Source organism: Streptomyces sp. NBC_00483 (assembly GCF_036013745.1).
Lineage (GTDB): Bacteria > Actinomycetota > Actinomycetes > Streptomycetales > Streptomycetaceae > Streptomyces.
The window spans coordinates 6,310,736-6,368,406 of record NZ_CP107880.1; the positions used below are offsets into that span (position 1 = coordinate 6,310,736).

48 protein-coding genes (2 of these 48 running past the window's edge) are annotated in these 57,671 nt (G+C 71.3%); 25 read left to right on the top strand and 23 right to left on the bottom strand.

Going from position 1 to position 57,671, the window contains the following annotated elements:
• The 4 genes from OHA73_RS28460 to OHA73_RS28475 all read left to right on the top strand — a co-directional run.
• On the top strand, positions 1-96 hold the 3' portion of the coding sequence (locus OHA73_RS28460) for an NAD(P)-dependent malic enzyme (protein WP_266713984.1). It extends 1,119 nt beyond the left edge of the window; only the last 96 of its 1,215 coding nucleotides appear in the window; the start codon falls outside the window, past its left edge; it ends in the stop codon at positions 94-96.
• A 177-nt stretch (positions 97-273) separates the two neighbouring features.
• Complete coding sequence (locus OHA73_RS28465; protein ID WP_266713986.1) at positions 274-1,236, top strand: zinc-binding dehydrogenase; 963 nt, start codon at positions 274-276, stop codon at positions 1,234-1,236.
• 106 nt (positions 1,237-1,342) lie between these two features.
• The gene (locus OHA73_RS28470; protein WP_267069270.1) at positions 1,343-1,552 is read left to right on the top strand and encodes a helix-turn-helix domain-containing protein; all 210 of its coding nucleotides are present in this window, start codon (positions 1,343-1,345) and stop codon (positions 1,550-1,552) included.
• 3 nt (positions 1,553-1,555) lie between these two features.
• On the top strand, positions 1,556-2,113 hold the full coding sequence (locus OHA73_RS28475) for a Clp protease N-terminal domain-containing protein (protein WP_266713990.1): 558 nt from the start codon (positions 1,556-1,558) through the stop codon (positions 2,111-2,113).
• Positions 2,114-2,120: 7 nt separating this feature from the next.
• Here the strand turns inward: OHA73_RS28475 and OHA73_RS28480 are convergent, their stop codons facing one another.
• Together OHA73_RS28480 and OHA73_RS28485 are read right to left on the bottom strand one after the other, a co-directional pair.
• Positions 2,121-3,110, bottom strand: a complete 990-nt coding sequence (locus OHA73_RS28480; RefSeq protein WP_327656455.1) for a PadR family transcriptional regulator — start codon at positions 3,108-3,110, stop codon at positions 2,121-2,123.
• A 1-nt stretch (position 3,111) separates the two neighbouring features.
• On the bottom strand, positions 3,112-4,023 hold the full coding sequence (locus tag OHA73_RS28485; protein ID WP_327656456.1) for a DUF4097 family beta strand repeat-containing protein: 912 nt from the start codon (positions 4,021-4,023) through the stop codon (positions 3,112-3,114).
• 169 nt (positions 4,024-4,192) lie between these two features.
• Here OHA73_RS28485 and OHA73_RS28490 point away from each other — a divergent pair, with 169 nt between their 5' ends.
• Positions 4,193-5,032, top strand: coding sequence for a hypothetical protein (locus tag OHA73_RS28490; RefSeq protein ID WP_266713996.1), 840 nt, complete (start codon positions 4,193-4,195; stop codon positions 5,030-5,032).
• 11 nt (positions 5,033-5,043) lie between these two features.
• On the opposite strand, the gene OHA73_RS28495 is transcribed toward OHA73_RS28490, so the two are convergent.
• Positions 5,044-5,232, bottom strand: a complete 189-nt coding sequence (locus tag OHA73_RS28495) for a DUF6104 family protein (protein ID WP_266713998.1) — start codon at positions 5,230-5,232, stop codon at positions 5,044-5,046.
• Between the two features lie 177 nt (positions 5,233-5,409).
• Here OHA73_RS28495 and OHA73_RS28500 point away from each other — a divergent pair, with 177 nt between their 5' ends.
• The 8 genes from OHA73_RS28500 (at position 5,410) to fxsT (ending at position 18,725) form a co-directional block, all read left to right on the top strand.
• Entirely contained in the window at positions 5,410-5,847 is a 438-nt protein-coding gene (locus OHA73_RS28500) for a CU044_2847 family protein (protein WP_266714000.1), read from the top strand.
• A complete protein-coding gene (locus tag OHA73_RS28505) occupies positions 5,844-7,940 on the top strand; it encodes a VMAP-C domain-containing protein (RefSeq protein ID WP_327656457.1) in 2,097 nt (698 codons plus the stop codon). Before OHA73_RS28500 ends, OHA73_RS28505 begins: the two co-directional genes overlap by 4 nt.
• 187 nt (positions 7,941-8,127) lie before the next feature.
• Positions 8,128-9,156 carry an AAA family ATPase gene (locus tag OHA73_RS28510; protein ID WP_266714004.1) on the top strand — a complete coding sequence of 343 codons (1,029 nt, stop codon included), beginning with the start codon at positions 8,128-8,130 and terminating at the stop codon, positions 9,154-9,156.
• Positions 9,157-9,160: 4 nt separating this feature from the next.
• Complete coding sequence (locus OHA73_RS28515; protein WP_327656458.1) at positions 9,161-12,559, top strand: SAV_2336 N-terminal domain-related protein; 3,399 nt, start codon at positions 9,161-9,163, stop codon at positions 12,557-12,559.
• A 34-nt stretch (positions 12,560-12,593) separates the two neighbouring features.
• Complete coding sequence (fxsA, locus tag OHA73_RS28520) at positions 12,594-12,818, top strand: FxSxx-COOH cyclophane-containing RiPP peptide (RefSeq protein ID WP_327656459.1); 225 nt, start codon at positions 12,594-12,596, stop codon at positions 12,816-12,818.
• A gap of 151 nt (positions 12,819-12,969) precedes the next feature.
• Positions 12,970-14,160, top strand: coding sequence for an FxsB family cyclophane-forming radical SAM/SPASM peptide maturase (locus OHA73_RS28525; RefSeq protein WP_266714010.1), 1,191 nt, complete (start codon positions 12,970-12,972; stop codon positions 14,158-14,160).
• On the top strand, positions 14,160-15,584 hold the full coding sequence (locus OHA73_RS28530) for an aKG-HExxH-type peptide beta-hydroxylase (protein ID WP_327658540.1): 1,425 nt from the start codon (positions 14,160-14,162) through the stop codon (positions 15,582-15,584). Before OHA73_RS28525 ends, OHA73_RS28530 begins: the two co-directional genes overlap by 1 nt.
• Before the next feature lie 129 nt (positions 15,585-15,713).
• Complete coding sequence (fxsT, locus tag OHA73_RS28535) at positions 15,714-18,725, top strand: FxSxx-COOH system tetratricopeptide repeat protein (protein ID WP_327656460.1); 3,012 nt, start codon at positions 15,714-15,716, stop codon at positions 18,723-18,725.
• Positions 18,726-18,806: 81 nt separating this feature from the next.
• On the opposite strand, the gene OHA73_RS28540 is transcribed toward fxsT, so the two are convergent.
• The 5 genes from OHA73_RS28540 to OHA73_RS28560 all read right to left on the bottom strand — a co-directional run bounded on the left by OHA73_RS28540 (position 18,807) and on the right by OHA73_RS28560 (position 26,300).
• Positions 18,807-22,601, bottom strand: coding sequence for a multifunctional oxoglutarate decarboxylase/oxoglutarate dehydrogenase thiamine pyrophosphate-binding subunit/dihydrolipoyllysine-residue succinyltransferase subunit (locus tag OHA73_RS28540; RefSeq protein ID WP_327656461.1), 3,795 nt, complete (start codon positions 22,599-22,601; stop codon positions 18,807-18,809).
• Between the two features lie 240 nt (positions 22,602-22,841).
• On the bottom strand, positions 22,842-23,957 hold the full coding sequence (locus tag OHA73_RS28545; protein WP_266718868.1) for a HAMP domain-containing sensor histidine kinase: 1,116 nt from the start codon (positions 23,955-23,957) through the stop codon (positions 22,842-22,844).
• 23 nt (positions 23,958-23,980) lie between these two features.
• Entirely contained in the window at positions 23,981-24,718 is a 738-nt protein-coding gene (locus tag OHA73_RS28550; protein ID WP_266714016.1) for a response regulator transcription factor, read from the bottom strand.
• Positions 24,719-24,812: 94 nt separating this feature from the next.
• Entirely contained in the window at positions 24,813-25,532 is a 720-nt protein-coding gene (locus tag OHA73_RS28555; RefSeq protein ID WP_443063138.1) for a spermidine synthase, read from the bottom strand.
• Between the two features lie 108 nt (positions 25,533-25,640).
• The gene (locus tag OHA73_RS28560) at positions 25,641-26,300 is read right to left on the bottom strand and encodes a GNAT family N-acetyltransferase (protein ID WP_327656463.1); all 660 of its coding nucleotides are present in this window, start codon (positions 26,298-26,300) and stop codon (positions 25,641-25,643) included.
• 172 nt (positions 26,301-26,472) lie between these two features.
• Here OHA73_RS28560 and lon point away from each other — a divergent pair, with 172 nt between their 5' ends.
• A complete protein-coding gene (gene lon / locus OHA73_RS28565) occupies positions 26,473-28,875 on the top strand; it encodes an endopeptidase La (RefSeq protein ID WP_327656464.1) in 2,403 nt (800 codons plus the stop codon).
• Positions 28,876-28,975: 100 nt separating this feature from the next.
• On the opposite strand, the gene OHA73_RS28570 is transcribed toward lon, so the two are convergent.
• Complete coding sequence (locus OHA73_RS28570) at positions 28,976-30,007, bottom strand: helix-turn-helix transcriptional regulator (RefSeq protein ID WP_267069255.1); 1,032 nt, start codon at positions 30,005-30,007, stop codon at positions 28,976-28,978.
• Positions 30,008-30,155: 148 nt separating this feature from the next.
• On the opposite strand from OHA73_RS28570, the gene OHA73_RS28575 reads away from it, so the two are divergent.
• Positions 30,156-33,041: a M4 family metallopeptidase gene (locus OHA73_RS28575; RefSeq protein ID WP_327656465.1), complete on the top strand. Its 2,886-nt coding sequence runs from the start codon at positions 30,156-30,158 to the stop codon at positions 33,039-33,041.
• Between the two features lie 98 nt (positions 33,042-33,139).
• Here OHA73_RS28575 and OHA73_RS28580 read toward each other — a convergent pair whose 3' ends face one another.
• Complete coding sequence (locus OHA73_RS28580) at positions 33,140-33,982, bottom strand: lysozyme (RefSeq protein WP_327656466.1); 843 nt, start codon at positions 33,980-33,982, stop codon at positions 33,140-33,142.
• A 211-nt stretch (positions 33,983-34,193) separates the two neighbouring features.
• On the opposite strand from OHA73_RS28580, the gene OHA73_RS28585 reads away from it, so the two are divergent.
• The gene (locus OHA73_RS28585) at positions 34,194-34,694 is read left to right on the top strand and encodes a MarR family winged helix-turn-helix transcriptional regulator (RefSeq protein WP_371591021.1); all 501 of its coding nucleotides are present in this window, start codon (positions 34,194-34,196) and stop codon (positions 34,692-34,694) included.
• Positions 34,695-34,745: 51 nt separating this feature from the next.
• Here OHA73_RS28585 and OHA73_RS28590 read toward each other — a convergent pair whose 3' ends face one another.
• Positions 34,746-35,555 (bottom strand): protein phosphatase 2C domain-containing protein, encoded by an 810-nt coding sequence (locus tag OHA73_RS28590; protein ID WP_327656467.1) that lies wholly within the window; start codon positions 35,553-35,555, stop codon positions 34,746-34,748.
• A 390-nt stretch (positions 35,556-35,945) separates the two neighbouring features.
• Between OHA73_RS28590 and OHA73_RS28595 the strand changes: the two genes are divergently transcribed.
• The 5 genes from OHA73_RS28595 to OHA73_RS28615 all read left to right on the top strand — a co-directional run bounded on the left by OHA73_RS28595 (position 35,946) and on the right by OHA73_RS28615 (position 41,702).
• Positions 35,946-38,801: a sensor histidine kinase gene (locus OHA73_RS28595; protein WP_327656468.1), complete on the top strand. Its 2,856-nt coding sequence runs from the start codon at positions 35,946-35,948 to the stop codon at positions 38,799-38,801.
• A 35-nt stretch (positions 38,802-38,836) separates the two neighbouring features.
• The gene (locus OHA73_RS28600) at positions 38,837-39,304 is read left to right on the top strand and encodes a roadblock/LC7 domain-containing protein (protein ID WP_267069250.1); all 468 of its coding nucleotides are present in this window, start codon (positions 38,837-38,839) and stop codon (positions 39,302-39,304) included.
• Positions 39,301-39,759 carry a DUF742 domain-containing protein gene (locus OHA73_RS28605; RefSeq protein ID WP_266714033.1) on the top strand — a complete coding sequence of 153 codons (459 nt, stop codon included), beginning with the start codon at positions 39,301-39,303 and terminating at the stop codon, positions 39,757-39,759. The genes OHA73_RS28600 and OHA73_RS28605 overlap by 4 nt, the downstream gene beginning before the upstream one ends.
• Positions 39,740-40,369 carry a GTP-binding protein gene (locus OHA73_RS28610; RefSeq protein ID WP_266714034.1) on the top strand — a complete coding sequence of 210 codons (630 nt, stop codon included), beginning with the start codon at positions 39,740-39,742 and terminating at the stop codon, positions 40,367-40,369. Before OHA73_RS28605 ends, OHA73_RS28610 begins: the two co-directional genes overlap by 20 nt.
• A 76-nt stretch (positions 40,370-40,445) precedes the next feature.
• On the top strand, positions 40,446-41,702 hold the full coding sequence (locus OHA73_RS28615; protein ID WP_327656469.1) for a styrene monooxygenase/indole monooxygenase family protein: 1,257 nt from the start codon (positions 40,446-40,448) through the stop codon (positions 41,700-41,702).
• 287 nt (positions 41,703-41,989) lie between these two features.
• On the opposite strand, the gene OHA73_RS28620 is transcribed toward OHA73_RS28615, so the two are convergent.
• The 4 genes from OHA73_RS28620 to OHA73_RS28635 form a co-directional block, all read right to left on the bottom strand.
• Positions 41,990-43,144 (bottom strand): C40 family peptidase, encoded by a 1,155-nt coding sequence (locus tag OHA73_RS28620; RefSeq protein ID WP_327656470.1) that lies wholly within the window; start codon positions 43,142-43,144, stop codon positions 41,990-41,992.
• A 136-nt stretch (positions 43,145-43,280) separates the two neighbouring features.
• Complete coding sequence (locus OHA73_RS28625) at positions 43,281-43,559, bottom strand: hypothetical protein (protein ID WP_266714040.1); 279 nt, start codon at positions 43,557-43,559, stop codon at positions 43,281-43,283.
• Between the two features lie 70 nt (positions 43,560-43,629).
• The gene (locus OHA73_RS28630; protein ID WP_267069247.1) at positions 43,630-44,355 is read right to left on the bottom strand and encodes a TetR/AcrR family transcriptional regulator; all 726 of its coding nucleotides are present in this window, start codon (positions 44,353-44,355) and stop codon (positions 43,630-43,632) included.
• A 35-nt stretch (positions 44,356-44,390) separates the two neighbouring features.
• Complete coding sequence (locus tag OHA73_RS28635) at positions 44,391-45,329, bottom strand: AurF N-oxygenase family protein (protein WP_267069246.1); 939 nt, start codon at positions 45,327-45,329, stop codon at positions 44,391-44,393.
• A gap of 168 nt (positions 45,330-45,497) precedes the next feature.
• Here OHA73_RS28635 and OHA73_RS28640 point away from each other — a divergent pair, with 168 nt between their 5' ends.
• Positions 45,498-46,604, top strand: a complete 1,107-nt coding sequence (locus tag OHA73_RS28640) for a ferritin-like domain-containing protein (RefSeq protein ID WP_327656471.1) — start codon at positions 45,498-45,500, stop codon at positions 46,602-46,604.
• A gap of 12 nt (positions 46,605-46,616) precedes the next feature.
• Here the strand turns inward: OHA73_RS28640 and OHA73_RS28645 are convergent, their stop codons facing one another.
• The 5 genes from OHA73_RS28645 to OHA73_RS28665 all read right to left on the bottom strand — a co-directional run bounded on the left by OHA73_RS28645 (position 46,617) and on the right by OHA73_RS28665 (position 51,959).
• Complete coding sequence (locus OHA73_RS28645) at positions 46,617-48,089, bottom strand: peptidoglycan D,D-transpeptidase FtsI family protein (RefSeq protein ID WP_327656472.1); 1,473 nt, start codon at positions 48,087-48,089, stop codon at positions 46,617-46,619.
• Positions 48,086-49,498 carry an FtsW/RodA/SpoVE family cell cycle protein gene (locus tag OHA73_RS28650; protein ID WP_266714050.1) on the bottom strand — a complete coding sequence of 471 codons (1,413 nt, stop codon included), beginning with the start codon at positions 49,496-49,498 and terminating at the stop codon, positions 48,086-48,088. Before OHA73_RS28650 ends, OHA73_RS28645 begins: the two co-directional genes overlap by 4 nt.
• A gap of 40 nt (positions 49,499-49,538) precedes the next feature.
• Positions 49,539-49,889, bottom strand: coding sequence for an SH3 domain-containing protein (locus OHA73_RS28655; RefSeq protein WP_266714052.1), 351 nt, complete (start codon positions 49,887-49,889; stop codon positions 49,539-49,541).
• A gap of 109 nt (positions 49,890-49,998) precedes the next feature.
• Positions 49,999-51,282: an ATP-binding protein gene (locus tag OHA73_RS28660; protein ID WP_327656473.1), complete on the bottom strand. Its 1,284-nt coding sequence runs from the start codon at positions 51,280-51,282 to the stop codon at positions 49,999-50,001.
• Entirely contained in the window at positions 51,279-51,959 is a 681-nt protein-coding gene (locus OHA73_RS28665; RefSeq protein ID WP_266714056.1) for a hypothetical protein, read from the bottom strand. The genes OHA73_RS28660 and OHA73_RS28665 overlap by 4 nt, the downstream gene beginning before the upstream one ends.
• A gap of 117 nt (positions 51,960-52,076) precedes the next feature.
• Between OHA73_RS28665 and OHA73_RS28670 the strand changes: the two genes are divergently transcribed.
• The gene (locus tag OHA73_RS28670; RefSeq protein ID WP_327656474.1) at positions 52,077-52,880 is read left to right on the top strand and encodes a nuclease-related domain-containing protein; all 804 of its coding nucleotides are present in this window, start codon (positions 52,077-52,079) and stop codon (positions 52,878-52,880) included.
• 72 nt (positions 52,881-52,952) lie between these two features.
• Here OHA73_RS28670 and ligD read toward each other — a convergent pair whose 3' ends face one another.
• The gene (gene ligD, locus OHA73_RS28675; RefSeq protein WP_327656475.1) at positions 52,953-53,834 is read right to left on the bottom strand and encodes a non-homologous end-joining DNA ligase; all 882 of its coding nucleotides are present in this window, start codon (positions 53,832-53,834) and stop codon (positions 52,953-52,955) included.
• Positions 53,835-53,917: 83 nt separating this feature from the next.
• Between ligD and ku the strand changes: the two genes are divergently transcribed.
• Complete coding sequence (ku, locus tag OHA73_RS28680) at positions 53,918-54,952, top strand: non-homologous end joining protein Ku (protein ID WP_327656476.1); 1,035 nt, start codon at positions 53,918-53,920, stop codon at positions 54,950-54,952.
• 87 nt (positions 54,953-55,039) lie between these two features.
• Here ku and OHA73_RS28685 read toward each other — a convergent pair whose 3' ends face one another.
• Entirely contained in the window at positions 55,040-56,191 is a 1,152-nt protein-coding gene (locus tag OHA73_RS28685) for an acyltransferase family protein (RefSeq protein WP_267069236.1), read from the bottom strand.
• A 228-nt stretch (positions 56,192-56,419) separates the two neighbouring features.
• Positions 56,420-56,881, bottom strand: a complete 462-nt coding sequence (locus OHA73_RS28690) for a MarR family winged helix-turn-helix transcriptional regulator (protein WP_266714066.1) — start codon at positions 56,879-56,881, stop codon at positions 56,420-56,422.
• A 152-nt stretch (positions 56,882-57,033) separates the two neighbouring features.
• Here OHA73_RS28690 and OHA73_RS28695 point away from each other — a divergent pair, with 152 nt between their 5' ends.
• Positions 57,034-57,671 carry the 5' portion of an SDR family NAD(P)-dependent oxidoreductase gene (locus OHA73_RS28695; protein ID WP_327656477.1) on the top strand. 286 nt of this gene lie beyond the right edge of the window, so only the first 638 of its 924 coding nucleotides appear in the window; it begins with the start codon at positions 57,034-57,036; the stop codon falls past the right edge of the window.

The following is a 57,671-nucleotide window of genomic DNA, read 5'->3' on the forward strand; positions in this document are numbered from 1 at the left end:
TACGTGATCCCGTCGCCGTTCGACGAGCGGGTGGCGCCGGCCGTTACGGCGGCGGTTGCCGCTGCGGCTCGGGCGGAGGGTGTGGCGCGCCGGTAGTTCTCGGCTCGCTCGGCTTGCTTGGCTCGTTCGCCTTGCTTGGCTCGCTCGGCTCGTTTGGTGAAGGCCCCGCCTCTGGCGGGGCCTTTCCCGTGTGCGTGGCGTTGGCGGCTACGGGACGTGTGTCACAGGTGGCGGAGGTTCCCCGGCCAGGGGACGGCGCCTATCGTCAAGGTCATGTTCGCCGCCTACGCAGCCCGAATCGACCGTGATCAGCCGCTGAACGGCCTGGAGTTGGGGGAGCGGCCCGCCCCCGAGAACCGGCCCGGCTGGACCACCGTGAACGTCAAGGCCGCCTCCCTCAACCACCACGATCTGTGGTCGCTTCGCGGGGTCGGCCTGGGGGAGGAGTCCCTGCCGATGATCCTCGGCTGCGACGCAGCCGGGATCGACAGCGAGGGCAACGAGGTGGTCCTGCACTCCGTCATCGGCCAGACCGGATACGGGGTCGGGCCCCGCGAGAAGCGCTCGATCCTCACCGAGAAGTACCAGGGCACCTTCGCCGAGCAGGTCACCGTGCCCGAGTGGAACGTGCTGCGCAAGCCTCGCGAGTTGTCGTTCGAGGAGGCCGCGTGCCTGCCGACCGCGTGGCTCACCGCGTACCGGATGCTCTTCACCAACGCGGGCGTACGTCCCGGTGACTCGGTCCTCGTGCAGGGTGCGGGCGGCGGGGTCGCGACGGCCGCGATCGTGCTCGGCAAGGCGGCGGGGCTGCGGGTCTTCGCGACCAGCCGTGACGAGGCGAAGCGCAAGCGGGCCCTGGAGCTCGGTGCCGAGGAGGCCGTGGAGACGGGCGCGCGGCTGTCGCAACGGGTGGACGCCGTGATCGAGACGGTGGGCGCCGCCACCTGGTCGCACTCCGTCAAGTCCCTGAAGCCGGGCGGGACCCTGGTCATCTCGGGCGCGACGAGCGGGCCGAACCCGCCCGCCGCGGAACTGAACCGGATCTTCTTCCTCGAACTCAAGGTGGTCGGCTCCACCATGGGGTCCAAGGACGAGCTGGAGGACCTGCTGTCCTTCTGTGCCGCCACGGGTGTCCGGCCGGTGATCGACGAGGTGCTGCCGCTGGACCGGGCTCGTGAGGGCTTCCAGAAGATGGCCGGCGGCGAGCTGTTCGGGAAGGTTGTGCTGAGCGTCTGACGCGGCGCTGGGAGGGGCGTGCCGGTGGTCTGCCGGGGCGCCCCTTTTCGCGTCCAGATTGTCAACTGCGGTTGACGCCTGATGCCCGTCAACTTACATTGACAACATGACTGATGCGACGGATCTCGCCGAGCAGGCGGGGGCCCGCGATCCGCGGGTCGGGCTGCGGGCGGTCGCCGCGTTGCGGCGGCTCCTTGAGCAGCTGGAAGCGGTACAGGTGCGCAGTGCGCGCAATCAGGGGTGGTCGTGGCAGGAGATCGCGGCCGAACTCGGGGTCAGCCGGCAGGCCGTGCACAAGAAGTACGGGAGGCGATGAACGATGTTCGAGAGGTTCACCCAGGGTGCGCGGGACGTGGTGAAGGGGGCCGTCGCCCAGGCCGAGCGGGAGCGTGCGGAGCGCGTCGACGAGGGGCACGTGTTGCTCGCGCTCCTCGACGGGAGTGGGACGCGCGGCGCGTTTGCGCTCGGGGCGCTCGGGGCGGATACGGAGGAGCGGCGTGCGTCGATCGGGCGGGCGCTTGCGGGGGTTCGGCGCAGGGCGGGGCTTTCGCGGGCCGACGCGGAGGCGCTTGCGGGGATCGGGATCGATGTGGAAGAGGTCGTCTCACGGGTTGAACAGGCCCATGGTGAGGGGGTGTTGACCGGTGGGCGGCGGGTCGGTGGGCGGCGGCCGTTCAGCCGTGAGGCGAAGGGGGTGCTCGAGTCCTCCCTGCGTATCGCCCTCGCTCACCACGACCGGGCGATCGGCGACGAGCACGTGCTGCTCGCGCTTGCTACCCGGCCGGGTGTCGCCTCCGAGGTGTTGGCGGAGCACGGGGTGACCGTGGCGGGGATCGAGCGGGTGCTGTACGGGGGCGGGGAGGCGGTGGCGGGCTGATCCGGGCCTACGCCTTCGGTGTCCGTAGGGTCGCGCCGATGCGGGTCGCCGCCTCCGTCAAGTGGCGGCGGGCCTCGCCGAGTTGGGAGTTCGTGACGCCGTGGTCGCGGGCCGCGTCGCGGATGTCGTCACGGAAGCGGTCCAGGAGGCGGTCCAGGTCGCGGGCCGGGTCGCCGCTGGTGGAAGCGTCCTCCGTGGCCCACGACGGGACGTACTCGGTGGGCACCTCGTCGCTCGGCGGGCGGTACTGGGGCTCGGCCGGGGTTGTGGGTCCGGCGTCCTTGCTCCAGGACTTGCCGAACTCGCCGAATTCCTTGGCCAGTTCCGTGAGGCCCTCGCGCACCCCCGTCGGCCAGTCGCCGCGCGTGAAGTGGACCTGCACCTGCTCCTGGACGCGCTTGGCCATGCGCTGGAAGTCCTCCGCCGCCTGCGCCCGCACCTGCTCCTGCGACTCCTTGGCCTGGCGGCGCGCCCGCTGGGCCTCCTCGCGGGCCCGGCGGCTCTCGTCCTTCGCGCGCCGCGCCTGCTCCTTCCACTCGTGCTTGGCGCGCCGCACCTCCTCCTTGGTGGCGTCCCAGGCCTCCTTGTTGGTGAAGTCACCCGGTCCCGTGCGGGTCCGGGACGCGGCGGCACGCACCTCGCGGCGCAGATCGCCCGCCGCTCCCCGCACGTCGTCCCTGATCTCCGCCGCCAGCTCGGCCACGGACTCGCGGATCTCCAGCTCGAGGTCGGCCAGCTCGCCGCTGCGGTCCGCCAGCTCGGCACGGCCCGCTTCGGTGATCGCGTAGACCTTCCGGCCGCCCTCCGTGGTGTGCGTGACCAGGCCCTCGGACTCCAGCTTGGCGAGGCGAGGGTAGACCGTGCCGGCCGAGGGCGCGTACAGCCCTTGGAAGCGTTCTTCGAGCAGGCGGATCACTTCGTACCCGTGGCGCGGCGCCTCGTCGAGCAGCTTCAGCAGGTAGAGGCGCAGGCGGCCGTGGGCGAAGACGGGGGGCATGTCAGAGCACCTTCTTGTCGGCGGGGGCAGCGGGGTCGGCAGGGGCGGCGGGGTCGGCGTCCCCCGGCGCGGGGGCGTCCGAGGGCTCCGGAGGGTGCGGGGCCTCTTCCGATGGGGGCCTGCGCAGCAGGGCGATCGATCCGGAGACCGTCGTCGCCTTCAGTTTGCCGGTGCCCGCGCCCAGGCGGCCGGTGATCTTGTGCGCGCCCCAGGAACCCGCCACCCGCAGGCCCTCAAAAGCGTTCGACACCGCTCCGCTCGCCGTGTTCGCCTCGACCTCCGTGTCCGCCGGGTGCGGGATGCGGATGGCGATCTCGCCGGAGACGCTCGTCAGACTCACGTCCGTGGGCCCCGCGGGGTCCAGGTCCACGATCATCGACCCGCTCACCGTGTCCGCCTTCACGAAGGAGCCCGAGCCGTCGACGACGGTCAGGTCCCCGGAGACCGAGTTGAACCGGAGGTCGCCGGTGACCGCCTGCGCCTCGACGCCACCGGACACCGTGCTGGTGCGCACCGGGCCCGTGACACCGACGAGTGTCGTGTCTCCGGTGACGCCCTTCACCTCCGTGGGCCCCTCCGTGCCCGAGACCACCGCGCCCGCGCCCACCACGCCGACCTCGACCCGCGTGTCCGCCGGCACCGCGAGCGAGACGACCGCGCTGCGGTTCCAGCCCTTGCGGTCGAGCCACTTGAGGAAGCCCTTCCAGGGCAGATCGTCGTACGCGACGGTGAGGGTGCCGTCCGACTGCGTCACGCGCAGGGGCGGTCCCTCGATCTCCGAGACCTCCAGACGGGCCGGGCCCTCGGCCGTCCCCACCACATTCACCGCACCACTCACGATGCGTACGTGCAGGGCCGACACCGGCTCGTCGAAGACGAGCTTCTGCGGCTCCGTGACGGACCACTCGGTCATGGTGCGACCTCCTCGACGGCCGGGAGTGAACGCGCCATATCGCGTTCTCTGTCAAACACGATATATCGCGGTTGGGGAAAGTCAAGACTGTCGCGGAAGTCCGTGCCCCGACGCCCGGTAGGCCGTCCAATTGCTGCGGTAATGCACCGACTTGCCCTAGCGTGGGGTCATGTCGTCCCTCGAACCCGCCGGTGCGCTGCTGCTCTGCCGCGCCGAACCGTCCGTCGTCGGGCCCGCCGCCCAGCTGCTGCGCGAGCGGATGCTGCTCACCCGCGCCGGACGTGAGTGGAGCGTCCTCGTACCCGAGGCGAAGCCGTGGCTGTCCATGGAGGACGGCGGCGGTGAACCCGTCGACCGGGTGCTCGGCGGCTGGGCGGGCGCGCTCGCCGTCGGCGCGACCTGGCCGGTGCTCGCGCTGTGGTGGGACGCCGACCGCAGCGGGTTCACGCTGGCCTCCGGGTTCCGCCGCCCCGTCGGTTACGAGTGGCTGGCGAACGGCACCCCGGTCGGCGAGGCCGAGGCGCTGCGCACCTTCGCGGCGCGCCTGGGCCTGGATCCCGTACTCGACCTGCAGGCCCTCGAAGCCCTCGCGAAACCCGACACCGGCGACAGTGCGGCCGACGCGCGCGCCCGCATGCTGGGCCTGCTCGCGGTGCTCACCCGCACCGGACTCGCCCTCCCCGCAGGACTGACCCCCGGCGAACCCGCCGACCGGCTGCGCGAGGTCGCGCGGATCCAGCCGGACGCGCAGCAGATCAGCTGGTCGGGCTGGCGCGACGCCGTGCACGCCGAGCTCGATGTCGTGGAGGCCACGAGCGTCGGCCCCTGGCTGCGCGGACCCAGGGCGCGGCTGATCGTCGCCGCCCAGCTCGCGGCCGGGCTGCCGCTCACCGTGCACGGCCTGCGGCGGCGCAGCGGCGGCTGGACCACCGCCGGGGCGCTTCTCCTGCTGCACGGGGCGCTCGGGTTCGCGTACGACAGGATGCGCGCGGCACGTAGGGCCGGTTAGCCGGTTGGCGCCTACTCGTCGTCGTCCTCGTCCTCGTCGTCGAGCCGCGCCAGCCACGTGGCGAGTCGCTCCACCGGGACCTCGAAGTCCGGGTTGAGGTCGACGAAGGTCCGCAGCTGCTCGGCGAGCCACTCGAAGGTGACCTCCTCCTCGCCTCGCCGCTTCTCCAGCTCTTCGATGCCGCGGTCCGTGAAGTACATGGGGCTGTTTCTCCTGCGTGCGGGGCCCGCGCGGGCGCGCGGGCGTGGTGTGACTGCCCACCAAGCCTATGGGGGCCGGCGACCATGAAGCCCGCCCGAGGGGTAGCTCCCGCTCATCCAGGGAAGGACCCTTGTCCCGCATGGGAGGTCGCGGGGAACGGGAAACGGGGGAGCGGTATGGGGCAGGAAGTGACCAGGGTCGCGCGGATCGCGCTGCCGGACGGGACGCCGGTGTGGGCCCGGATATCCGGTGCGACCGATGAACTGGGTGTGACCGAAGGGGAGTTGTCGTACTCCGACACCGGAATCACCGACCGAGTGGAGGCGAGTGTCGAGAGTCTGCACGCGCTCGTGACGGGGGTCGCGCGCTCCCTCGCACGGCCGCTGCGTGCCGTGCGCCCCGACGAGGTGAGCGTCGAATTCGGCGTCGAGCTGACGGCCAAGGCGGGCAAGGTCGTCGGGCTGCTCGCGGACGGTGAGGCGAAGGCGGGTATCAAGGTCACGCTGACCTGGAACGAAGGGCCGCCGGACCTGGAGAATCCGGACCCCGGCGCGTACCCCGGCGCCCCGGCGCACGGGGGAGCCGATCCGACCGTCGCCGGGGCCGGGGCATGACACCTGAGCGCGACGGGGGCGCATCGGGCAAGCGGGATGCGGCCCTCCTTGCACTGCGTGAACTCGTCATGGCGGCCACCGTGCGCATTCATCGCACAGGGTCCGGGTATGCAGCCGACGAACCCAAAAGCTTCGTCGGGAGCGGCTTCTTCATCGCCCCGAACTGGGTGTTGACCTGCGCACATGTGGCACGCGGCGGGGAAGGGGGCGAGCTGACGGTGGCCTACGAGAGCGGCCCTGGCCGCGGCACGACCCACGTACCGGGGGACGTCGTCGCCACGCTCCCCGAGGGTGTCGAACAAGCGGTGCCCGGCAAGTGGCCCGCCCCCGACCTCGCCCTCGTGCGGCTGCGCGAACCCGTCGACCATGAGTGCGTCTACGTAGCCGAGCGCCCCGCCTCGTACTACAGCGAGGGGGAGGTCTTCTACGCGGGCTGGACCGTGCTGGACGGACAGGTGTGCCGCCTCGACGGGCCGATCGCCGTCAAGGGCACCATCGGCGACTGGTCGTCCGGCGTGCAGCTGCGCCTCGGGGACAACGACCTGCCGTACGGGATCTCGGGAGGCCCCGTCGTCGACCCGGTGCGCGGCGAGGTCATCGGCGTACTGAAGTCGCGGGCGGACCACGGGCGGGGCGGCACGTCCATCGGGATCGAGCAGCTGCGCACGCTGCCCGCGGCGGTGCCGGGGCAGGCGGTGCGGGCCGAGCACGACGACCTCTACCAGTCGGTCTGCCACGCCCACGACCGCTACCACCGGGACCGCCAGCGGCAGTCGCAGCCCGCCCGGAACACCTGGGCCGATGTGCAGAGCCGGCTCGGCGCGCGGCCGGGGCGGACGCTCACCGCGGGCGAGCGCGTCCAGTTGCTCGGCCGGCTCGCCGACCTGCCGCCCCCGGTCAGCACCCGCGGTCTGCTCGACATCATGGAGTCGCTCCCGGAGTTCGAGGGGAGCGCCCCGCTGCCTTCGCCGCGTGGCTGGAGGGACGGGCTCGGGGCCCTCTACGAAGGCGCGCACGACGAGGGCGTGCGCGGGCTCGTGCTCGACTACGCGATGCGGGTCCTGTCGGCCGAGCGCCCGTTCGTCACGCCGGGCACGGCGAGCGCCGAGGCGGCCCTGTGGGAGTGGGTGCGGCAGGCCGGAGAGGGCAGGCTCGACGGCGCGCGCAGACGGCGCATCGAGAAGCAGCGCGTCGAGCGCCTGAAGCAGCGCAGACCACCAGGCGCGGCGCCCGAGCCCGCCCCGGACCGGGCCGCCCGGCCCGCCGCGCTGCTCGAACTCGTCGAGCGTGGCTGGGAACGGGACCACTGGGACTGGCAGGTGTACGTGACCCGGCCGGGCGGCGCGCGCGACTGCGTGCGGCAGGAGGAGCGCACCCCGACCGACGCCCTCCCGGAGCGGCTCGCCGCGCCCCTGGCGGAGGCCTTCCGGCAGTGCGACGAGCCGGGTTGGCCGGCGATCCTCCAGGTGGTGCTCCCGCACACCCGCCTCGACCTGCCGGTGGACGGCTGGCGGCTGCGGCCGGACGAGCCGCCGCTGGGCGTGCGCGGCCCCGTCGTGCTGCGCTGCGGCGACCGGGACCGGCTGCCGGGCGAGCCGGGGTTCGAGGACTTCGCCCCGGCCCCGCCCGAGTCGGACGCGGACCGCGCGGACCGCTGGCGCTGGCTGCACGCGCACGGCGCCAGGGCCGAGATCCTCGACTGCGACGACGGGGTGCCCAGGCCGGTGCCGGAGCACTTCGAGTTGCGCAATCTGTCGCCCGGATCCGTACCGGTGATGTGTCGCTATGGAGAGCATCGCTACGAGGACGACACCGAGGCCCTGGCCCGGGTGCTGCTGGGTGGCTTCGGTGTCGCCCTGTGGCGCCGCGGCCCGGCCCGCTCGGCGGCGGTGTGCGGCGAGTTCCACCGGGGCGCCGCCGTCACGGTGGCCGACGCGCGCGGGGCGCGGCATCTCCCGGAGCGCGTCCACGAGTTGCGCAGAAAGCTCCTGGCGAGCCACACGGAGGCGTACTGGGCCGACGGCATCGCCCTGTTCTACGACGATCCGGAACAGCCTCTCCCGAGCGCCTGGGAACTTCTGGAGGCGCCGTGACGCGACCGCGTCGAACCGCCGCCGGACCGGTCGGCCCGAAGATCGCCACGAGGCCCAACTGCCCCGCCTCAGAAGGGCCCTTCAGGCCAGCTCTCCACGGAGCCCTTACCAGCGCCACGAACCATCGATACCGTGAGGCACGTCCCTTCGGCTGCCCTGCTGGACGAGTGACGACGAGGACCGGACCATGACCGAATCCAGTGAGTGGCTCATCTACCGTGGCGCCGGCGAACCCCACGAGGGCCTCGACCGTCTGCCCCCGCCGCCGCCCTGGCGCGACTTCTCGGGGCGGTCCACCGACGAATCGGCCGCGGGCGACGGATCGGAGGACCGCAGGCTCGGCGCGCACCGGCACCTGGCGGAGCTGCACAGGCCCGGCGCCGAAGAGCTCGAAATGATCAACGCGGCGCTGTATCTGCGCCGCCCCCTGCTCGTGACGGGCAGCCCCGGCGCGGGCAAGAGCACGCTCGCGCACTCGGTGGCGTACGAGCTGGGTCTGGGCAACGTACTGCGGTGGTCCATCGTCAGCCGGTCCACGCTCCAGGACGGGCTCTACCACTACGACGCGATCGCCCGCCTCCAGGACGTGCAGATCGCGGCGCAGGGCGGTTTCGGCTCGGCGGGCGGATCGCCGGGGGCGGTGGAGGGGATCGGTAGCTACATCCGGCTCGGGCCGCTGGGCACCGCGCTGTTGGCGTCGCCGACGCCGCGGGTGCTGCTCATCGACGAGCTCGACAAGAGCGACATCGACCTCCCCAACGACCTGCTGAACGTGCTGGAGGAGGGCGAGTTCGCGATACCCGAACTGGAGCGGGTCGCCGACCGGTTACCGGACGGCGAGGCCGAGGTGCTCACCGCCGACGGCGTCAAGGTCCGCGTCCGCGACGGCCGGGTGCGCTGCAACGCCTTTCCGTTCGTGGTGCTCACCAGCAACGGGGAGCGCGACTTCCCCGCCCCGCTGATGCGCCGCTGCATCCACCTCGAACTCGGCAGGCCGGACCACAACCGGCTCGCCACCTTCGTACGCGCCCACCTCGGCGACGAGGCGGCACGCGCGGGCGACGATCTGATCAACCGGTTCCTGGAGCGCTCCCGCAGCGAACTCCTCGCGACCGACCAGCTGTTGAACGCGATCTACCTGACCGACGCGGCCGCCCCCACCAGCCGCGAATCCTTCGCAGACCTCCTGATCCAGCGACTCGACCGCCCGAGGTGAAGCGGTGACTCCGGACGCGACGGCGCGTCAGGGTCCCGGTTCGCCCTCGGAACCCGGAAGCCAGGGCGGCGACCCGGTCTCCGAACTCGTCGCCAGGCTGCGGCAGGTGGGGCTCGACCCCGACGCCGAAGGACTGTGCGACGCGCTGTGGCTGGCCCGGTACGCCCGCCGCCCCGAGCAGCCCGCGGAGCAGACGGAAGCGGCGCCGGGCGGGCGGCCCGCCCGCGAGCTGCCGCGGCCGGCCCCGCTGCCGGCCACCCCGCCTCCCACGCCCCCGGAGAGCGAGCCCGAGGGGCCGACACCCCAGGCGTACGACGCGAGCGGTGACCGGCGGGTGGCCCTGTACCCCGTGCCGCGCGCCGGTGGTGGCCGCGCGCGCGGCGGAGGCCGCACCGCCCCGCTCCCGGTCGGCGTCCCGGCGGCGCCCGCGTTCCCTGCCCCGCTCGAACTCCAGCGCGCACTGCGCCCGTTGCAGGGCTATCGCAGCGCCGCTCCGCCGCTGCGCTCGGTGCTCGACGAGACGGCGACCGCGGAGCGCACCGCGCGCGCGGGCGGCCTCGTGCTGCCGGTGTTCCGCGCGGTGACCCGTGCCGACGCGCGGCTGCACCTCGTGATGGACGCCTCCTCGTCGATGCGCGTGTGGGACCGGATGTTCGGCGAACTGGAGCGGGTCTTCGGCCAGTTGGGCGCCTTCTCGGACATCCAGGTCAGCTATCTGCACGAGGGCCCCGACGCGCAGGCCGCCGTCAGCCGCAGCCCCGAGCTGTACGCGGCGCCCCTGCACTCCACCGACCGGCTCAGCGACCCGTCGGGGCGCCAGGTCGCCATCCTTGTCAGCGACTGCGCGGGCCCGCTGTGGCGCAGCGGCCGCGCCCACCGACTCCTGCACCAGCTGGCGCGGCAGGCCCCCGTCGCCGTGCTCCAGCCGCTGCCGCAGCGCATGTGGAACCGGACCCGACTGCCTGTCTCCTACGGTGAGTTGACCCGCGGCGAGGGTCTCGGCGGCGCCGCCGCGCTGCGCGTGCGGACGACGGCGGGGCCCCCGGCCGCGGCCCGCGCGGGCGCGCTCCCGGTGCCTGTCCTGCCGCCCGAGCCGGTGGCACTCGGCGCCTGGGCGCGGCTGCTGTCGGGGGCCGGCGCGGGGCCGGTTTCGGGGGCCGTCGGCTGGGTCAGGGCGGACCAGCCGCGGGCGTCGGCGGGGCGGCAGGCGCAGCGCCCCTCGGTGCTCGAACTGGTCAGCCGGTTCCGCTCCACCGCATCGCCGGACGCGAGCCGGCTCGCCGGGTTCCTGGCGGCGGCCCCGCTGTGCCTGCCGGTGATGCAGCTGGTGCAGCGGACCATGCTGCCCGGCTCGGGCCCCTCCGAACTGGCCGAGGTGCTGCTCAGCGGGCTGCTCACCCGGGCCAAGGACGAGCACGGCGGCGACGGCGTCCAGTGGTACGAGTTCGCGCGGGGCGTGCAGGAGTCGCTGCTCGGTCCGCTCGGCAGGGACGAGGCCGTGCTGGTCCTCAAGCACTGCTCGGAGTACATCGAGGCCCGCTTCGGCAAGGGCGGCCCCAACTTCCCGGCGCTTGCGCTGGCGCAGCTCGGCGACGGCGGCGGAGCGGGGGCGGCCGACGCCGTCGGCACGGCGCGCCCCACCGGCACCGGCTACCGGCCGCCGGGCGCCGTCGAGGGCGAGAACGGGGACGGCGGGGCGGGCGGCGCCGACCTGGTCCCGCAGCCCTTCGCGGAGGTCGCCGCGCAGGTCCTGGAGCGCTTCATGCCGCTGCCCGAACAGTTCGCGCTGTACGGGAGCCCGGGGCACACGGGGCCGCAGGAGACACCGCCGACCCACCCCGCGGTCACCCGGGCCCGTGAGCTCGCCGCGCGCTTCGACCACGAGCGCATGGTCCAGGACCTCATCGACGCCGTGCAGCTGCTGCGCGGTGCGACCGAACACGAGACGCCCACGGAGCGGGACTTCGAGCTGTGGGCCGAGTACGCCCTCTGTGTGCTGCGCCTGTGGGAGGTGCAGGGCGGCGCGGAGCTGCTGCGCGAGGCCGAGCAGGCCGCCGAGCGCGCCGCCGCCCACCCGCACGCGCTGCGCGAACGTGCCGTCCTCGCGCGCGTGCTCTCCACCGCCGCCACGGACCGCAGGCGCCGCGGCGACCGGCACGGCGCGCTGGAACTGCTGCGCAGGGCCGACCGGGAGTACGCGGTGGCCTGCTCGGCGCCCGACCTGCGGGAGGGGCAGGCGCTGCGGCTCACCCTGGAGCGGGTCGGCGCCATGGAGGCACAGTGGCGGCTCGGTGGTGACAGCGCGCTGCTCCAGGGCGCGGTCGGCATGCTGGAGGCGTTCGTCGATACGTGGCAGGGTCACCACCACCCGCCCGAACTCCCGCTCGCCCACGGGCGGGTCCTGCTGCGGCTCTCCGGGGTGACGTCCGACAGGGAACAGGCGCGCCGGTACGCGCAGCAGAGCGCACAGTCGCTGCGCGAGGGCCTCGACGGCGACGCCGACGCGATCGCGCACCTGCCGCGTGTGCGCATCGTCCTCGACCTGGTGGACGCGCTCCTCGCGGCGGGCGGCGCACTGGACGAGGCGCAGGCGCGCGTCGACGAGGCGCTGCCGCTCGCCGCGGACCAGGGCCTGCGGGCCGGACTGCTGCTGCGCGCCGGACGCATCCGGGTGGCGCGCTTCGAGGAATCGGGCGACCCGCGCGAACTCCAGGGAGCGGACGACAGCTTCGGGAGCGCCGCACAGCGCATGCCGCGGGAGGCATCCGCCCACGCCGACGTACTCGCCGAATGGGGCGAGGCGCTGCTGCGTCGCGCCGCGCTGGAGTCGGGATCCCGGGCCCAGCAGTCGCAGTCGATCTCCCGCTCCATCCGCGTCCTGCGGGACTGCCGCAGCGAGACGGCGGCGGGCAGTCCCAAGCTGGCCGGCCGGCTGCTGCTCCTCGGCCGCGCGCTGATGCTCCGCTACCGCGCGCGTGCCGACCGCGTCGACCTGCGCGAGGCCGAGCACCTTCTCGGCCTCGCCGCGGCCGAGGCCGGCGATCCGCTCCTCGCGGCGCAGTGCTGGTTGGAGCTGGGGCAGGTGCAGTACGAGGCGTACCGCAGCCTCGGCCGTCCGGCCCGTCTCGGCGAGGCCGTGGAGGCGTTCCGTCTTGCGGCGGACTGCGCCCGGGAGGCCGAGGAGGACGCGGCGACGGACCAACGGCGGCGGCACGCCGTGGAATTGGGTGCGCAGGCGCAGCACTGGCGGGGTATGTCCTACGAGGCGGCGGCTCGCCCGCGAGCCGCGCGCGAGTCCTACCGGGCGGCACGCGCGGGATGGTCGAAGCTGCCGGAGGACAGCCTGGGAGCAGGCGCTCCGACGGCTCACGACACGGCGGAACGGCTGGCCGCGCTGCAATGAGCCGCACTGCAATGAGCCGATGTGCAGTGAGCCGATGGCGAAGGAACGCGAGGGGGACGCTGTGAACGGACAGGACGAACCGGTGGAGGCCGCCGAGGGGGCGGAGGGGGAGGAGTCGCTGCCCGACCTGACGCAGCTCGCCCTGAAGGACCTGACGAGCATTCAACACCCGGTGCTTCAAGAGGTGTTGGCCGATCTACGGGATCGCGCGGGGCGGCCCGGCGAAACGCTCTGGGGGTGGAACAACTCCTTCACCTGAGGCGCCGCGGGACCCGCGCTGCGTGGTTTCGGTCGCGTGGTCCACCGAATAGGACAGTTCGAAAGCACCGCGTTTGAGGCCGCGACCGCGACGGTATGCGGTTCCCTGCGAGTGCGGTCCTGAAACGGGCGTACGACATGGGGGTGCAGGTGTGTCCGTAGAGACCGCTCCCCGTCCGGCGCCCGAACCCCCGTTTCCGTTCCGGCAGTTCATCGTCAAGGTCCACGGCCGCTGCAACCTCGCCTGCCGGTACTGCTACCTCTACGAAGGCCCGGACCACACCTGGCGCACCCGGCCCGCCGCCGCGTCCCGCGCCGTCCTGGACCGCACCGCGTACCGCATCGCCGAGCACGCCCGCGCCCATCAACTGACGGCGCTCTCCGTGGTGTTGCACGGCGGCGAGCCGCTGCTGGCCGGCGCCGCCGCACTCGGCCGGTTCATCGATCTGGTCCGCGACCGGGTACCCGCCGGATGCACGGTCCGCGCCACCGTCCAGACCAACGCCACGCTGCTCAACGAGCGCAGCCTCGCGACCCTGGCCCGGCACGACATCAGCATCGGCATCAGCCTCGACGGGGGCACCGCCGAGCGCAACGCACTCCGCGTCGACCACGCGGGCCGCCCTTCCTGGCCCGCCGCCGCACGCGGGGCACGGCTGGTCGCCGAGCGCTTCCCGCGGTCCTTCGCCGGGATCCTCGCGGTCGTGGACCCCGCGCAGGACCCCGTCGGGACCTACGAGTCCCTGCTCGCCCTCGGACCGCCCGCCCTGGACCTGCTGCTGCCGCACGGCAACTGGACGAACCCGCCGCCGCACTGGGACAGCACGGGAACGGTCCACGGGGACTGGCTGTGCGCCGTCTTCGACCGCTGGTGGGAGGCCGGGCGCCGGGAGACACGGATCCGCCTCTTCGAGGAGTGCATCGCGCTGCTCCTCGGCCTTCCGGCGGCCACGGAGTCGCTGGGGCTCGCGCCCTTCGACGCCGTGGTCGTCGAGACGGACGGATCGATCGAGCAGGTGGACTCCCTGAAATCGGCCTACGAGGGCGCGGCCGCGACCGGCCTCGGCGTCTTCGACAACGACTTCGACGAAGCCCTCGCGCATCCGGGGGTGGTCGCCCGGCAGGCGGCCGCCACGGAACTGTCGGGACAGTGCCGGGCCTGCCCCCTGCTGACCGTCTGCGGAGGCGGTCACTACGCGCACCGCTACCGGGCGGGCAGCGGATTCCGCAACCCCTCCGTGTACTGCGCCGACCTGCAGCGGTTCATCCGCCATGTGGCCGCACGGGTCGCGGAGCCGCCCGCCGCGGCCGTCCCGGTCTCTCCCGAAAGGAGCACCCCGTGATGCTCTCGGAGGTCCCGGACCCGGTCCTCGACGAACTCGGCCGGACCGAAGGCGGCCCGGACACGCTCGCGCTCCTCGTGCACGACCAGGACACCCGGCGCCTGCTGCTGCTCCGCGCCCTCCTCGACGCGGCGGACGCGGCGGACCCGAGGGTGTGCTCCCCGGAGCAGAAGGCGCGGCTGAAGGACGACTGGGCGCTGCTGACCGAGGCGGAGGACAAGCCGCGGTCGGCCGGGCCCCGGGGCGCGCCCTCGGCCCGGGACCGGATCCGCTATCCGCTCACCGGACCGTGGGCCCTGCGGTGCCTGCGCGGCCTGGACCGGGCCGTGGGCTCCGCCGAGCCGGACGAGGCGCGCCGACTGGCCCTCGACCTCGGCCACTTCAGCGCGCTGGCCGCCGTGTCCGCCGCGCGCGCAGGCATCCCCTTCACGACGCGCCTGACCGCCCACGACGGCACCCTGAACCTCCCGTCCCTCGGCAGCCTGGGCACCGCCCCGTCCGACGACGTGCACGTCGAAGTCGTCGCCCGTGACGGCTGGATGAGGCTGCGTCGGCACGGCGGCGCCGACGTCGTCGTCTTCCTGGAGAACGGGTTCGGCGCGTGGTCGGGCTCGCGCGCGTGGACGCCCGCCCACGCGCTGCCCGGGCTGACCCCCGAGGCCGCACCCATGCCCCTGGACGACCTCGACCCGTACCGCACGGGACCAGAGCCCCGCCATCGCACCCAGAGCGGTCCGACGACGCTGGACGACGCGGAACGCAAACGCTGGCTCATGGCCTGGTCGGGCACCGCCGCGGTGCTGCGCACGGGCGGCGCGCACCGGCTGACGGAGGCCCTGGCGCTGCTGCGCTGCCTCGTGCCCCTGGAGATGCCGCCGGGCGCGGAGGCGCGGGGCGGTTGCAGCGCCACCCGGCGCGAGGCGTTCGGCGCCCTGCTCACCAGCACCCCGCCCACGTCGGCCGCCTTCGCGGCAACGGTCGTCCACGAACTCCAGCACGCGAAGCTCTCCGCCCTGAGCGACGCCGTGGTGCTCCACCAAGGTGACGGCCGCGCCCGGTACTTCGCGCCCTGGCGCCCCGACCCGCGACCGTACGACGGGCTCCTCCAGGGCGCCTACGCGCATCTGGCACTGGCCGACTTCTTCCAGCGCCGGGCGCTTTCCGTGCCCTCCCGCGCCGAGTCCGCCTGGACCCAGTACAGTCGCTACCGGGTCCAGGTGGGAGCCGTGCTCCCGGTGCTCGTCGGCTCGCCCGACCTGACCGCGCGCGGGCGCCGCTTCGTCGACCAGATGGTCGTCGCGTACGAACGCATGGACGCGCACCCCGCGCCACGTGGCCATACGGCGCGCGCGGAGGCGTACGTGAGTGCCGTCCGCACCCTGTGGACGCAGCGACAGTCCTCGACCACCCGTCCGAATGAGTGAAGATGTCGGCGGACCGGTGTTCCGCTGCGCGAAGATCCTGGAACCAAGGCGTAGTTGGCGGTGTGACACTTACCAGCATCGCGCCGAGGTCCTACGATTTTTTTGCGACTACGCGCAGGAGGCCGCTGCATGTCTGGAACTCGTAAGCCGGTCGGGACGACCGTGGGGGATGCCCGGAAGCGGACGGTCACGATCAGCTTCGCCGGGTTCAACAGGGCCTGGGCGGCCTGGATCGGGGACCGTCTTGAGCGGCGCGGCCTGCGGGTGGTGTACCAGCGCTGGGAGTCCCCGGCGGAGACCCCGCTCGTCGATCTGCTGCGGGACCTGAGCCTGGCGGAGGGCCGGGTCCTCATCATCGTCAGTGAGTGGTACTTCCAGCTTGGCCCGCGCACGCACGAGGAGTGGAACGCGGCGCTGCGCGCGGTCGTCGCACCCGACCCCTCCCGGTTCGCGGCCGTCTCTCTGACCACGTCCCCGCTGCCGTCGGCCACCCCCGTGCTGGGGGCGGTCGGGCTGACCAACCTGGGGGCCGAGGAGGCCGAGCGGCGACTCCTCGAGCGGCTCGACCTGCCGACCGACCCGCTGCCCGAGCCCGCCGCCGGCGCGCGGCGCGGCCCCCGGTTCCCGGCGACGATGCCCGAGGTGTGGGGCGGAGTGCCCCGCCGCAACACACGCTTCACCGGCCGAGAGGCGCTCCTCAACGAGGCGTACCACAAGCTGACTTCGGCCGAGTCGGGCGCGGGCGTGCTGACGTTCCACGGCATGTCGGGCGTCGGCAAGACACAGCTCGCGGCCGAGTACGTCTACCGCTTCGGCTCCGAGTACGACGTCGTCTGGTGGGTCAACGCCGAGAAGCGCGTCACCTACCGGCGCGGCCTCGCCGAACTCGCGCCCAAACTCGGCCTGCAGACCGGCCAGGAGTACGGCGAGCGGCTGCGCGCGGTCCGGGACTCGCTGCGCCGGGGCGACCCGTACGCGCGATGGCTGCTGATCCTCGACGGCGCGGACGAGCCCGACCAGATCTGGGACCTGGTGCCCACCGGACCGGGACAGGTGATCATCACCTCCCGCAACCCGGAGTGGAGCGAGCACAACAGCATGCTGCTCGACGTGCCGGTCTACCAGCGCGACGAGTCGGTGGCGTTCGTGCGGCGGCGGGCTCCGCGGCTGTCGGAGGCGGAGGCGGACCAGCTGGCGGATGCCCTGGAGGACCTGCCGCTGCTGCTCGACCAGACGGCGGGCTGGCTGAACGACTCGGACCTGTCGGTCGAGGAGTACATCGGCCTCCTCGACGGCGGCGTCGACCAGGACGTGGTCAAGGTGTCGGCGGACTTCCCCGTCGCCTTCCAGACCGCCTGGTCGATACTGCTGAACAAGCTCCGCGACACCGTCCCGGAGTCCGTCGACCTGCTGCGGCTGTGCACGTTCTTCGCGCCCGGCTTCATCCCCGTACGCCTGCTGCGGGAGATGCTCAGCGACGAGCTGCCCGAACAGGTCGCGGGCCTGCTGAACGACCCCCTGCTGTGGAACAAGGCGATCAACCAGCTGCGCCAGTACTCGGTGGTCCGCCTGGAGTCCCACGAGGCGGGCGCGGACGAGGCGACCGCCTCCGGGGAATCCCTGTACCTGCACCGCATGGTCCACCAGATCGTGCACGCCGACATGCCGGAGGCGGACCGCCGCGAGTTCGTCGACGTCGTGCGGCGGGCGCTGGCCGCCGCCGACCCGCGCAGGCCCACCGACACCCGCCTGTGGCCCGGCTACGCGGAGATCGCGCCGCACCTGAAGTACGCCGACGTGCTGCAGAGCAAGGAGCCAGGCGTCCAGACCCTGGTGCTCAACTGCCTGCGCTACATGTACTTCTCCGGCGAGTACACGGCCGGCATCAAGCTGGGCGAGCGCGCCATGGAGGCCTGGCAGGAGCTGCTCGGCGAGAACCATCCGCGTATCTGGGAGCTGTCCTTCCACTACGTCAACGTGCTGCGCGCCGCCGGTGAGTACGAGCGCACGGAGGTCCTCAACCGCGCCGCGGTCGAGCACCTGCGGGAGACGCGGGGTCCGGACGACCTGGAGCACCTGCGGGCCGCCAGCGGCCTCGCCGCCGACCTGCGCGGCCTCGGACGCTACGACGAGGCGCTCGAACTGTGCCGGTGGATCCTGACCGCCTATCAGGGGCTCCTCGGCGAACAGGACTCGCGCACGCTGAACGCGCAGAACAACGTGGCCGTCACCCTGCGGCTGCTCGGCTCCTACGCCGAGGCCCTCGACATCGACCGACAGGTCATGGAGTCACGGCGGACCCTGCTGAAGGGTCGGCACCCCTGGACGCTCGACTCCCAGATCTCCTACTCCATCGACCTGAGGCTGAACGGCCGGTACGACGAGGCCGAGTCGAACCAGGTGCAGAGCCTGCGCGAGAACCGGCTCGTGATGGGGGAGAGCAACCCGCAGACCCTCAAGGCCGAGTACAACCTCGCGCTCTGCCACTACCGCAGGGGCGAGCGCGCGAAGGCGGGCCACGTCCTCGCGCGCGTACTGGAGCGCGGTGAGCGAGTGATGGGCGAGGCCCACCCGTGGACCCTCGTCTTCGCCTCCGCCCAGAGCTGCTTCGCCCGCGAGGACGGGGACATCGACGAGGCGCGGGAGCTCAGCGAGGCCATCGTCGCCCGTTACGAACTCACGCTCGCCGGGAGCCACCCCTTCGTCGCGGGGGCCCGCGCCAACCAGGCGCTCATCCTGCGCAACGTGGGGGAGCGCGATCACGCCCACGACCTCATCGAGCGGTCCCTGACCGACATGACCGCCGCGGTGGGCGAGAACCACCCCTGGACGCTGGGCTGCGCCGTCAACGCCTCGGCCCTGCGCAACCTCGTCGGTGACACCGAGTCCGCCGCCCAACTCAGCAATGACACGGTGACACGCGCCATCGAGACGCTGGGCCGCACCCACCCCCTCACCCTGTCCGCGCGCATCGCGCACGCGGCCGACCTCCGTGGACTGCGGGAGCGCAGGCAGGCGGAGAAGATCGAGCAGGAGGCCCTCTCGGACCTGGAGGCGACGCTCGGCAAGCAGCACGTGCACACCATCTCGGCCCGCGCCCGCAACCGCCCCCACTGGGACTTCGAGCCCCAGACGACCTGACGCGGCCGCGTACGCAGGCCGAAGGCCCGGCCCCTCGAAAGGGGACCGGGCCTTCGGTCATGCTCGCTGGGCTCCGGGGCCTTACGCCTCGAAGACCTCGCGCACCAGCTGCTCCTGCTCGGCCTGGTGACGCTTGGCCGAGCCGACCGCCGGGGACGAGCCGTGCGGCCGCGAGATGCGGCGCAGGCGCTCGGCGCCCGGGATGTCGGCGCCGACGGCCAGGTCCAGGTGGTCGATCAGGTTGAGCGCGATGAACGGCCAGGCACCCTGGTTCGCCGGCTCCTCCTGCGCCCAGATGTACTTCTCGGCGTTCGGGAACTTGGCGATCTCGGCCTGGAGCTCGGCACCCGGCAGCGGGTACAGGCGCTCGACGCGGATGATCGCGGTCTCCGTGTCGCCGCGCTTCTGCCGCTCGGCCTCCAGGTCGTAGTACAGCTTGCCCGCCACGAAGACGACCTTCTTGACCGCGTTCGGGGTGACCGACTCGTCGCTGATGACCGGGCGGAAGCCGCCCGTCGTGAACTCCTCCACCTTCGACGCGGCGGCCTTGAGGCGCAGCATGGACTTCGGCGTGAAGACCACCAGCGGCTTGTGGTGCGGGTTGTGCACCTGCCACCGCAGGAGGTGGAAGTAGTTCGACGGCAGCGTCGGCATGGCGACCGTCATGTTGTTCTGCGCGCACAGCTGGAGGAAGCGCTCGACGCGGGCCGAGGAGTGGTCCGGGCCCTGGCCCTCGTAGCCGTGGGGGAGGAGGAGCGTGACACCGCTCGTCTGGCCCCACTTCTGCTCGGCGGCCGAGATGTACTCGTCGACGATGGTCTGCGCACCGTTGACGAAGTCACCGAACTGCGCCTCCCACAGCACGAGCGACTCGGGGCGCGCCAGCGAGTAGCCGTACTCGAAGCCCATGACCGCGTACTCGGAGAGCAGCGAGTCGTAGACGTTGTAGCGGGCCTGGTCCTGCGACAGGTAGAGGAGCGGGGTGAAGTCCTCGCCCGTCTTGTTGTCGATGAGGACCGCGTGACGCTGACCGAAGGTGCCGCGGCGCGAGTCCTGGCCGGACAGCCGGACCGGCGTGCCCTCCAGGAGCAGCGAGCCGAGGGCGAGGGTCTCGCCCATGCCCCAGTCGATCGTCCCGTCCTCGATCATCGACGCGCGGCGCTGCAGCTGCGGCAGCAGACGCGGGTGCACCGTGACGTTGTCCGGGATGTTGACCTGGGACTCGGCGATGCGCTTGACGACCTCCTGGGAGATCGCCGTCTGCACGGCCACGGGGAACTCGGCCTGCGGGTCGGGGACCTCGGCGGCGGCCGGGTGCGAGACGGCCTCGCGGACCTCCGTGAAGACCTTCTCCAGCTGGCCCTGGAAGTCCTGCAGCGCCTGCTCGGCCTCTTCCAGGGTGATGTCGCCGCGACCGATGAGGGACTCGGTGTAGAGCTTGCGCACCGAGCGCTTCTTGTCGATCAGGTCGTACATCAGCGGCTGCGTGAACGCCGGGTTGTCCGACTCGTTGTGACCGCGGCGGCGGTAGCAGATGAGGTCGATGACGACGTCCTTGTTGAACGCCTGGCGGAACTCGAAGGCCAGACGGGCAACGCGGACGACGGCCTCGGGGTCGTCGCCGTTCACGTGGAAGATCGGCGCCTCGATCATGCGGGCCACGTCCGTGGCGTACATGGAGGAGCGCGACGACTCGGGAGCCGCCGTGAAGCCGACCTGGTTGTTGATGACGATGTGGACCGTGCCGCCCGTGCGGTAGCCGCGCAGCTGCGACATGTTGAGCGTCTCGGCGACCACACCCTGGCCCGCGAAGGCCGCGTCACCGTGCAGGGCGACCGGCAGGACCGTGAAGTCCGTGCCGCCCTTGTTGATGATGTCCTGCTTGGCGCGGACGATGCCCTCGATGACCGGGTCGACCGTCTCCAGGTGGGACGGGTTCGCGGCCAGCGAGACGTTGATCTGCTCGCCGTCCAGGCCGGTGAAGGTGCCCTGGGCGCCCAGGTGGTACTTCACGTCGCCGGAGCCGTGCATCGACTTCGGGTCGAGGTTGCCCTCGAACTCCCGGAAGATCTGCGCGTACGACTTGCCGACGATGTTCGCCAGGACGTTCAGCCGGCCGCGGTGGGCCATGCCGATGACGACCTCGTCGAGACGGTTCTCGGCGGCGGAGTCGATGACCGCGTCGAGCAGCGGGATGACGGACTCGCCGCCCTCCAGGGAGAACCGCTTCTGACCGACGTACTTGGTCTGAAGGAAGGTCTCGAAGGCCTCCGCCGAGTTCAGCCGGCGCAGGATGCGCAGCTGCTCCTCGCGCTCCGGCTTGGCGTGCGGCCGCTCGATGCGGTCCTGCAGCCAGCGGCGCTGCTTCGGGTCCTGGATGTGCATGAACTCGACGCCGGTGGTGCGGCAGTACGAGTCGCGCAGCACGCCGAGGACGTCGCGCAGCTTCATCATCGACTTGCCGGCGAAGCCGCCGACGGCGAACTCGCGCTCCAGGTCCCAGAGCGTCAGGCCGTGCTCGGTGATGTCCAGGTCGGGGTGCTTGCGCTGCTGGTACTCCAGCGGGTCCGTGTCGGCCATGACGTGGCCGCGCACCCGGTAGGAGTGGATCAGCTCGAAGACACGGGCGGCCTTGGTGACGTCGTCGTCGTGCGAGGCGTCGATGTCCTTGAGCCAGCGGACCGGCTCGTAGGGGATCCGCAGGGCCTTGAAGATCTCGTCGTAGAACTCGCCCTCGCCGAGGAGGAGGTTCGCGACGATGCGCAGGAACTCGCCGGAGGCGGCGCCCTGGATGACCCGGTGGTCGTAGGTCGACGTGAGCGTCATGACCTTCGAGATGCCGAGCTTGTTCAGCGTGTCCTGGGACGTGCCCTGGAACTCCGCCGGGTAGTCCATGGAGCCGACGCCCATGATGACCGACTGTCCGGGCATCAGGCGCGGGACCGAGTGGACGGTGCCGAGGCCGCCGGGGTTGGTCAGGGAGACCGTGACACCGGTGAAGTCGTCCATGCCGAGCTTGCCGTCACGGGCGCGCCGGACGATGTCCTCGTAGGCCTGCCAGAACTCGAAGAAGTTCAGCGTCTCGGCCTTCTTGATGCCCGCGACGACCAGCTGGCGGTCGCCGTTCGGCTTCACGAGGTCGATGGCCAGACCGAAGTTGATGTGCTCCGGCTTGACCAGCGTCGGCTTGCCGTCCTTCTCCTGGAAGGAGTAGTTCATCGACGGCATGGCCTTGATGGCCTGCACCATCGCGTACCCGATGAGGTGCGTGAAGGAGATCTTCCCGCCGCGGGCCCGCTTGAGGTGGTTGTTGATGACGATGCGGTTGTCGAACAGCAGCTTCACCGGGACCGCGCGCACGGACGTCGCCGTGGGGACCTCGATGGACTTGTTCATGTTCTTCGCGACGGCGGCGGCGGGGCCGCGCAGCGTCACGAGCTCGGGGCCGGCAGGGGCCTCGGTCGTCACTTCTTCAGCCTTCTTCGGTACAGGGGTGGCGGCAGCGGCCGGCTTCGGCGCGGTGGGCGCGGCCGGAGCGGCGGGCTTCGCGGGGGCCGGAGCGGCAGCCTGTGCGGGAGCTGCGGCTGCGGGCTTCGCGGGCGCGGCGGGGGCCTGCGCTGCGGGTGCGGCCGGGGCCGCGGGCTTCTCGGCCGGCTTCGGGGTCGTCGCGGCCCCCGCGGCCGCGGCACCTGGCTTGTAGTCGGCGAAGAAGTCCCACCAGGCTCGGTCAACCGAATTCGGGTCCTGGAGGTACTGCTGATAGATCTCGTCGACGAGCCACTCGTTGGGTCCGAACGCGGCCGCAGGGTTCTTACCCTGCCCGGCTTGGTCGGTCTCGGTGGAGATGCTCGAGTTACTGGGGGACTGTGGCGACACGGCGGTAACCGCCCTCTTCCGCTTCTCACAAGGTGATGGACAGCGGGAATAAAGGCTACGCCTCCATCCACGGGACGTGCAGACCGGGCCGGTCATCCGTCACGTAAGTCACACCGGAAGTTGCGTTTCGGGCCTGGAAATGGCGGGAAACAAGCGGGGTTTCGGTACGTTCGCATGCGCGCCCGGCGTGTTCGTGTCTGCCCGGCGCGCTCTTGACCCTTGCCTGACCGAAACCCTACGTCAACTTTGCGTTCCGGACTCTCCCGGAAGTGTGACCTTGATCCGGCAGCCCCGCTCGGATTCGGCCACCCGGATCTGTCCGCCGTGCAGTTCCACGGCCCAGCGGGCGATGGCGAGGCCGAGGCCCGTGCCGCCGTCGCCCTTGCCCTTGTCGCTGCCGGAGTCGGCGTCGCCCCGGTTGAAGCGCTCGAAGACCTTGTGCCACTCGGACTGCGGGATGCCGGGGCCCTCGTCGAGCACTTCGAGGTCGAGCGACTCGGGGTAGGGGCCGCGCCGGGCGAGCACGGTGACGCGGCCGTGCTGCGGGGAGTGCTTCACCGCGTTGTCGATGAGGTTCGCGACGACCTGGTGGATGCGCTCCGGGTCGGCGTGCGCCGTCAGCTCGGGCGGCGAGACGTCGAGGTGCAGATGGACGTCCGTACGCGTATGGGTGCCGGAGCCCGAGGCGATTCCGGCGCGCTGGGAGACCGCCATGTTGGCCTCCTTCAGGACGCCCGACAGATACGGCCAGACCTCGAAGCGGCGCGTCTTCAGCGGCACGACGCCGTTGTCCAGGCGGGACAGATCGAGCAGCGTGTCGACGAGGCGGCCGAGCCGCTCCGTCTGTTTGAGCGCGGTGCGCATCGTCTCGGGGTCGGGGGACATCACCCCGTCGACGACGTTCTCCAGGACCGCGCGCAGGCCGGCGATGGGCGTGCGCAGCTCGTGCGACACATTGGCCACGAGCTCCTTGCGCTGCTGGTCCTGGGCCGCCAGCTCGTCGGCCATGCGGTTGATGGTGACCGCGAGGTCACCGATCTCGTCGCGCCGGCCCGCGCCGCGCACCCGGCGCGAGTAGTCGCCGTTGGAGATGAACCGGGCGACCGTGTTCATCTCGTCGAGCGGGGCCGTCAGCGAGTGCGCCACGAACTGCGTGATCAGCAGCGTGGCGATGATCGAGAACACCGTGATGAAGCGCAGCTCCGTCGCCGTGTACATCGCCACCATGAGCAGGCCCGTGGTGATGAAGACGGAGACGACGACGAGCGTGCCGAGCTTCGCCTTGACGGAGAAGGGGCGCAGACCGCCGGACGCCCACTGAGGGTTGAACGGCGGCCGGTGCGGCCGCCCGCCCACTGCCCGGTTCCGGTCCCCGCCGCTCACGGGTTCGGCGTCTCCAGTGCGTAACCCACGCCGTGCACGGTGCGGATGCGCTCCGCGCCGATCTTCCGGCGCAGCGCCTTGATGTGGCTGTCGACGGTGCGGGTGCCCGAGGCGTCCGCCCAGTCCCACACCTCGGCGAGCAGCTGCTCACGGGAGAGGACCGCGCGCGGCGTGTTCGCCAGGCACACGAGGAGGTCGAACTCGGTGGGAGTGAGGTGTACGTCCTCGCTCCTGACCCGCACGCGGCGCTGCGCGTGGTCGATCTCCAGCTCGCCGAGCCGCAGTATGCCGCTGCGCGGTGTCGTGGCGGCCAGCGCGGCCCGCTCGACCCGGCGCAGCAGCACGTGCACGCGCGCCGCGAGTTCCCGCATGGAGAACGGCTTGGTCATGTAGTCGTCGGCGCCGACGCCGAGCCCCACCAGCATGTCCGTCTCGTCGTCGCGCGCGGTCAGCATCATGACCGGCACCGGCCGCTGGGCCTGCACGCGGCGGCAGACCTCGAGGCCGTCGAAGCCGGGCAGCATGATGTCGAGGATCAGCAGGTCGGGCTGCCAGGCCTCGGCCGTGTCCACCGCCGCCGGGCCGTCCTGCGCGGTTTGCACGAGGAATCCCTCGGCGCGCAGTCGGGCGGCGATGGCGTCGACGATCGTCGGATCATCCTCGACGACCAGGACCCGTCGTTGGGCTCCCTGGGTCGTCGTGGTGGTGTTGTGGGAGGTGTGTGTCTGCTCCATCGCCCCGCCCCTGAATGCGCGCCGTCGTGACGCGCTTGACGCTTGAATGATCTGGGTTTCGGACGTCAGCGTACGGGGAGTTACCGCCGGTCGGCTACGTGGGCCTCAGGGCGAGGTGCACCACGTCAGGGACGCCCCGGACAACCGGGATCTCTTCGGTGCGCACCGCCTGGAAACCGGCATTCCGCAAGGTTTCTTCGAAATTTGCTGACGGCTGTGCGGACCATACGGCGAGAACCCCGCCCGGGTCGAGTCGGTCCTTGCAGGCGGCGAGGCCTGAGGGTCCGTAAAGGGTGTCGTTGTCCTCGGTGACGGTCCAGTCCGGACCGTTGTCGATGTCGAGGCAGAGCGCGTCGTAGGTGTCCGTCGCCGTGTGCAGGTGCCGTACGAGGTCGGCCTCGACGATGTCGGTACGAGGGTCGGCGAGGGCCTCTGCGGACAGCTCGCGCAACGGGCCTTGCCGGTGCCAGTCGATGATCGCGGGCTCCCGCTCGACGACCGTGATGCGGCCCCAGCGCGGGTCGGCGGCGGCGTGCGCGAGGGAGAAGCCGACGCCGAGCCCGCCGATGAGGACACGCGGCTTCTTGCGGCCGGTGCGGCCGGTGCGGTCGGCGCGGCCGTCGAGGGCCGCGAGCGCCGAGTCGATGAGACGCCGCTCGGAGCGGCCGTCGGAGGTGTCCATCAGGAACGTGCCGTTGGCGATGATCTGGAGCAGGTCGCCGTGACGGCGCAGGACCACCTCGCCGAAGGGGCCTTCGCGGCGATCGAGGACGACGGGTGGACCGGGGTGGTGCAGGGTCGTCATGGCCGCCATTGTGGCCGACGAGGTGGGTGACCCGCGGGCATTTTCTGTGGCCCACGTCTCACATGGCGCTCGTCACAGAGGGTGAACCGAACCAGGCCACGCAGTGCCACAACTGCTTTATGTGCCCGCGTACTTCGCGTTCGTCAGGGGCGCCTCGATGTGCCAGCCCACCGACTCGTAGAGGAACCGGCCCTCCGGGGTGCACGCCAGGACCGCACGGGTTGCGCCCTGGGTGTGGGCCACTGACTGGAGCGTGGCCATGACCACGCGGCCGAGGCCCTTGCGGCGGTGGTGTTCCGAGGTTTCGATCTGGTCGACGACCGCGCTCGCGCCGGTCGGGGCGATCTGGCCGCGCGCCGCGAACGTGCCCGTGGTGTCGGTGAGCAGGACCCGGGTGACGCCGGCGCGGGTCCAGATGTGCCGGATGTAGCCGGTGGGGGCCGGGGGCGCGGTGGCCGGGGTCAGTTCCGTCGACATCAGGAAGTCGTCCGACCCGTATGGCTCCCATTCAGGGCCGAGCCACGGCAGTACCCGTTCCGGGTCCGCGAAGACCTTGAGGTGCGTGCCGCGGCCGCGCGTGGACTCGGCGACCTTGCGCACGACCTCCTCGCGCACGGCGTCGTTCGTGGCGCCGATGACGTGCCGGCTCACGTGCTCCGGCAGGCCCACATGAATCGTGTAACCCCAGGGCTCGACGAGTGGGGGAGCGGCGCCGCGCGAGGCGATCCAGCCGTCGATCCAGTTCCGTACGAGTTCCTCGCCCGTCACTGTCGTCATGTCCGCACGCACCCTTCGGCGTAAGACCCGCGTTGGCCCAGTAGGTATTACATATGCCATGCCGCCAGGGTCGGAAGGCGTGATCGCTGACAGCGAACGGGTGGGGCGGAACATCTGAAGGCTCCCGGGCATTGAGTCCATGTAACTCAACTTGACTGCCAAAGGGGAGATCATGGCTTCGACGTCCACACCGCTCACCCTGCCCGTGCTGCCGCTCGACGACGAGGTCGTGCTGCCCGGAATGGTGGTGCCCCTGGACCTCAGCGACACCGACGTACGGGCCGCGGTGGAGGCCGCGCAGGCCGCCGCGCGTACTGGACCCAGCAAGCCGAAGGTGCTGCTTGTTCCACGTATCGACGGGACGTACGCGAACACCGGCGTGCTCGGCACCGTCGAGCAGGTCGGCCGCCTCGCCGACGGCGACCCCGGCGCGCTGATCCGCGGCGTCGGCCGCGTACGCATCGGCGCCGGCACGACCGGTCCCGGCGCCGCCCTGTGGGTGGAGGGCCTGACCATCGAGGAGGAAGTGCCGGACCCGCTGCCGGGTGCCGTCACCGAACTCGTCAAGGAGTACAAGGCGCTCGCCACGAACTGGCTGAAGAAGCGCGGCGCCTGGCAGGTCGTGGACCGCGTCCAGGCCATCGACGACGTCTCCGCACTCGCCGACAACTCCGGCTACTCGCCGTTCCTCACCACCGCCCAGAAGGTCGAGCTGCTCGAGGCCGCCGACCCGGTGGAGCGGCTGAAGCTCGCCACCGGCCACCTGCGCGACCACCTCGCCGAGCAGGACGTCGCCGAGTCCATCGCCAAGGACGTACAGGAAGGCGTCGACAAGCAGCAGCGCGAGTTCCTGCTGCGGCGCCAGCTCGACGCCGTGCGCAAGGAGCTGCGCGACCTGAACGGGGAGTCGGAGGGCGAGGAGTCCGACGACTACCGCACCCGCGTCGAGGCCGCCGACCTCCCGGAGAAGGTCCGCGAGGCCGCCCTCAAGGAGGTCGAGAAGCTGGAGCGGGCGAGCGATCAGTCGCCCGAGGGGTCGTGGATCCGGACCTGGCTCGACACCGTCCTCGAACTGCCGTGGAACGAGCGGACCGAGGACGAGTACGACATCCAGGGCGCCCGCGCCGTCCTCGACGCCGAGCACGCGGGCCTGGACGACGTGAAGGAGCGGATCACCGAATACCTGGCCGTGCGCAAGCGCCGCGCGGACCGCGGCCTCGGCGTGGTCGGCGGCCGTCGCGGGGGCGCCGTGCTCGCGCTCGTCGGCCCGCCCGGCGTCGGCAAGACCTCGCTCGGCGAGTCCGTCGCGCACTCGATGGGCCGTAAGTTCGTCCGCGTCGCGCTCGGCGGCGTACGGGACGAGGCGGAGATCCGGGGCCACCGGCGTACGTACGTGGGTGCCCTGCCGGGCCGCATCGTGCGCGCCATCAAGGAGGCCGGGTCGATGAACCCGGTGGTCCTCCTCGACGAGGTCGACAAGGTGGGCTCCGACTTCCGCGGCGACCCGGCCGCGGCCCTGCTCGAAGTCCTCGACCCGGCCCAGAACCACACCTTCAGGGACCACTACCTGGAGGTCGAACTGGACCTGAGTGATGTGGTGTTCCTCGCCACCGCGAACGTTCTGGAGGCCATCCCGGAGGCCCTCCTCGACCGTATGGAACTCGTGCGTCTCGACGGCTACACCGAGGACGAGAAGATCGTCATCGCCCGCGACCACCTGGTCCCGCGCCAGCTGGACCGCGCGGGTCTCGCGGCCGACGAGGTCACCATCGGCGACGACGCGCTGCGCAAGCTGGCCGGCGAGTACACGCGTGAGGCCGGCGTACGCAACCTGGAGCGGTCCGTGACGCGGGTGCTGCGCAAGGTCGCCGCGCAGCACGAACTGGGCGAGCGGGAGCTGCCGTTCACCGTCGGCGAGGGTGATCTGCGTTCGCTGATCGGGCGACCGCACCACGTGCCGGAGTCGGCGCAGGACCCGGCCGAGCGGCGCACGTCCGTGCCGGGCGTGGCGACCGGGCTCGCGGTCACCGGGGCCGGTGGTGACGTGCTCTTCGTGGAGGCGTCGCTCGCCGACCCGGAGACGGGTGCGGCGGGGCTCACGCTCACCGGTCAGCTGGGCGACGTCATGAAGGAGTCGGCGCAGATCGCGCTCTCCTTCCTGCGCTCGCACGGCGCCGAACTGGAGCTGCCCGTCACCGACCTGAAGGAGCGCGGCGCGCACATCCACTTCCCGGCGGGCGCGGTCCCGAAGGACGGGCCGAGCGCGGGCGTCACGATGACGACGGCGCTCGCGTCGCTGCTGAGCGGCCGCCTTGTCCGTACGGATGTGGCGATGACCGGTGAGGTGTCCCTGACCGGGCGCGTTCTCCCCATCGGCGGCGTCAAGCAGAAGCTGCTGGCCGCGCACCGGGCCGGGATCACGACCGTCATCATCCCGAAGCGGAACGAGGCGGACCTGGACGATGTTCCGGCGGAGGTGCTGGAGAAGTTGGAGGTGCACCCGGTGAACGATGTGCGGCAGGTGTTGGAGCTGGCGTTGGCGCCGGCGGAAGTGGCGGTGCCGGTCGCCGCGTGAGCCTGCGACGGGGCTGGGGTCTCGGGGCGCTGCCCCAGGCCCCGCTGGCTCTCGTCCAAAGAGCGGGCTTGATTGGCCCTGGGCGCCGCTGTCTCTCGCGCTAAGAGGGGCTTGATTGCGTCAGCCAGCCCCGCAGTGTCGCCCGCACCCCCGCCTGAAAGCGCGTCTGCGCGTTCAGCATCGTCATCAGGCGGGTGATGCGGCGGCGCACCGTGTGGACGTGGACGTCCAGGCGGCGGGCGATCGCCTCGTCCTTGAGGCCCGAGGCGAGGAGCGTCAGCAGCTCGCGGTCCTCGTCCGTGATCTCGTCGGGGGAGTCCGCGCCGATCGGCACCGCCCGCTCCCACACCGCGTCGAAGAGGGGGACGAGGGCGTGGCTCAGGAGGGAGTCGCTGACGACGAGTGCCGAGGCCGTCGGGTCCGCCGCGTCCGTCGGCGGGAGCAGGGTCACCCTGCGGTCCACCGTGAAGAGCTTCGTCGGCAGGTCCTTGCCCACCCGGATCTGAACGCCCTGCGTGGCAAGGTCGTTGAGGCCCCGGGCGCGCCCCGGGAAGGTGAGGCCCTCCCGGTCCACCACCACCCGCACCCGCGCCCCGCGCCGTACGGGGGCCGCCACGTCGAGCGGTGTCGGCATGCCGTCCGGCTGGCTCGAGGCGTACGGCGGGCGGTCGAGCAGCGCCACTTCCGTGGTGGCGGAGGCCAGCATCGCCGCGACGCGCTCCGCGATGGCCCGGCCGCCGCGCACCGTCTCGATGCCCATCGCCCGGACGTCCCCCGGCGTGGCGGTCAGTAACCCGGCCGCCAGCCGGTCCACCGCCCCCGTCAGGTCCTCCAACTCGGCCGAGCGGCGCAGCAGTTCCGCCTGGTGCCGGTGGATCAGGTTGCGCAGCGCCGTGGCGGGCGGCACCGCGAGCGGGAGGGCGGCGCCGCGCGGCGACGGCAGCGTGCAGCCGCGCTCGGCGAGGTGGTCGAGGGCGTCCGCGACGCGGCGCGCGGGCAGCCCGGTCGCGCGGGCGAGCGCCGCCCGCGAGGCGAAGTCGGCGGCGCCGAGCAGCGCTTCGTAGACCCTCAGTTCGCTCTCGCCGAGGCCGAGGGCCTGCCACTGCGCGTCGTCGTGCCCAGCCGATGTCACCAGGGGATTTTCGGTTGATCCGTGCAGGCCACACAAGTGGGCACGTACACAAGTCGGCACCTGGAACGCATTGTTCGCACACCCGCTCCGGTACTTGCATGGCCGCATCCGATATCCGTTCACGCGTCAGTGACACCGGAGGGGCACCGTGCGGAGTGCAGCACGCAGGAGATCAGGCAGAGCAGGCAGACCCGGCAACAGGTCAGGGCAGAGGAGCGGCGGCATATCCGTCGGTCAGGGCGTCGCGGCGCTGCTCGCCGTCGCCGGACTGCTGGTGATCGGGGTGCCGGCCGCCCAGGCGGCCACCGCCGCCGCGGCCGACGACACGTCCGTGGTGGCGGGGACCGACACGGACACCCCGGCCCTCGTGACCGACCTGAACGAGCAGGCCACCGCCACCGGCAGCGCCGCCGACGCCGCGCGCGGTCACCTCAAGGCGAAGAAGAGCCGGTACCACATCGCGGACACGTCCTCGAAGGATCTGACGACCGTCAGCACGCGGAGCGAGGGCGGTCGGGAGACCGTTCGGCTCCAGCAGAAGTACCAGGGCGTCACGGTGCTCGGCGGCGAGTACGTCGTCCGGATGGAGAAGAAGGGCGGCGAGCGGACCGTCACCGGTACCTCCGGCAAGTACTTCACCGAGCTGAAGCTCGCCACGGTCGACCCGAAGGTGTCCGAGAAGACCGCCGTCCAGCGCGCGATCGCCGCCGTCACCACGCAGCTCGGCGGCGGCACGCTGCGCGCCCCCGCCAAGGGCGACAAGGCCGGGGCGAAGAACCTCACCGGCAAGGCCACCGGCGTCACGATCCTCCCGCAGGGCTCCGGCGTGCTCACCCGGCACATCACCGTCACCGGCGTCAGCCCGGCCGACGGCTCGCCGGTCAAGCAGGAGGTCTACGTCGACGCCCGCTCCGGCTTCCCGTTGTTGCAGTACAGCGGCATCAAGACGTTCGGTGCCACGGGCACGGCGACCGGCGCCACCGACGAGGCGCCCACAGGCGGGGACGCGGCCACCACCGCCGCCGACCAGCTCGTCGTCAAGGGCACCGGCACCCGTTACAACGGCGAGAAGACCGAGGTGAACCTGTACAAGGACACCAAGGGCGTCTACCAGATGATCGACTACGGCAGGCGGGCCGCCGACTCCCCGTACGCGGGCCCCATGCTGTCGACCTACGACGCCCGCGGCCGCGAGGTCGCCTCCGCGTCCGGCGTCTGGCCCACCGGCATCAAGACGTTCCAGTCGGACACCCCCGAGCTCGGCGAGGACTTCACCAACTCCGGTGCGATCGACGCCCATTGGGCGGCCGGCAAGGTCTACGACTACTACAAGAACCACTTCGGCCGCGCCGGTCTCGACGGCAAGGACGGCTACATCTACTCCCTGGTCGGCGTGACGCAGAACGGCGGCCCGTACAACAACGCCTTCTGGGACGGCACCAAGATGGTGTACGGCCAGGGCGGTGGCGACTACCGCACGTTCTCCGCCGACACCGACGTCGTCGGCCACGAGATGACCCACGGCGTCGTCGAGCACACCGCGAACCTCGTCTACGCGGGCCAGTCCGGCGCCATGAACGAGGGCCTCGCCGACTACTTCGGCAACGCCATCGACCTTGAGGCCAACGGCCAGTCCATGGACGATCCGGACGCCGGTCTGCTCGGCGAGGACCTGTGCACCACGCTCGCCCCGCGCGACTGCGCGCTGCGCGATCTCAACGACGGCAAGACCACGTCGAAGGACTTCATCGGCGTCACCTACCGCGGTGACAACGGCGGCGTGCACCTCAACTCGACGATCTTCTCCGGCGCCCTGTGGGACATCCGCCAGGACCTCGGCGGCGACCTCGCCGACAAGATCGTCTACCGCGCCCTGTCCGCGTACATGACCCCGCTCGACGGCTTCACCGAGGGCCGCGCCGCGGTCGTCGCCGCCGCGCAGGAACTGGGCGTCACCAAGGCCCAGTTGAAGACGGTCAAGACCTCCTTCGACGCCCACGGCATCGTGCCCGGCTGGGAGAAGGCGCTCGGCGTCGACACGGACACGATCCTGTCCAAGGTCAACATCTACAACACCGGAGTCGGCGCGGGCGGCGGCAAGTACGCCGTCTCGAACTCCAACGAGGACGGCAGCGAGCCGTACTCGGTGTGGCTCGGCAACACCTCCGGCAAGGGCACACCCCAGCTGATGAGCGCCAACAACGGTGACTACAACGTCTACGCGGACACCGACGGCAAGACCGTGGTGTGGGCCGACTACAGCAGCACGGGCATCAGGATCATGGCCCGGCCGGTCAAGGGCGGTGTCGCGAAGCAGGTCGACGGCATCGGCAGCGACGTCTCCGGGCTCGTCGTGGACGGCGACTATGTCGCCTACACCGCGTTCAACCCGCAGTTCGGCGTCACGAACGTCCGGTACGTCAACATGAAGACCGGGGAGGCCGGCCTGGTCGACGGCGGCCGTCCCTACAACGTCTCGGGCCTGGCCTCCATCAAGGACGGCAAGATCGCCTACGCCAAGGTCGCCCCCGACGCGAGCGGCAACTACACGGTCGGCGTCGAGGTCTTCGACGGGGCGACCGGCGCCAAGACGACGATGCCCGTCACCGACGCCACCAAGACGGTGGGCATCGGCCAGACCGCGATCACCGACGACGGCGTGTTCTGGATCGAGGACAACGACGGCACCGACACCGGCCAGGCCGCGGTCCGCCGCGCGGGCCTCGACGGCAAGAACCCGCTCACCCTCACCCCGGAGTCCGGCACCGGCTCGCTCTACGCGTACTCGCTGACGGCCTCGGACGACGCGGTCAGCGTCACCACGCTGCCGCCGGCCACGGACTGGGCCAACGACACGCTGCCGAAGCTGGTCCAGGTGTCCCCCGACGGCAAGGGCGGCGCGCAGCGCGTCTCCTGCAACCGCGGCGACCAGGCGTACGCCGCCGCCGACGAGGGGCAGCGCGTGCTGTGGCTCGACGGCACCACCGGCTACACGAATCTCGTGAAGCGGGACAGGCCGGCCGGCAAGTGCTGACCGGACCCACCTGAACGAGGCGGCGGCCGGACTCCCGGAGGGGGGAAGCCCGGCCGCCGTCTGCTCGTCTGCTTGTCTGTTCGTCTGTTCTTGAGGACTCAGCCGTTGGCGAGTGCCACGACGCGGTCGAGCGCGCCGTTGAACTTGTTGTGGTCGCCGACCGTCGGACCGGTCGACGTGTACTGCCACATGGTCTGGTAGCCCCAGCCGGCCGGCAGCGTGCCGACGGTGGAGGCGTAGCGGGCGATCCACAGCGGGTTGTTGGCGGCGAAGCCGCTGTAGTTGCCCGTGCACTGGGTCCACCAGCTGGTCGCCGTGTAGATGACGGCGTTGCGTCCCGTGCGGGCCTTGTACTGGTTCAGGAAGTCCCGGATCCAGGTCACCATGCCGCTCTGCGTCTTCCCGAAGCAGGCGGCGCCGTACGGGTTCCACTCGATGTCGAGCGCGCCCGGCAGCGTCTTGCCGTCCTTGGACCAGCCGCCCCCGTGGTCCACGAAGTAGTTGGCCTGGGCAGCGCCGCCCGAGCCGTCGGGCGTCGCGAAGTGGTACGCGCCGCGGACCATGCCCACGTTGTACGCGCCGTTGTACTGCTGCGCGAAGTACGGGTTCGTGTAGGACGTGCCCTCGGTGGCCTTGGTGTAGGCCCAGCGCACGCCGCTGTTCCAGAGCGTCGACCAGGCCACGTTGCCCTGGTGACTGGAGACGTCGACGCCCTCGGTCTGCGTGGCGGCGACGCCGTTGGTGGGCGGCAGGGAACCGACGCCGTCGTGTTCGGCGACCCCCATGCCCATGTGGGCCTCGCCGCGCGCGGGGACGTCGGCGGCCTGCGCCGCGCCCGGCAGGGCAAGGAGAAGGGAGAGCGCCGCGAGCAGGGTGCCGGCGATTCCGAGGCGGGTGCTGCTGCGTCTGCGGCGGGTGATGACAGGTCTGTGCACGGGCATGAGCGGCCTCCGAGTACGACGTGGGGTGACGTGCGGTGGCGCCGGTGCGCTTGATGGTGTGTGCATGCCATGACTGGCAGCGGTGAAAACGCTACGCACGTAGACCCGCGGTGGGAAGAGGGGTCGGTGTGTGCCGTTGGTCTACTCCTGCGAAATACTGGTGGAACTGCGGTGATGACCGTGGTGGGCGAAAACTTTCAGAGGTGCTGACGTGGGCGAAGACGGAAACGGCGGGCGGCGGAGCGCGGAAACCGAACCGCGACCCGCTGCCGCGCCGACGGCTGTGGACGGCGAGTTCCTCGCCCTGGAACGCGAGTTGACCGTCTTCCTGCGCCGGGCCCGGGCCAATTCCGGCGAGATGGCCCGCGAGGTCCACCCCGACCTGGAGCCGGCCGCGTACGGGCTGCTTGTGCGCCTGGAGGAGTGCGGGGCGCAGCGGGCCACCGAGCTCGCCGGGTACATCGGCGTCGGCAAGGCGACGATGAGCCGCCAGCTGCGGGCCCTGGAGGAACTCGGTTTCCTCGACCGCGAGCCGGATCCCGCGGACGGGCGGGCGTGGCTGGTCTCGCTCACCGAGCTCGGGCGCGAGCACTTTGGGCGTGTACGGGATGCGCGGCGCATGCGGTACGTGCGGCAGTTGGACGGGTGGGATCGGCGTGAGGTCGCGGAGTTGGCGAGGTTGTTGCACCAGTTGAATGCCGGGGCCGAATAGTTTTGCGGGACCGGCGTTGCGGTTGCGGGGCTCTGCCCCGGACCCCGCGCCTCAATCGCCGGCGGGGCTTGAATGTAGCTCCACGTACGCCACCGTCGCGTCGTCATGGGTCTTGCTGCGGCGCAGAAACGTGCGGGTCTCCGCGTCCGCGTCCTCCAGGGCACGGACCCGCGACACCACCGCCTCCGCGCCCTCCTTGCGTACGAGGGTGAACAGGTCCGTCCAGTCGCCCTCGTGGAACTTCTCCACCCAGCGCGTCACGCCGTCCGTCATCGCGGCGAGCGCCCGCACCCCGGACCGGGGAAGCGTGCCGGTCACCGCGCGCCGCGCCACCGACGGATCCGCGGCGGCCGTGAAGAAGCCGCCCTCCTTGTTGCGCACCGTGGCATCGGCCACCTCGTTCGAGACGAGGTTGGCGCGTGGGACCCGGTCGAGGCGCTCGTCGAGCAGCGGCGTGACCGTGCCGTCGGGGGCCTCGACGAGCAACGCCGAGTCGGAGAGCACCAGATGCTCCACCTGCTCCGCGTCCCAGCGGGCGAGTACGACGGTCGCCTGCGGAGTGCGCGGGTGAGAAAGGTCACAGGTGTCCCGATGGGCGTCAGCGGTGCGGGCGATCGCCGCGCCGAGCACGTCGGTCAGGCTCAGATCGCGCCGCGAAACGGACAGTTCGGCCAGCGCGCCGCCGAGGTGGGCGGCGAACCACGGGACGGAGTGCCGGCAGCCGACGTCGGCCGCCGGGGGAGTGACCCCGTCGAGGACGACGAGTGATCCACCGTGCCCTGCGGCCGGTGCGGCCATCGATACGTAGTCCTCGTTCGGTCGCTCGGCGGCGCCCGGCTCGGTGGTCAGTTCGATGCGCATGCGGTCAGTCTGCATGAGGCACCCTCACGGAGCGGTGCCACGGCGCGAGTTGGGCCGAGCCGTTCCGTAGGGATTCCGTGCAGATCCCGCAGCGGCCCGGAGGAGCCCCTGAGCGCCGGGTTTGCGCGGAATGATCACTTCCGTCGGGGGTGTGGCGGGGCATCCTGCCAAAGGCCGCCGAAGACGTCCAACCCGCGCGCGGTTGACGGAGGGTGATCGTGACACGGGAACTTGCTCCCCAACTCCCGCTCGATGTTCACTCCTTCGGGTGGCGGGCGAGGTGATGGGCGCCCCCTGCTCACCGGCACTGGAAGGGTCGGGGGCCAGGCCAGGAGGGTCACGAGTGTTGACGCAGCGTCACCCGGACCCATGGGGTAGGACGAGTCAGGAATGCGAGCATCAGTGGGGAACACCTCCGGCGGTAATGGGGCCAGTGGGCTGGGTGTGTCGGGTGATGTCGACCCAGGCCAGGCGCCCGAGGTGAGCCGCACGGGTTCCGGCCGGGGCAAGCGTGCCCGGGTCCGCAACCGCTTGATCGTGGCGGTGGCCGTGGTCGCCGCGGCCGTCGTCGGCGCCGGGGCACCGGTGCTCGTCGGCGCCTCCGACCGCGTAAGCGAATCGCAGACCCTCGTCGACGACGCCCAGCAGACACAGCGCTCGCTCGCCCTGTCGCACGCGCTCGCGGACGAGCGGGACGAGGTCACCCGCTTCATCGCCGCCGGCCGGTCCAAGGGGCAGGGCCTGAGCGAGGAGCGCGGGGCCCGCGTCGACCGGCAGGTCGACGAGCTGCGCGTGGACGCGCCGACCGCGCTGCGCCGCACCCTCGACGACGTCGCCGCCGTGCGCCGCTCCGCCCTCACCGGCAAGGGCTCCGCCCTGGAGGCGCACACCGCGTACTCGCGCTCCATCGGTGAACTGCACGCGCGCGCCGAGGATCTGGCCGAGCGCATACCCGTGCGCGCGGGCTCCGGGGCCTACGCCCTCGCGGACCTGGACCGCGCCGTCGAGCAGGCGTCCGCCGCGCGCGGCCTGCTGCTCGCCGCGCTCACCGTGCCGCGCACCACGACCACGGAGGTCGACCCGGCGACCGGCCTGCGCGAGGCGGTCGTCGGCGAGTCCTCCGCCGCCCGCGGCCAGCGCGACGCCCTGAGCGCCGCCGGCCAGCGGGCCAGGGTCCGTGAGCAGGCCGCGCTCGAGGACTTCCACGACTCGGGGACGACCGCGGCGGTCACCGCGTACGACTCCACCGTCACGGGCCCGGACGCCACGCGCGCCGAGGCGTATCTGAAGAACCTCGCCGACGCCCCGACGCTGAGCGCGAGCGAGCTCCGCTACGACGAGAAGAGCGTCGACGCCGCCCTCACCGCCCGCATCGACCTCATGCGGGGCGCGGAGGCCGCGCTCGGGGACCAGCGGGTCAAGCGCCTGGAGCAGCTGCGCGACGACGACGTGACGGCGCTCGAGATCCGGATCGCGCTCGTCGGTGTCTGTCTGCTCGCCGCCGTCGGCGTGGCCATGGGGACGGCCCGCTCGCTGACCCGGCCGCTCGCCGCGCTGCGGATCGGCTCCGCGCGCGTCGCGGGCGACCCCGCAGCCGAGGACCCGGTCAAGTTCACCGGCCGCAACGACGAGTTCGCCCAGGTCGTCGACTCGATCAACGCCCTGCATGCGCACGCCGTGGGGCTGCACGGGCGCATCGGCACCCTGGAGTCCGACCGCAAGCACCTCGTCGGCGAGCGCCAGCGGATGGCGGACGACCGGGACCGGCTGCGCGGCGAACTCGCCGACACCGCCCGGAAGCTGGACCGGGTCAAGCACTCGATCCACGGGACGTTCGTCAATCTGGCGCTGCGCACCCTCGGGCTCGTCGAGCGGCAACTGGGCATCATCGAGGGCCTGGAGGAGCGCGAGCAGGACCCGGACCGGCTCGCCACGCTCTACAAGCTCGACCACTCCGCCACCGTCATGCGGCGGCACAGCGAGAACCTCCTGGTCCTCGCGGGCACCGAGCGCGGACCGCAGCACGGCGGCTCCGTGGCCCTCGTCGACATGGTGCGCGCCGCCGTCTCCGAGATCGAGCGCTACGAGCGGGTGCGCATCGCCGCGCTGCCGCCGCACGCACACCTCGCCGGGTTCGCCGCAGACGACCTCAGCCACCTCATCGCCGAACTCCTGGAGAACGCCACGTCGTTCTCGCCGCCGGACGCCTCCGTCGAGGTCTCCGGCTGGCTCCTGGAGAGCGGCTCGGTCATGCTCTCCGTCCAGGACGAGGGCATAGGGATGACCGAGGAGCGGATGCGCGAGCTGAACACGCGGCTCTCGTCCTTCACCGCCGAGGAGGCGCACGACCCCGAGGACGTCGACGGGTTCGGGCTCGGCCTCTACGTCGTCGCGCGGCTCGCCGTGCGGCACGGGGTGCGCGTGCGGCTGCGCGAGCAGAAGCAGGGCGGGGTGGCGGCGGTCGCCGTGCTGCCCGCCTCGCTCTTCGCCGCCGCGCCCGCCGCGTCGGTGCCGCCCGCCGTCCTGGTGCCCGGCGCCGCGCCCGCGGTCCGTCTCGCGGGTTCCGAGGCGGAGGCCAACTCCAATGAGCTGTACGGCCGTACGGAGCCGGAGCACGTGCTTCCGGCGTACGGTGACCCGCTGATCGAGGCGGCCGAGCAGGCCGTGCGCGAGTCCACCGATTCGCTCGACTCGACCGACTCCACGGATTCCGTCGATTCGGTCGAGCCGCCCGTGGAGATCCCTGCGGAGACCCCCGCGGAGACGACCATGGCGCTGAGCACGCCGGTCCCGCCGGAGCCGACCCCCGAGCCCGAAGCGGAGCGGGCCCCGGAGCCCGAGCCGGCCCCCGAGCCCGTCGCCGAGGTGCCGCACCCGCGCGCGCCGCATGACGAGCACGGTGAGTACGACGAGCACGACAGGCCCGCCGGACACCCCGAGCTGCTCGACCAACAGCTCGTACCGGAGTCCGCACCGGAGCCCGCGCCCGAGCCCGCCCCGGAGCCCGAACCGGCCGAGCGCGTCACCGCCAAGGGCCTGCCCAAGCGCACGCCGAAGGTGGCCGCCCCCGCCTCCGCCCCGAAGCCGCGCACCGGCTCCGTGGACGCGGAAGCGCTGCGCCGCAAGCTCGGCGGGTTCCACCGCGGCGCCACCGCAGGGCGTCGTGACGTGACGGCGGAGTTCGCCGAGAACCCTGGACGTAGAAGTGAAAATGAGGGGGACACAGCCGAGGAGGCAAGCAGTTGACTGCGCCCACCCCTGCACTCAACGGACTAAAGGGAATGAACGGTCTCAGTAGCGAGGCACGCAATCTTCACTGGCTGCTGACCGACCTGGTCGGGGAGGTGCCAGGACTGCAGTCCGTCGCGGTCGTCTCGTCCGACGGGTTGCTCCTGCTCTCCTCCGACCCGGGTCGGCACGACGCGGCCCCGGCGACGGACCCGAGCACGGGCCCCAAAGGGTCGAGCGCCGACCTGGCGGCCATCGTGGCCGGGCTGGGTTCGCTGACCATCGGCGCCGCCAAGCTGATGGACGGCGGAGGCATCAAGCAGACGATGGTCGCGATGGACGAGGGAAGCCTCTTCGTCATGTCGATCAGCGACGGCTCGCTGCTCGGCGTGCACGCCGCCGCGGACTGCGACATGGGTGTCATCGCGTACCACATGGCGCTCTTCGTCGGCCGTGCCGGGCACGTCCTGACGCCCGAACTCCGCAGCGAGCTGCGCCAGTCGATGGAGGCCACCCGATGACCCCCGGCACTTCAGGCAGTGCACACAGTACGAACGGCACGAGCAGGGCGTTCGGCGCGAGCAGGCTGCCCGTGCGCGGTGGGGACCGCAGGCCCGCCCGCGTGCGCCCCTACTCGCTGACCGGCGGCCGCACCCGCTTCGGCCATGTGCTGCTCGTGGAGACGTTCATCTCCAGCACGGCGGCGATCGAGGGTCCTGAGGACCGCCCCGAGCTGGGCAAGGGCGGGCTCGCCGGCGTCATGCCGGAGATGCGCGCCATCGTGGCGCTGTGCCGCCGCATGCGGACGGTCGCCGAGATCGCCGCGCTGCTGAAGATGCCGCTCGGTGTGGTGCGCGTGCTGCTCAGCGACCTCGCCGACCAGGGAAAGATCCGTGTATACGGAACAGGCCACGGACCCGGACAGCCGGACCGGGCGCTCCTCGAAAGGGTGTTGAGTGGACTCCGCCGCCTCTGAACTGCTCGGCGAACTGCCCATAGAAGAAGAGCAGTTGCAGGCCTGGCAGACAGACAAGACCCGGGCCCCCGTCGCCACGAAGATCATCGTGGCGGGCGGCTTCGGCGTCGGCAAGACGACCCTGGTGTCGGCCGTGTCCGAGATCCAGCCCCTCGAGACCGAGGCGCTGATGACCCGGGCGAGCGAGGAGACCGACGACCTCACCGCGACGCCGGGCAAGTCCACGACCACGGTCGCCATGGACTTCGGCCGCATCACGCTCGACGACGACCTGGTCCTGTACCTGTTCGGCACGCCGGGGCAGCAGCGGTTCTGGTTCATGTGGGACGACCTGGTGCGCGGCGCGATCGGCGCGGTCGTGCTCGCCGACACCCGCCGCCTGAAGGACTGCTTCCCGGCGCTCGACTACTTCGAGAGCTGCGGACTTCCCTACGTCGTGGCCGTCAACCACTTCGACGGTACGGCGGAGTTCGCGCCCGACGACGTACGGGAGGCGCTCACCGTGCCGCCGCACGTACCGGTGCTCATCATGGACGCGCGGCGCCGCATCGCGGCGATCGAGACGCTCCTGGCGCTGGTCGGCCACGCCCTGGACGCGACCCCCGAGTAGTCGCCCGGCACCGTGCCCGCATAGTGGTCAAGCCCCGCCCCCCACACATTAGTTACGGCAGTTAAGGCAGTCTCATATGTCGCGGAAGATACTCGTCGTGGGAGCCGGCCAGTCCGGCCTCCAGCTCGCCCTCGGCCTGCAGACCCAGGGGTTCGAGGTCACCCTGATGTCCAACCGCACCGCCGACGAGATCCGTTCCGGGCGGGTCATGTCGACGCAGTGCATGTTCCACACGGCGCTCCAGCACGAGCGTGACCTCCAGCTCAACTTCTGGGAGTCGCAGGCCCCGAGGATCGAGGGCCTCGGCGTCTCGGTGGCGGCCCCTGGCTCGCACGACCCGGGTCCGACGCAGCGCGCCATCGACTGGGTGGGCCGGCTCGACGGCTTCGCGCAGTCCGTCGACCAGCGCGTGAAGATGGCCGGTTGGATGGAGACGTTCGCGCAGCGCGGCGGGCAGCTCGTCATCCACGGCGCGGCGGTCTCCGACCTCGACTACTTCTCGCGCACGTACGACCTGGTGCTGGTCTCGGCGGGCAAGGGCGAGCTGGTCTCGATGTTCGGCCGGGACGCGTCGCGGTCCCCGTACACCGAGCCGCAGCGGGCCCTCGCCGTCGCCTACGTCCACGGGATGGGCGTCCGCCCCGAGCACCCGGAGTTCGACGCGGTGCGCTGCAATCTGGTGCCCGGCGTCGGCGAACTCTTCGTGATGCCCACGCTCACCACCTCCGGCCGCGCGGACATCCTCTTCTGGGAGGGCATCCCCGGCGGCCCGCTCGATGCCTTCAAGGGCATCAAGGACCCCTCCGAGCACCTGGCGCTCACGCTGGAGCTGATGGAGAAGTTCACGCCGTGGGAGTACGCGCGCGCCACGAAGGTCGAACTGACGGATGCGAACGGTACGTTGGCGGGTCGCTACGCCCCGACGGTCCGCAACCCCATCGGTCGCCTGCCCTCGGGGGGTGCGGTGCTCGGCGTCGCGGACGTGGTCGTCGCGAACGACCCGATCACGGGCCAGGGCTCCAACTCGGCCTCCAAGTGCGCCGCGTCGTACCTCGCCTCCATCGTCGAGCACGGTGACAAGCCGTTCGACGAGGAGTGGATGCAGTCGGCGTTCGACCGGTACTGGGACACGGCGCAGCACGTCACGAAGTGGACGAACACGATGCTGCAGGCTCCGCCGGAGCACGTGCTCAACCTGATCGGTGCGGCCGGTCAGCTCCAGCCGGCCGCCGACCGCTTCGCGAACGGCTTCAACGACCCGTCCGACTTCGAGAACTTCTTCTACGACCCGGAGAAGACGGGGGCGTACCTGAACTCGCTGACGGGCGCGTAACCGCTCCGCGGGGCGGGGGATCGGTGCGGCGCCGTTCGCCGGGGCGGCGCGCTTCTGCGGTTTTCGAACTGGCGCAGCGCACCGATTGCGCCGGGCCTCGGCCGCCCGGTGCGGTGCCGGTACCCGGGCGGCCGAGGCCCCCGGAGGGGGCGGGTGGGTGGGAGGTGAGCAGGGAGGGCGGTGCCTGGCACGTATCGCCTGGCGCGTCGACCCCGGCAGGGCGCCGGTACCCGGCTCCGCGCAGCATGGCCCCGGTGCGGCCCACGGGCCCCGGGGCCGCGCGACGCCTACCCGCCCCCCGGCGCCCCCGCCGCCCCGTACCCCGTGTCGGCCCCGGCCTTCGCGCCCTCGGGCAGGGTCGGGGGACGGTAACCGGGCATCGGTGACGACCCCGGGTCCGGGCGGACCGCGCCGAGGAGGGGGTTCGCCGCGATGGGGGAGACCTTGACGCGGGCGCCGGGGCGCGGGGCTTGCACCACCATGCCGTCGCCCAGGTACATCGCCACGTGCGTGGCCTTGGGGAAGTAGATGACCAGGTCGCCGGGGCGCAGCTCCGACATGGGAACGCGCGGCAGCGAAGCCCACTGTTCCTGCGACGTCCGCGGAATCACCCGCCCCGCATGGGCCCACGCCTGCGACGTGAGGCCCGAGCAGTCGAAGGAGTCGGGCCCCTCCGCACCCCAGACGTACGGCTTGCCGATCTGGCGGACGGCGTAGGAGAGCGCCTCGTCGCCCGCCTTCGACGGCGCCCTGCCCGTCGAACTCAGCGCCCCGGACGCCATGAACGCCTGCTGCGCCCGCGTCGTCCCCTGCGCCTCCAGGCGCGCCACATCCGCGAGTTGATCGGCGGTGAGGGAGGCGAGCAGCTGCTCGACCTCCTTCAACCGGCCCTGTACCGCGTCCCGCTCCTTCTTCTGCCGCTCCGCGAGACGCAGCTGCTCGTCCAGCGCGCCCCTGGCCTTCGTCGCCAGAGTGTCGGCCTTCTTCTCCCGGCCCGTGAGCCGCTCGACGGTGGCCTGCCGCTCCCGCGCGGCCCGCCGCATCACATGGCCCTCGTCGAGCGCCCGCTGGGGGTCGCGGGCGAGGAGGAGCCGCAGGTACGGGGAGAACTCGCTGTGTCCCTGGTACTGCTCGCGTGCGAGTCGCCCCGCGTCGGTCCGGCTGCTGTGCAGCGACGACCGCGCGTCGGCCAGCTTCTTCGCGAGGTCGTCCGCCGATTTGCGGCGCTCCTTGAGCGCCTCCTCCGTCGCGTTGTACGTCTCCGTGGCCGCCTCGGCGTCCTGGTACAGGCGCTGGAGATCCGAGAGGAGGTCGGCGACGGAGCGCGTCCCGCCGGGCCCGGGGCGTGGCTCGGGACCGGGTGCCGCGCTCGCGGGCAGCGGCGTGAGCAGCGCTCCCGTGACGGCCACCGTGCACACCCACCGCACCAGCCTGCCTGACACCTGATCACCTCCGGTGCGGGGCAACCCCTGTGCCCCACACCGTGAACATGAACAGAAGGGCGGGCCGCCCACCCGTCGGGCTGCTCGCTTCGGCGCAACACCGCCACCCGTCCGGTGCCCTCCCGGCGAGCCGCCTTTACGCCTGCGGCGACCGGTTCCTCGACCACGGCCACTTGAGCGTCCGCTCGACCTTCCCGTCCGGCACGAACACGTAACGCCACCTCGCCACGAGCCGCACCCGCTTCCCGCCGGCCACGGCCTCCCGCAGGTACACGAGCACGGTGTCCTGGCCCCCGTCGGCGTCCGGCACCGGCACCTTGTACACCTTGGGCGGATTCCCGGTGGCGGTCACGAACACGGGCAGCACCCGACCGTCGAGGGGCCCGCCGACAAAGGGGAAATCTTCGCTCTTCACACCACCAGTGTCACGCAGAGCGGAGCACGGCCGTCATACAGAGCGGCGCACGGCCGTCCCACAGCGCGGCTCACAGCAGATGCCCCGCATCGCTCACCACCGGCAGTATCCGCCGCGCCAGTTCCCCCACGGGGCCCTCCGGCGACTCCAGCGCGAGCGCGTACCGCACTACGTCCGCGGTCTGCGGGTCCCGGCCCGCCGTCGCCGTCAGGACCGCCATGAACTGGTCGACGAGCCCGTCGCGCAGCTCGTCAAGCGGCGGCTGCTTGTCCTCGTCGAGCCAGATCAGGGAGGCCGCCTCCACCGCCGTGATCCACATGCGGACGGTCATCCGCAGGCGCCGCCCCGGTTCGGCCTGGCCGAGGTGGCTGAGGACGTGCTCGGCCGCGGCCCGCCGCACCCCGTCCACGATCGCCGTCGTACGGGAGGTCTCCACCACGCTGCCGCCCTGGAGCAGCGCCGCGAACCCCATGTCGTGCTGGTCGACGAAGCCCAGATAGCGGTCGAGCGCGCGGGTCAGGCGCGCGGTGAGCGGGCCCTCCGGGGGCTCCGCGAAGCACTGCTCCAGATCGTCTGCCGCGGAGCGCAGCGCGGCCTCGTACAACTGCTGCTTGCCGCCCGGGAAGTAGCGGTAGACGAGCGGCCGGGACACCCCGGCGACCTCCGCCACGTCGTCGAGCGAGACCTCTTCCGGGGCCCGGTGCGCGAACAACGACAGCGCCGATTCGAGCAACTGCGCCCGCCGCACCTCGACGCTGAGCCGCTTATAGGCGGGCGTGCCGGTTGCCGAGGTCATGCTCCGAAGCGTAACCGGCACATCGAGCCCACCGGCTAGGCCAGAAGTCCCGAAGAGCGCCACATCTGCCGGCCGACGCCGCGCAGCACGCCGATGTCGTCGAGGAAGTCGGTCAGGCGCTTGGCCCCGGACTGCATGACCTCGCGGCGGTGGCCGCTGGCCTTGACCTGGGCCATGGCCTCCCTCTTGTCCAGGCCCACGTTCTCGTACACCTGAGGGTTGATGAACGCCACGGAGAAGACGCGGGCGAACTCACCCGAGGTGATCCGCGTGAACTCCTGCGACCAGCGCGGAGCCGTCACCATCTGGCGCCGCAACTCCTCGCGCGCGTACCGGACATGGCGTGCCTCCTCCACGACGTGGATGCGCGTCACGCCGCGGACCAGCGTCTGCACGCGCTCGTCGGGGAACGTCAGCCGCTGCATCCAGTCGAGGACCTCCTCGCCGAGCAGCGTCGCCGTGAACGAACCGGGTGTGGTGGAGATGGTCTTGAAGAGCCGGCCCAGGTTGTGGTGGACCGGCGCCACCGGGTACCAGGGCGTCTCGCCGCGCGAGATCAGCCGCGCGAACATCTTCGAGTGCCGGCACTCGTCCTCGATCTCGGTCAGCGCGTAGCGCACGTGCGCGCTCGTCGCCGCCTTGTCGTAGACGTGCCGCACGAGCAGCTGCATCAGGATCAGCTCGAACCAGATGCCGAGCGAGGCCAGCGCCGCCGCCTCGTGCTGGGAGAGGGCGATCCGCTGCTCCTCGCCCATCCGCTTCCACAGCGGGGTGCCGTACAGGGACACCAGCTCGGGCGGCCAGAACCACTTGCCCTCCTCGAAGGGCGCGTCCCAGTCCAGCTCCTTGTCCGGGTCGAAGGAGTGCTTGGCGGAAGAGTCGAGCAGCCGCTCGGCCACCTGCTCCCGGTCCTTGAGCAGACCGAGCGCGTCGCGCAGTCCCGCCAGCGCGTCGGCTTCCGTCATGGTCGTCATGGCTGTCCCACCTCGTCGTACGGGAGTTGATCGAGCGATCGCGGGTTACTGGCGGTCACGCCCGCCTCGGTTCTTATGAGACTGCGCGTCAGCAAGCCCGTCAATCCCTTGCGCAGGACTCCGCACGACTTGTTGACCCCGCGTCTACCACCGTGTGAGCCTGCCAGCATGGCGACGCATGAGCTGTACACCAAGGCCCCCAACGGGTCCAACTGGCAAGTACCGTCCGCCAGTTCGGCTCGCCTCAGCTGGGAATACGACGACGGGCGCGACCGGCTCCTCTCGCTCTACCAAAAGGGCAAGGACAAGCAGTGGGACGGCGCCAAGCGCATCGACTGGGACCTGGAGGTCGACCCGTACGACCCCCTCGGCACCCCTGACGACGCGCTGGCCCTCTACAACACGCCCTACTGGGCGAAGATGACCGACAAGGACAAGGCCGAGCTGCGCAAGCACTCCGCCTCCTGGCAGTTCAGCCAGTTCCTGCACGGTGAACAGGGTGCGATGGTGTGCGCCGCGCGGATCGTCGAGTCCGTGCCCGACCTCGACGCCAAGTTCTACTCGGCGACGCAGACCATGGACGAGGCGCGGCACGCGGAGATCTACGGCCGCTTCCTGCACGAGAAGCTCGGGATGCTCTACCCGATCAACGACAACCTGCAGTCCCTGCTCGGCGACACCCTGCGCGACTCCCGCTGGGACATGCCGTACCTGGGCATGCAGGTCCTCATCGAGGGCCTGGCGCTCGCCGCGTTCGGCCTGCTCCGCGACACCACCGACAAGCCGCTGCCCAAGCAGATCCTCGCGTACGTGATGCAGGACGAGGCCCGGCACGTGGCCTTCGGGCGGATGGCGCTGCGCGACTACTACAAGCAGCTCACCGACGCCGAACTGCGCGAGCGCGAGGACTTCGTCATCGAGGGCTGCTACCTGATGCGCGACCGGCTGCGCGGCATCGAGGTCCTGGAGAACTTCGGCATCCCCAAGGCCGACGCGGAGAAGTACACGGAGCAGTCCGAATTCCTGGCCATGTTCCGGCAGTTGCTGTTCTCGCGGATCGTCCCGTGCGTCAAGGACATCGGCCTGTGGGGCAAGCGCCTGCAACAGGCCTACGTCGACATGGGCGTCTTCGACATGGGCAACTCCAACCTCGACCAGCTCATGGCCCAGGACGAAGAAATCGCCGAACAACTCGATGCCCAACGCTTCGCGGCGGAGGAGCAGGAGCGGGTGGCGGAGGTGGAGGAGGCCGTGGAGGCGGGTAAGCCGACTTGATCAAGCCCCGGTTCAGCTGTCCGACGAGTCCAGAACCGCCTCCATCACCGACTTGGCGATCGGCGCCGCGCTGCCACCACCACTGATGTCGTCGCGGTTGGCGGAGGCGTCCTCGACGACCACCGCAACCGCCACCCCTGGCGTAGCCGCATCCTTCTCCTTGGCGTAGGAGATGAACCAGGCATACGGAGTGCCCTCGTTGTTCTCGCCGTGCTGCGCCGTCCCCGTCTTGCCCCCGACCGTCGCACCGGAGATCCGCGCCCCGGTGCCCGTTCCCTCGGAGACGACGTCCTCCATCATCTGCTGCAACTGCGTCGCCGTGTACGGGGACATGACCTGCTTGTAGGTGTCGCTGCCGGTCTCCGAGACCGTGTCGCCGTCGTTCGTCGTGGTCTTGTCGACGAGGTGCGGCTGCATCAGGGTGCCGCCGTTGGCGACGGCCGAGGACACCATCGCCATCTGCAGCGGCGTCGCGGCGGTGTCGTACTGGCCGATCGAGGAGAGCGCCAGCTGCGAGTCGTTCATGTCGGTGTCGAAGTTCGACTTGGCGGCGGCCATCGGGACCTTGATCCCGCTGTCGTTGAAGCCGAAGTTCTCCGACATCTTCACCATGTCCGAGAGTCCGGTCTGCACCCCCAGGTTGGCGAACACGGTGTTGCAGGAGACCCGCAGCGCGTACTCCAGCGTCGCGTCCGTGCAGGCGTCCGAGGCGGACTCGTTCGTCAGCTGGGTCGTCGTGCCCGGCAGGGTGTACGGGGACGGGGTGTCGGTCGACGCGTTGATGCCGTTCACCACGTTGTTCTCCAGGATCGCGGCCGCCGTGACCACCTTGAACGTGGAGCCTGGCGGGTACGTCTGGCGCAGCGCCCGGTTGAGCATCGGCTGCTCCTCGGACTTGTTCAGCTCGGCCCACGCCTCGGTGGAGGAGGAGTCGGTGCCGGCGATCCGCCCGGGGTCGTACGACGGGGTGGACACCAGCGCCAGGATCTTCCCGGTCGACGGGTCGATCGCCGCGACCGCGCCCTTCTTGCCGCCGAGCCCTGAGTACGCGGCCTCCTGCGCACGGGCGTTGATGGTGGTCTTCACATTGCCGCCGGGCTCCTGGGCGCGCGAGATCTCGTTCCAGAAGGGGACGGGCGACAGCATCGGGTCGGTGCCGGAGAGGATGTCGTCCTCGGCGCTCTCCACGAACGTCGTCCCGTACGTCTGCGAGGCGTAGCCGGTGACGGGCGCGTACAGCGGCCCGTTCTTGTACGTGCGTTCGTAGCGCAGCGACTCCCCGGTGTCCTTGGAGCCGGTGACCGACTTGCCCTGGACGAGGATGTCGCCGCGCGGCTGCCCGTAACGCTCGATCGTGGAGCGGCGGTTGGCCGAGTTGTCGTCGAGCTTGTCGGCCTGGAAGAACTGGATGCGGGCCGCGTTGATGAGCAGCGCGATCAGCAGGATCAGGCAGAAGACCGAGGCCCGGCGGATGTACTTGGTCACTTGGCGCCCTCCACGGGGTCCGGGGCGGTCCCGGGGGACTCGGGCAGCAGCTGGCTCCGGGCCCGGTCGCTGACCCGGATGATGATCGCGACGATGATCCAGTTGGTGACGAGGGACGAACCGCCCTGCGCGAGGAACGGCATCGCCATGCCGGTGAGCGGGATGAGGCCCATCACGCCGCCGGCGATGACGAAGACCTGCAGCGCGACGATCGAGGCGAGCCCGATGGAGAGCAGCCGGCCGAACGGATCGCGCAGCGCGAGCCCCGCCCGGTAGCCGCGCTCCACGAGCAGCGCGTACAGCAGGAAGATCGCGGTGAGCCCGGCGAGCCCCAGCTCCTCGCCGGCCGTCGCCAGGATGAAGTCCGACTTGGCGGCGAAGCCGATCAGGTTCGAGTGCCCGAGACCGAGCCCGGTGCCGAGCATCCCGCCCGCCGCGAAAGCGAACAGCGACTGCGCGAGCTGGCTGGCGCCCTGGCCCGCGTCGATGGAGGCGAAAGGGTGCAGCCAGTCCTCGACGCGGCTGTGCACATGCGGCTCGAAGGAGGCGACGATGACCGCGCCGACGGCCGCGAGCACGAGCCCGATGGCGATCCAGCTGCCGCGCCCCGACGCCACGTACAGCATGATCACGAACAGGCCGAAGAACAGCAGCGAGGTCCCGAGGTCCGTCTCCAGGACCAGCACTCCGACGGTCATCAGCCAGATCACCAGGATCGGCGCGAACACCCGCATCGTCGGCAGCTGGAACCGCCAGATCCGCTTGCCGGTGTACGCGAGGGCGTGCCGGTTGGCCGCGAGATAGCTGGCGAAGAAGATCGCGAGCAGGATCTTGGCGAACTCGCCCGGCTGGATGGAGAAGCTGCCGATCTGGATCCAGATCCGGGCGCCGTTGATCGGCGGGAAGAAGATCGGCAGGATCATCAGCACCAGGGCCGTGACCACGCAGATGTACGCGTATCTCTGCAGCACCCGGTGGTCGCGCAGGAAGAGCACGGTCGCGATGAACAGGGCCACGCCGAGCGTCGACCAGATCAGCTGGGTGGGCGCCGCCTGGTCGCTCGGGGTCTCCAGGTCGAGCCGCCAGATCAGCACCAGGCCGAGCCCGTTGAGCAGCACGGCGATCGGCAGCACCAGCGGATCGGCGTACGGGGCGCGGAAGCGGACCACGAGGTGCGCGACGAGGGCGAGCGCCCCGAGCCCGGCGCCGTAGCTGAGCGCACCGCCCGGAACCCTGCTGTCCTTGGCGAGCCCGACGTCGATGTATCCGTAGACGCTGAGCAGCACGGCGACGACCAGCAGGGCCAGTTCGGTGCCCCGGCGCCGGGGGACGCGCACAGCGGGCACCGCGGAGGAGGCGTTGGTTCGCGACGTACCCGATGTGCCCGACGTACCCGATGATCCGGTCATACCGGGAACGTAGCAAGCAAGTACCTGATATCAGGTCATGTCAGCACCAGCGCGGCACGGCGCCGATGTTCTGGATGTACTTCGCGGAACCCCACGCCCATGTGCCGTCGGTGAGCAGGTACCAGTACGAGTTCCCGCCGACGCTGTCGCCCGAGGTCTTGCAGAAGATCCGGACGATCGCGCGGTACGGCTCGGAGCGGACGACCTTGGCGCCGCGGGCCGGGGCGTCGCGCAGCAGCAGCCCGGACTTGGCGGTGACGCGGCCCTTGTAGACCGGCGGCGAGTCGCCGGCGCCGGAACCGGCGGTCTGGGCGACGGCGGGGACGGCCGCGGTCGCGACGAGGGTGGCGACGGCTGCGATGCCCGTACCGAGGCGGGTGGTGAGGGACATGCGGGTCCTCCTGAGGCGGGGGTGAGGAGCGAGAGGGCGCCTTGAATGCCCGGTTTCACACTAAAAGCGGCACGCAGGGCGCGCAAAAGGTCACTCTCCGCTATCGCCTCTAGGGTGCCCCGGACTCGGTCTCCTCGTACGGCAGCGTCAGCGTCGCCACCGCGCCACCGTCCGGCGCGTTCCCGAACTCCAGGCGTGCGCCCAGGACTTCGGCCTGCCCGAGCGCGATGGTCAGGCCGAGCCCGTGACCGCGGGCGCCGCCCTCGGTGCGGAAGCGCTGCGGCCCGTGCTCCACGAGATAGCCGGGATAGCCCGCGCCGTGGTCGCGCACCGTGATCACCGGTCCGTTCACGGTCAGGGTGACCGGCGCGGCGCCGTGCAGGTGCGCGTTCGCCACGAGATTGCCGAGGACCCGCTCCAGACGGCGACGGTCCGTCAGCACGCAGACGTCCCGCACGAGTTCGACCTCGGTGGACGTGCCGGACGCCCGCACCACCCGCTCGGCCACCGGGCCGAGCCGGTTCTCGTCCAGGTCGAGGCGCTCGCTGCGCGCGTCGAGCCGCGAGATCTCCAGCAGGTCCTCGGTGAGCGTGCGCAGCGCGGCGACCCGGTCCCGCACCAGCTCCGTGGGCCGCCCCGGCGGCAGCAGCTCGGCGGCGGCGTGCAGCCCGGTCAGCGGTGTGCGCAGCTCGTGCGCGACATCGGCGGTGAACCGCTGCTCGGTCAGGATCCTGGCCTGCAACGAACCGGCCATGCTGTCGAGCGCGCCCGCGACATCGGCCACCTCGTCGTGGCGCCGCCCCGGATCCTTCGTCCGGCGGTCGTCGACGCGCGCGTCCATGTCGCCCGCGCTGATCCTGCGCGCCACCCGCGCCGTCGCGTGCAGGCGCCGCGTCACGCGGGTCACCGCGAACGCGCCGACCAGCAGCGTCGCCCCGATCGCGAGCACGGACGAAGTGAGGATCGCCCTGTCGAGCCCGTCGATGGTGCGCCGGCCCTGCGCGAAGCCGATCCGCACCGCGAGCGCCCGCCCGTCGCCCCGGCCGGTGGCCGCCGGGCCCGCCGCCCACATCGTCGGCCGCTCCGGGTGCTCCGAGATCATCGTGCCGCGCTCCCCGCGCGCGGCGAGGGCGCGCAACTCGGCGGGCAGGCCCGGCGGATCGAGGCCCGCGCCCGGCGCGAGCCTGCCCCCGGCCTCGTACCGCTTGGTGGTGGACTCCAGGAGGGTGAGCGCGCGTTCGCGGGCCTGACCCGTCGTCTGATCGGTGACCGACACGTGCACGAGGACGCCGAGCAGCGCGGCGAGCGCACAGCACATCACGGTGATGAACACGGTCGCCTTCCACGTCAGCGACGCGGTCCAGGCGGGCAGCCGGGGCATGCGCGGGCTCATGAGCGGCTCGGTGACGGCAGGTCAGGGGTGGGCTTGGCTCCGGTGCGCAGGATCTCGTCGCGGGTCGGCAGCATCGCCTTCTGGTGGGTGTCGTACGACCAGGAGGTGCGGTACTCGTACCCGGACAGGTCGGCGGCGGCGCGCACCACGATGTTCCGGCCCGCCAGATGCACGTTGATGACGGCGTCCTTGTCGTCCATGATCTGGGTCAACTTGCCGTCGCGGTACGTGTACGCCTGCAGATACGCCTGGCGGTGCGGGGCGCGGACGGCGACGAGCAGATCGTCCGGGCCGTCGCCGGTCAGATCCCGGTAGTACCCGCCGAGCACGGGACAGTCCTTGGACGACGGGCAGTCCGCGACGTCGGCGGCGATGTCCTTGTAGTCGTCGGGCGCGGCGGTGACGCGGGCCCGCACGATCGTCGCCGGGTCGACCGCGCGCAGCTTCCCGCCGGGCACCTTCACGCCCTTGACCACGGCCGTCTCCCCGGCGCCGTAGTCGTCGGCGGCGCGGGTCGCGGGCGGCAGCGTGGGCCACAGCCGCTCCGGACCGACGGCCGTCGGGGTCGGCCCCACGCTCTCCAGACCGCCCTGGTCCCCGCAGCCGGCGCACGCGCAGAACAACACGGCGACCGACACGGCGAGGACGGGTCGGCCGAGGCGCCTAGGGCCTGTCACTGCACTCCTGCCTGCCGGGTCGAACGGGTCGTGTTGGTCATCCGTCATCATGCCGGGCCTGCGGGCTTCTTGCCCTGCGGCGGGCTTGCTGCTCCCATGGTCGTGGGGTGATGGGGCATGAGCGGACTGCGCGTCATACCGACCTGGCGGAACGGCCAGGAGTGGCTCTACGTGTGCGGGGACGACGGCACGAACGTCGCCTGGTACGACCGGGACGCGGGCCGGGTGAACCTGCTCAGCGAGACCCGGCGGGCGGACGTGCTCGACGTGCTCCGTCCGTTCATCGCGGGCCAGGTCGCCGTAGGCCCGCCCCCGGTGCCGACCCCCGCCGAACTGGCCGGGCTCACCCTCCACCCCGACGACGACCTCGCGCCGAACCGGCCGGGCGAGGACCTCGTCATCTCCCTGGACCGCGCCCCGGCCCCGCAGCGCCGGCTGCGCGCCGACCCGCGGCGCAGGGCGCTCGCCGCGCAGGCACGGGTGGGCGAGGTCCTCGACGGCCTCGAGGCGGCCGGCTGGCGGGTGCTGCACTCGGTGCCGCTGCCCGGCGGAGCCCGCATCCACCACCTGCTGATCGGACCCGGCGGCCTGTTCGCGCTGCACACGCTGCCCGTGCGCAGGCAACGGGTGCGGATCGGCGACCCCTGGGTGACGGCGGGCCGCGCGGAGCGGCAGCCACTGCTGCGCCGGGTGCGGGCCGACGCGTCCCGGGCCTCCTTCGCCCTCACCGCGGAGGTCCGCGCGGGCCTGGTCCTGGTGGAACCGGCGACCGTCGAGGTGACAACACCACCACGCGACGTCCGCCTCTTCACCGACACGGACCTCGCCCCCCTCACCCACACGGCGGGCCTCCTCAAACCGGCGGACGTGGAGGCGCTCCACATGATGGCGCGGGACAGGGGGACGTGGACGCGGGTGTGACCCAATCCAGCCCCGCCGGCGTTTGAGGCGCGGGGTCCGGGGCGGAGCCCCGCGACCGCAACGCCGTCCGCGTCAAGGCAGCTCCCCGGCCCGATCGGCGTCGAACAATCCCGCGAGCAGATCCCCGTCCCGCCCCAGCCGCGCAACAACGTCCCCCGCAACAAAAACCAGGTCCCCCGCATCCCCACAGCCCTCGACCTCCCCCCACGTCACCGGCGCCGAAACCGTCGGAGACACCCGCGCACGCAGGGTGTACGCCACAGCCGTCGTCTTCGCCGCCGAATTCTGACTGTGGTCGACGAACACCTTCCCGCGCCGCAGCCCCCGCGCCATCCGATGCACCACGAGCCGCGGCATCGCCGCCTCCGCCCCCTGCGCGAGCCCCTTCGCGTACGCACTGACCCGCTCCGACGCCGTAGGCACCAGCGGCACCAGCAGATGCAGCCCCTTGGACCCGGACGTCTTCGCGTACGCCTCGAGCCCGTCCCGCGCCAACCGCTCCCGCAGCCACACCCCCACCTCGCAGCACTGCACGATGTCGGCCGGCGCCCCGGGGTCCAGGTCGAACACGAGCCGGTCCGCCCGCCCCGGCGCCTCCGCCCGCCACTGCGGCGTGTGGAACTCGGTGACCAGGTTCGCCGCCCACATCAACGTCGGCAGGTCCTGTACGAGGATCTGCCGCGAGCCCCCGTCCGAGCGCGGCACCTCGGCCGTCCTCACCCAGGAAGGTGTCCCCGGCGGCACGTTCTTGGCGAAGAACCGCTGGCCGTCCGGCCCGTCGGGGAAGCGCAGGAAGGAGACCGGACGGTCCCGCAGATGAGGGAGCAGGGCCTCCGCGGCCGTCGCGTAGTAGTGCAGCAGCTCGCCCTTGGTGAACCCGGATTCCGGATACAGCACCTTCTCCAGGTTGCTGAGCGTGAGCCGCCGCCCCTCCACTTCTGTGATGGGCGCCATACGGTAATACTCTGGCAACCCAGCCCGTTATGTCGTCTCTATCGCTTATGTCGTGTATCGCGGCGCGAACCGGGAGGTCCACCGTGCGCTCCATATGGAACGGCGCCATCTCCTTCGGCCTGGTCAGCATCCCGATCAAGCTGGTCAACGCCACCGAGAACCACTCGATCTCCTTCCGCCAGATCCACCTGGAGGACGGCGGCCGCATCCGCTATCACAAGGTGTGCGAGCTGGAGGACAAGGAAGTCGCGAACGACGAGATCGGCAAGGGGTACGAGGACGCCGACGGCTCGATCATCCCGATCACCGAGGACGATCTTGCCCAGCTCCCGATCCCCACGGCCAAGACCATCGAGATCGTCTCCTTCGTGCCGGCCGAGCGGATCGACCCGCTCCAGATGGGCACGGCGTACTACCTCCAGGCCAACGGCGTCCCGGCCGCCAAGCCGTACACGCTGCTGCGCGAGGCGCTCAAGCGCAGCAACAAGGTGGCCATCGCCAAGTTCGCGCTGCGCGGCCGGGAGCGGCTCGGGATGCTGCGGGTCGTCGACGACGTCATCGCGATGCACGGCCTGCTCTGGCCGGACGAGATCCGCGCCCCGGAGGACGCCGCCCCCGACTCCCACGTCACGGTCCGCGACGCCGAACTCGATCTGGCGGACGCCCTGATGGACACGCTCGGCGAGGTCGACATGGACTCCCTGCACGACGACTACCGGGACGCCGTGGAGGAGATGATCGAGTCGAAGGCCTCCGGCACCGAACCGGCCGAGACCCCCAAGAAGTCGGACGGCGGAGGCGGCAAGGTCATCGACCTCATGTCGGCGCTGGAGAGCAGCGTCCGGGCGGCCAAGAAGGCGCGGAGCGAGGGCGAAGAGGGCGAGGACGTGGCCGAGGTGACGGAGCTGTCCTCCCGGTCCCGTACGAAGAAGACCACGGCCAAGAAGAGCACAGCCACGAAGAAGACGGCGGCCAAGAAGACCACCGCCAAGAAGTCCGCCCCCGCGAAGAGGACCACACCGGCCAAGAAGTCGACCTCGTCGAAGAAGACCACATCCGCCAAGAAGCCGACCCCGGCAAAGAAGAAGCCGACGCCTCGCAAGAAGACGTCGGCTTGAGCTTGTAAGCCCTGCTCTTGGACGAGAGCCCGCGGGGCCCGGGGCAGAGCCCCGAGACCGCAACCCCGTCGCCGGGTACCAAGGCGGCTAACGCCCCCTGGCCACCTTGGCGGCGTCCCGCTTGAACGCCCACTCCATCTTCGGCTCCATCACGAACCGGAACATCCGCTGCACCGGTGGCGTGCACAGCACGGTGATCAGACTTCCCGCGAGCAGCGTCACCACGACCTGGCCCCACGGGGTGTGCATCCAGGCGTTGTCGTACCAGTCCCAGAAGCGGGAGCCCTTGGCGACGAAGCCGTGCAGCAGGTAGCCGTACAGCGTGCCCGCGCCGAGCGCCGTGAACCACATCTTGCGGCCCGGCACCCACGCGAAGAAGCACGCGGTGAGGATCACCGAACAGCCGAACATGGCCAGGGTCATGACGATTCCGGTCCAGCCGGGCGCGCCCAACTCCTGGGCACTGTCCCGGTGGTACGTCCACGCCGCGGTCATCCGCGGCGCCGCCCAGTACGCGAACAGCAGCGCGGCCGCGAAGACCGGCACCGCGATGATCCGCGCCTCCTTGCGGCGCACCAGCTGGAAGTGCTCCGGCTTCAGGCACAGGCCGAGGACGAAGAACGGCAGGAACTGCAGCAGGCGCTGCATGTCCAGGTCGTCGCCGATGCTGGGGGAGACGGAGGCGAGCGCCGCGACGGCGAGGGCCACCGGCAGCGGCCAGCGGATCGTCTTCCAGATCGGCGTGCTCAGGCGCCACACGAACAGCGAGACCAGGAACCAGGTCAGGTACCAGGGGTCCAGAAGGCTGAAGTCGTATCCGGGATCGTCACCCGCGTACCGCTTGAAGAGTGTGTAGACGACCTCGAACACCACGTACGGCACCGCCACACCCGTGATCAGCCGCTTGAGCCGAGCAGGGCTCGCGTCGAACGACCGCGAGAAATAGCCGGAGATGACGATGAACGCCGGCATGTGGAACGTGTACACGATGATGTAGAGGGCGGCGGCCGCCCGGCTCCCGTCGCGCAGCGGCTCCCAGGAATGGCCCATCGCGACCAGGACGATCGCCAAGTACTTGGCGTTGTCGTAGAACGCGTCACGGGCCTTGCCGGACTTCGGTGTCGCGGTGGTGGCCGGTGCGGCCGCCTGTCTCCTGGATGGAGTGCTCGCGGGTGCGACAGTGTCCTGCTGATCGGGCAGCGGGGCCCGATGAGCCGCGAGCTGTACCGGTTCGCTCACGATCCCTCCCGTTGGGAACCCCGGCTACCGGACACGCATCTTCCTGGATTTGTGAGGTTCAAGTGGCTGCGAGACATCGACCGAACCGTAGCCATGCCGTGGGGCACGAGTAAACCTGGATCGAGCCCGCGTGGCGGCTCTCACAGTCCTGATCAGGAATGACCATCACTCAAACGGGTTCGCTGCCGGTCGCCGTAGCGAGAAGTCGACAACGGCCGAAAGTGTGCGTCAGCCGAGCCCGGCCTCCGCGACCCGCCGCAACAGCCCGTGCAGCGTCTCGCATTCGTCCTCGTCCAGCGGTGCGAGCAGCTCGCTCGTCACCCGCAGCCCCGCCTCGTCCGTGCCGCGCAGAAAGTCCCGCCCGTCGTCCGTGAGCACGACGATCCGGCTGCGCCGGTCGCCGGGGGACGGCCGCCGCTCGACGAACGAGGCCTTCTCCAGATCGTCGACCAGACCCACGATCGCGCTCGGGTCGTAGCCGAGCTGCGCGCTCAACTCCCTTTGCAGCGCGCCCTCGCCCGTGGCCAGGAAGCGCAGCACCGCGTAGTGGCGCAGGCGAAGCCCCGACTCCTGGAGCGAGGCGTTGAACAACTGCCCCGAGCGCAGGCCGAGCCGGTACAGCAGATAGCCCGTGTCGGCGTGCAGCCCGCGCATCCATGGCTCGTGCGCGTCGATCGGGGCGGGGGTCATGGGGTCTCCCTGGGTGGGCGGGGCCTGCGGTGTGCCGCGACAGTCTCTCGTACATACGGGTCGACAACAACTATTGACGTCACCAATTATTGCTCTTAGCTTCCTTCTTGCCCCCACGTATCGCCGTATCGCTGGCAGGAAGGGACCCACACGTGTCCATCGATCTCACCGGAAAGGCGGCCGTCGTCACCGGCGGCGGCCGTGGCCTCGGCCTCTCCTACGCCCATGCCCTCGCCGCCCACGGCGCCTCGGTCGTCGTCAACGACGTCGACGAGGCCGTCGCCGAAGCGGCCGTGAAGTCCATCCGCGAGGCGGGCGGCACGGCCGTCGCCGAGGTGGTCCCGGTCGGCACGGCCGAGGCCGCGGACCGCCTGGTGGCGCGGGCGGTGAGCGAGTTCGGCCGCCTCGACGTCCTGGTCACCAACGCCGGCATCCTGCGCGACAAGGTCCTGTGGAAGATGACCGACGAAGACTTCGACGCGGTGTTCACCACCCATCTGAAGGGCACCTTCACCTGCGCCCGCGCCGCCGCGGTCCGCATGCGCGAGCAGGGCGAGGGAGGCACGCTCGTCCTCGTCGGCTCGCCCGCGGGGCAACGGGGTAATTTCGGCCAGACGAACTACGCCGCCGCGAAGGCCGGCATCGTCGCCATGGCCCGTACGTGGTCGATGGAGCTGTCCCGGGCGAACATCACGGTCAACGCGATCGTCCCGGTCGCCGCGACGGCCATGACGGAGACGATCCCGGCCTTCGCCCCGTACGTGGAGGCCCTGCGCGGCGGCGAACCGCT

Bases quoted from the DNA above. Each gene is read 5' to 3' on its own strand.
- OHA73_RS28495 (WP_266713998.1), bottom strand. From the start codon at position 5,232: ATGTACTTCACGGACCGCGGCATCGAAGAGCTGGAGAAGCGGCGAGGC.
- OHA73_RS28650 (WP_266714050.1), bottom strand. From the start codon at position 49,498: ATGACCGGATCATCGGGTACGTCGGGCACATCGGGTACGTCGCGAACC.
- OHA73_RS28470 (WP_267069270.1), top strand. From the start codon at position 1,343: ATGACTGATGCGACGGATCTCGCCGAGCAGGCGGGGGCCCGCGATCCG.
- OHA73_RS28485 (WP_327656456.1), bottom strand. From the start codon at position 4,023: ATGACCGAGTGGTCCGTCACGGAGCCGCAGAAGCTCGTCTTCGACGAG.
- OHA73_RS28500 (WP_266714000.1), top strand. From the start codon at position 5,410: ATGGGGCAGGAAGTGACCAGGGTCGCGCGGATCGCGCTGCCGGACGGG.
- fxsT (WP_327656460.1), top strand. From the start codon at position 15,714: ATGTCTGGAACTCGTAAGCCGGTCGGGACGACCGTGGGGGATGCCCGG.
- OHA73_RS28655 (WP_266714052.1), bottom strand. From the start codon at position 49,889: ATGTCCCTCACCACCCGCCTCGGTACGGGCATCGCAGCCGTCGCCACC.
- OHA73_RS28530 (WP_327658540.1), top strand. From the start codon at position 14,160: ATGCTCTCGGAGGTCCCGGACCCGGTCCTCGACGAACTCGGCCGGACC.
- OHA73_RS28580 (WP_327656466.1), bottom strand. From the start codon at position 33,982: ATGCCCGTGCACAGACCTGTCATCACCCGCCGCAGACGCAGCAGCACC.
- OHA73_RS28640 (WP_327656471.1), top strand. From the start codon at position 45,498: ATGGCGACGCATGAGCTGTACACCAAGGCCCCCAACGGGTCCAACTGG.
- OHA73_RS28555 (WP_443063138.1), bottom strand. From the start codon at position 25,532: ATGGCGGCCATGACGACCCTGCACCACCCCGGTCCACCCGTCGTCCTC.
- OHA73_RS28475 (WP_266713990.1), top strand. From the start codon at position 1,556: ATGTTCGAGAGGTTCACCCAGGGTGCGCGGGACGTGGTGAAGGGGGCC.
- OHA73_RS28605 (WP_266714033.1), top strand. From the start codon at position 39,301: ATGACCCCCGGCACTTCAGGCAGTGCACACAGTACGAACGGCACGAGC.
- OHA73_RS28600 (WP_267069250.1), top strand. From the start codon at position 38,837: ATGAACGGTCTCAGTAGCGAGGCACGCAATCTTCACTGGCTGCTGACC.
- OHA73_RS28670 (WP_327656474.1), top strand. From the start codon at position 52,077: ATGAGCGGACTGCGCGTCATACCGACCTGGCGGAACGGCCAGGAGTGG.
- OHA73_RS28465 (WP_266713986.1), top strand. From the start codon at position 274: ATGTTCGCCGCCTACGCAGCCCGAATCGACCGTGATCAGCCGCTGAAC.
- ligD (WP_327656475.1), bottom strand. From the start codon at position 53,834: ATGGCGCCCATCACAGAAGTGGAGGGGCGGCGGCTCACGCTCAGCAAC.
- OHA73_RS28550 (WP_266714016.1), bottom strand. From the start codon at position 24,718: ATGGAGCAGACACACACCTCCCACAACACCACCACGACGACCCAGGGA.
- OHA73_RS28490 (WP_266713996.1), top strand. From the start codon at position 4,193: ATGTCGTCCCTCGAACCCGCCGGTGCGCTGCTGCTCTGCCGCGCCGAA.
- OHA73_RS28630 (WP_267069247.1), bottom strand. From the start codon at position 44,355: ATGACCTCGGCAACCGGCACGCCCGCCTATAAGCGGCTCAGCGTCGAG.
- OHA73_RS28590 (WP_327656467.1), bottom strand. From the start codon at position 35,555: ATGCGCATCGAACTGACCACCGAGCCGGGCGCCGCCGAGCGACCGAAC.
- OHA73_RS28660 (WP_327656473.1), bottom strand. From the start codon at position 51,282: ATGAGCCCGCGCATGCCCCGGCTGCCCGCCTGGACCGCGTCGCTGACG.
- lon (WP_327656464.1), top strand. From the start codon at position 26,473: ATGGCTTCGACGTCCACACCGCTCACCCTGCCCGTGCTGCCGCTCGAC.
- OHA73_RS28505 (WP_327656457.1), top strand. From the start codon at position 5,844: ATGACACCTGAGCGCGACGGGGGCGCATCGGGCAAGCGGGATGCGGCC.
- OHA73_RS28510 (WP_266714004.1), top strand. From the start codon at position 8,128: ATGACCGAATCCAGTGAGTGGCTCATCTACCGTGGCGCCGGCGAACCC.
- OHA73_RS28595 (WP_327656468.1), top strand. From the start codon at position 35,946: ATGCGAGCATCAGTGGGGAACACCTCCGGCGGTAATGGGGCCAGTGGG.
- OHA73_RS28615 (WP_327656469.1), top strand. From the start codon at position 40,446: ATGTCGCGGAAGATACTCGTCGTGGGAGCCGGCCAGTCCGGCCTCCAG.
- fxsA (WP_327656459.1), top strand. From the start codon at position 12,594: ATGGCGAAGGAACGCGAGGGGGACGCTGTGAACGGACAGGACGAACCG.
- OHA73_RS28560 (WP_327656463.1), bottom strand. From the start codon at position 26,300: ATGACGACAGTGACGGGCGAGGAACTCGTACGGAACTGGATCGACGGC.
- OHA73_RS28635 (WP_267069246.1), bottom strand. From the start codon at position 45,329: ATGACGACCATGACGGAAGCCGACGCGCTGGCGGGACTGCGCGACGCG.
- OHA73_RS28480 (WP_327656455.1), bottom strand. From the start codon at position 3,110: ATGCCCCCCGTCTTCGCCCACGGCCGCCTGCGCCTCTACCTGCTGAAG.
- OHA73_RS28690 (WP_266714066.1), bottom strand. From the start codon at position 56,881: ATGACCCCCGCCCCGATCGACGCGCACGAGCCATGGATGCGCGGGCTG.